This is a genomic window from Roseovarius sp. E0-M6 (assembly GCF_037083845.1).
Taxonomy (GTDB): domain Bacteria; phylum Pseudomonadota; class Alphaproteobacteria; order Rhodobacterales; family Rhodobacteraceae; genus Roseovarius.
The window spans coordinates 1,079,014-1,136,479 of the sequence record NZ_JBAPLA010000001.1; the positions used below are offsets into that span (position 1 = coordinate 1,079,014).

Genomic DNA, 57,466 nt, shown 5'->3' on the forward strand with positions numbered 1-57,466 from the left:
TTATCAACTTGCCGGTCGTATCCAACCCCTTGGGAAACAAGACCAATCCATGCCCACCCTCCAAAAGGATCGGGGCAAGCTGCTCGGCTGCCGCCCGGCTCGATTGCACGCCGTCACTGGTGCCTTCCATCACTGCGACCGCCTCGGGCACTTCGTTCAGGATCGCCTGCATCGCCGTTTCGGTATCCGCCGCAGAGGCCCCCGCAGGCAAGTCCGCAAGCACCAGAACCTCGAACCCCGCCGCGCGATAGCGCCGCATGGCCTCCGCCGCGCCGTTGTCGGTGGGGTCAACGGCAAAACTCAGCGGATAGGGAAAGGCCGCCAGCGCATCAAGCCCGATGGCTGAGCTGCCATCGTCGATCAAAACGATGGACATGAGCGGCTTGTTCTCGGGATTGTCGAACGCGGCGGCATGGGCCTCGATCGCCGGCAGATCGGCCTCCTCCTCGGCCGGCGCGCCACCCTCTTCGGCGGTCTCCGAGTCAACCGACGGAAGCCGCCCGGTTTCGACATTTTGTGCAAGGTTTCCAATAGTTCCCGTAGGTTCATCCGCCTCTTCTTCGGCCTCCTCAGGGGCCTCCTCCTCAAGCACGGCGATATCCTGTTCGCCGGCCTCGGTATCGGGGGTTTGCGCGGATGGTTCAGGGGCGGTGCCCGGCTCTGTCGTGTCGCTCGGCAACGCGCTTGGCTCCGGAGATTCGCTTGTCGCCGGTGCGGTCGCGGCGTCTGCCAACTCCTCGCTCGGAAAGCTTCCCTCCGCCGCGTCCGGAAAGGCCGAGTCCTCGCCGCTCGGCTCGGGTGCCGAAGGCTGCGCAGGCTCGGTCGAGATCGAAAGCTCCGCCTCGCCCTCGGGGGCCTCGGGCGCCGCCGATTGCGGGCTCGGCAAGACCGGATCGTCCGTCGCCGCCTGCATGCCGGTCGCGCCCGCGGTCACCTCGGGCGCGGTCAGATCACCTTCCGCCACACCGGTTTCGGGTTTCTCGCCCGACGTCGTGTCGGCCCCTTGCAGTCCGCTCAGGTCATCGGACTCAGGCACCTGAAGGTCCGGCGCATCCGCCGTTTCCGTCGTATCCTCGGGCGCGGGCACCGTGGCCTCTTCGTCATCCCGCGACTGGTTGAACTCCGAGCCGGCGGGCACCGTTGGTTGCCCCGCTTGCGGTGCGCGCGCCCCGGGCATCTCCGTCATGAGAGAGGCCGCGCCAAGGCCCACGCCCGACACCACCGTCCCCGCCAGAATACCGGCAATGAATTTGCTCGCCATGCTCAACCACCCTCATTATTTGCCTGTTGCAGGGCCGCGCCCCTTGACGCCCCTCTGCAAGCCTGAACAAGTATACCGCGACGCGGGGCCGGGCCTCCAGCCCCCAATATGCAATGAGTTTCAAGATGCTGCTTCTCATCGACAACTATGACAGCTTCACCTACAACCTCGTCCATTACGTGGGCGAGCTTGGGGCCGACGTCGTGGTCCGCCGCAACGACGCGCTTGACGTGGCCGAGGCGATGGCGATGAAGCCCGCGGGCATTCTGCTGTCGCCGGGCCCGTGTGACCCCGATCAGGCGGGAATTTGCCTCGCCCTCACCCAAGCCGCCGCCGAAACGCGCACGCCGCTTCTGGGCGTCTGTCTCGGGCATCAGACCATCGGTCAGGTCTTTGGCGGTCGGGTGGTGCGGCACAGTGAGATCGTGCACGGCAAGATGGGTCTTGTCCAGCACGGGGGGCACGGCGTCTTTGCCGGTCTGCCCTCTCCGTTCGAAGCAACGCGCTATCATTCCCTCGTCGTCGAACGGGCAAGCGTGCCCGACGCGCTGCGCATCACCGCCGAGCTTGAGGATGGCACTGTTATGGGGCTCGAACATCGCGAGCTGCCCATACATGGCGTGCAGTTTCACCCCGAATCGATCGCGTCTCAGCACGGTCATGCGCTTTTGCAAAACTTTCTTAACCTTATGGCGGTAGAAGCATGAGCGACGCGCTCAAACCCCTGATCGGCGCCGCCGCCGACCGCTCCCTCACCCGTGAGGAGGCCGAGCGCGCCTTCCAGATTCTCTTTGAGGGCGAGGCGACGCCGGCCCAGATCGGCGGCCTTCTGATGGCGTTGCGCACGCGCGGTGAAACGGTGGATGAATACGCCGCCGCCGCCGCGGTGATGCGCGCCAAATGCCGCGCCGTGAAGGCACCGGCCGGCGCGATGGACATCGTCGGCACCGGGGGTGACGGTAAGGGAACTCTCAACATCTCGACCGCGACGGCCTTCGTCGTCGCCGGCGCGGGCGTGCCCGTGGCCAAGCACGGAAACCGCAACCTCAGCTCGAAATCGGGCGCTGCGGATGCCCTGACCGAAATGGGCATCAACGTGATGATCGGACCAGAGGTCGTTGAAAAGGCTCTGGAAAAAGTGGGCATAGCCTTCATGATGGCGCCCATGCACCATCCTGCGATGGCGCATGTCGGCCCCGTTCGGACCGAACTTGGCACACGCACGATCTTCAACATCCTCGGGCCGCTGACCAATCCCGCCGGGGCCAAGCGCCAGCTTACCGGCGCGTTCTCGCGCGATCTGATCCGTCCGATGGCCGAAACCCTGCGCGCGCTCGGCTCTGAGGCCGCCTGGCTTGTCCATGGCAGCGATGGCACCGATGAGCTGACCATCACCGGCACAAGCTGGGTTTCGTCGCTTGCCGAGGACGGCAGCATAAATGACTTTGAGGTTCACCCCGACGAAGCAGGCCTGCCCACGCATCCGTTCGAGGCGCTCCTTGGCGGCCAGCCTTCCGAGAATGCGGCCGCATTCCGCGCCCTGCTGGACGGGGCGCAAGGCGCCTATCGCGATGCCGTTCTTCTCAACGCCGCCGCTGCGCTCTTGGTCGCGGGCCGGGCGGCGGATTTGCGCGAGGGCACGGCGCGCGCCTGCGAAAGCATCGACAGCGGGGCCGCGCGCGCTAAGGTCAAGGCCCTGGCAGACATAACTTCGGAGCACCCATGAGCACCCCCACTATCCTTAACCGGATCAAGGAGTATAAACTCGAGGAAATCGAGGCCGACAAGAACGCCAAGCCGATCGAGGCCTTGCTTGCCGATGCCTCCGCTGCCCCGCCCGTGCGCGGGTTTGCCGATGCGCTTCTTGCCGCCTCCAAGGAGGGGTATGGGCTTATTGCCGAGATCAAGAAAGCCAGCCCGTCCAAAGGCTTGATCCGCGAGGACTTCGATCCCGCCAGCTTGGCCGAGGCGTATGAGAATGGTGGCGCGGCCTGCCTTTCGGTGCTCACCGACACACCCAGCTTTCAGGGCGCCAAGGAGCATCTGACCGAGGCGCGCGCGGCTTGTGAGCTTCCGGTCTTGCGCAAGGATTTCATGTATGACCCCTATCAGGTGGTCGAGGCGCGCGCGCTCGGGGCCGACGCCATCCTGATCGTCATGGCCAGCGTCAGCGATGATCAGGCAGCCGAACTTGAGGAAACCGCCCGGACCCATGGCATGGACGCGCTGATCGAAGTGCATAATCAAGAAGAGCTTGAACGAACCGAGCATCTTTCATCCAAGCTTGTCGGCATCAACAACCGTGATCTTCACAGCTTCGAGACCTCTCTCGACACCACCCGCAAACTGGCCAAGCTTGTGCCGGTCGACCGCATCATCGTCTGCGAAAGCGGCCTCAACACAGCCAAGGATCTGGCGGATATCGCACGCTATGGCGCGCGCTGTTTCCTCATTGGTGAGGCCCTGATGCGTCAGGACGATGTTACCGCCGCGACCCGTAATATCCTTGCAAATCCGATGCGCGCCGGCGGATTCTGATGGCCGGTCTCACCCATTTCGACGGCAAGGGTGACGCGCATATGGTGGATGTCACCGAAAAGACCGCCACAGACCGCGTCGCGGTGGCGCGCGGCCACATCAAGATGACCCAAGAAGCCTTTGAGATCATTGGCGAAGGCCGCGCCAAGAAGGGTGACGTTCTGGCTGTGGCCCGACTTGCCGGGATCATGGGGGCCAAACGGACCCCCGACCTCATCCCGCTTTGCCATCCGCTGCCGCTGACCAAGGTCGCGGTTGAACTGACGCTCGATCCCGCCTTGCCGGGCGTGGAGATCGAGGCGACGGTTCGGACCACCGGGCAGACCGGCGTCGAGATGGAGGCCCTTACCGCCGTCAGCACCGCCGCGCTCACGGTGTATGACATGGTCAAGGCCATTGATAAAACCATGGCAATCGGCGGCATTTGCGTGATCCTCAAAGATGGCGGCAAATCAGGCCGTTACAGCGCGGAATGATCACGGTCGATGCGGCTCTGGAACAGCTGTTCGGGCTCGTGGCTCCGGGGGCCGTCGAACATGTGCCGCTGACAGTGGCGTCGGGGCGTGTACTCGCCCGGCCTGTCCTCGCCGAACGCGATCAGCCCCCCTTTGCCGCCTCCGCCATGGATGGCTACGCGGTGCGGGGTGACGACGTCCGCCCCGGCGCCACGTTCCGCGTTATCGGAGAGGCCGCCGCCGGGCATCGCTTTGAAGGCGCGTTGAGCGCTCAGGAGGCGGTGCGCATCTTCACCGGTGCGCCGCTACCCTCCGGCGCCGACCGCGTGATCATTCAAGAGGACGTCACCCGCGAGGGGGACCGCATCACTCTGGGTGCCGACCTTGATCGCAAACCCCATGTGCGGCCCGCAGGTGCGGATTTCAGCGCCGGAAGCACGATGGCGGCACCGCGCCGCCTGACACCTTCGGACGTGGCGCTTCTCGCGGCTATGAACTGTGCCAAGGTGCCCGTCTTCGCCCGACCCAGCGTCGCGATTCTGGCCACCGGGGACGAGCTTGTGACCCCCGGCGAAACCCCGGGCCCGGATCAGATCATTGCCTCGAACTCCTTTGGTCTCAAATCGTTGCTGGACGAACTTGGCGCAGCGTCGCGCCTCCTTCCGATCGCGCGCGATTCAAAGTCTTCGCTGGCAATGGCCTTTGATCTCGCCTCGGATGCGAACCTCATCGTCACAATCGGCGGCGCCTCGGTCGGCGATCATGACCTTGTCGGGCCCGTCGCCCAAAGCCTCGGCCTTGACCGCAGTTTTTATAAGATCGCGATGCGCCCCGGAAAGCCGCTGATGGCCGGACGGATGGGGCGTTCGGCGATGATCGGCCTGCCCGGTAACCCGGTTTCGGCGATGGTCTGCGGTCATGTCTTCCTCGCGCCGGTCGTGCGCGCGATGCAAGGCTTGCCCGCACAGCCCGCCCCACGTCAAAGCGCGCGCCTTGCCGCCGATCTTGGGGGGAACGGACCGCGCGAACATTACATGCGCGCGCATGTGACAGGCGGGGAAATAACGGCAGCCGACAGGCAGGACAGCGCACTTCTTAGCGTCTTGGCAGGTGCCAACGCGCTCCTCATCCGCCCGGTGGACGACCCTGCGCGTCGCGCCGGTGAAACGGTTGATTACATCTCCCTTTGACTCCCCCTTCGGACTGGGAGTTGACACAAAACGAGAACATGCGTAGAACAAAGAGATACAAATGTTCCGACGGAGGGGCGGATGCTAACCAAGAAACAACTGGATTTGCTGGATTATATCAACAAGCGCGTGCAACGTGACGGTGTCCCGCCAAGCTTTGATGAAATGAAGGAGGCGCTGGATCTGCGCTCCAAGTCCGGCATTCACCGCCTGATCACCGCACTCGAGGAGCGCGGTTTCATACGCCGCCTCGCCCATCGTGCCCGCGCGCTCGAGATTGTGAAACTCCCCGAAAGCCTTGGCGGCACCGCCTCGCACGGGTTTCAGCCACGGGTGATCGACGGCGATCGCCCCACAGCGCCACATCCCGCCAACGCACAGCCTGTCGAGGTGCACGCTCTGGAGCTGCCGCTCATGGGCCGCATCGCCGCCGGTGTTCCCATTGAGGCCATCGCCCACGCGTCACGCAACGTGGCTGTGCCCGGCGCAATGGTAAGCGGTCAGGGCGATCACTATGCGCTTGAAGTCAAAGGCGATTCGATGATCGACGCGGGCATCAATGACGGGGACGTGGTGGTGATCCGCGAAACCACGACCGCGGATAACGGCGACATTGTCGTTGCACTGGTCGAGGATCAGGAGGCCACGCTCAAACGGTTTTTCCGCCGCGGTCACGCCATCGCGCTCGAAGCTGCAAACCCGGCCTACGAGACCCGCGTTCTGCCCGATGACAAGGTCAAGGTTCAGGGCCGGCTCGTTGGACTGATCCGCACCTACTGAAAGCGTCTGCGCATCCGTGTGTTCCAAAGCCGCGTGCCCGATATCTGGCGCGCGGTGATCATCTCCGGTGGGCCACCCTCACGCAAATAAAGCGCGACCGCGCCACTCTTGCGCAGCACCTTTGGTGTGAGGGCCCAACAACCGTCGCCCAAGGGCGTTTCCGGCTCATATGGCATCACCACAAGGTCGCCCGCCCCGCATCCCGCAAAGGCGCGCATCTCGCGCTTGCCGCCAAGCGCGATGACGCTCAGCTCGCCGGGGCCAGGCACCGGGCGCTGCGCCCACCGCGCCGAGGCGGTGTCCTGATCGGCCATGTCACCATCATTCTCAAGCCAGTTGAGCGCGACAAAGCCCGCTCCCCGCTCCTTGCTCAGGGCGCGGCCCTTGGGTGTCATCACACCGACAAGCTTGCCATCCTCCGAGATCAGCACATCGGGCCGTTCGGCCCATGACCACAGAAGGAAGCCGAGGCAAAGCGGCGCAAGTCCCAGACACCGCGACCGTCCGTGCCATAGCACAAGAAAGAGCCCCCCCGCCGCCACAAGTGGAAGCACCCACGGTCCGGGCGCGACCACAAGGCCCCGGGCCCCCTCAAGCCCGGCCACCCGGTGCGCCACACCCAGTATCCAATCAAGCCCCTGCCCCATGACCCAGAGCGCGATCCAATCAAGTTTCAGCGGCATGAGGCACACACTCAGAACCGCGGCAGGCATCACCAGCACCCCCATGAGCGGCACGCTCAGCAAGTTGGCGATCAGCCCGTAATGCGCGATCTGGTTGAAATGCGCCGCCGCGAAGGGCGCGGTGGCCAAGCCCGCCACCAATGACGAAATGAACACCGCCGCAACCGGCCTGAGCCAACGCGGCCCAAGCCAAACCTTGCGATCCCTGACCCATGCGAAAACGGCGATCAGGGCGGTGGTGGCCGCGAAGGACATCTGAAAGCCGGGGCCCAGAAGCGCCTCGGGCCTGAGCACCAGAACGATGATCGCCGCCAACGCCACCGCCCGAAGGCTGAGTGCGCGACGATCGAGCATCACGGCGAAAAGCACGACCGCGACCATGACAAAGGCCCGTTCAGTCGACACATTGCCCCCCGAGAGCGCGAGATAGAAGGCCGCGACGCCAAGCGCGGCACCCGCCGCGATTTTCTTGGCCGGAAGCCTCAGAGACACCCAAGGCACCGCAGCAAGCGCAACCCGTATCAGCGCAAAGACAAACCCCGCCAGTAGCCCCATATGCAGCCCCGATATGGCCAGCAGATGGGCAAGGTTCGACACTCTTAGCGCGCGCAGCGTGTCTTGGCTCATCCCGGCACGGTCGCCCGTCATGATCGCCGCGGCGAACGCCCCCGCCTCCCCCGGAAGCAGCCCCTGCACATGCCGCGACAGCGCCATGCGCGTCCGAAACGCGCTTGGACCCGGCTCCGACGGGGCCAGCGCCATAAGGGGGACACGCGTGTATCCCACCGCACCCAGCCGTTGAAACCACGCATGCCGCTGAAAGTCGAAGCCACCCGGCTCGACCGGGCCGCCGGGCGGCGACAGGTGGGCGGTGGCCATCACGACAAGCCCCGGTATGGGCGCCGTGCCCGCGATTTTGCCATGCAGCGAAATGCGCACACGCGCCGGAGTTTCATCCGGCGGGACATTGAATAGCGTCACCCGGTCAAGCGTCAGCCGCATCGCATCCGAGGCGGATCTGTCGATGGCCACGATGCGCCCCTCGACCGGACCGTAATAGCGAAAGCCCAGAACCGGCTCACTGACCCAATAGGCCCGCCCCCCCGCAAGAGAGAGCCCCAGAAGCGCAACCGCCACCCCGACGATAACCCGAGGCGCCCCGCGCCGCACCATCAGCGCCGCGGCAAGCAGGCCCGCGCCCGCCGCGCCACAGCCCATGAGCGCGCCCGGCGTTGGCTCTTGCGGCAGCGAGAAGTAAAGCCCGATCCCCACAGCAAGGCAGACCGGCACCCAGCAGAACATATGCCCGCGCTGCGCCTCAAGGGTTGCACGTAGGGTATCGGGAGCGCCCAAAGCTTGTCTCCCCCATGGTGGGTCGATAGACAGGGGGCAATCTATCCTCCCCATCGTTACCGAAAGGTTAATGGCCGACCATGACCGACCAAGTCGTCACCCGTTTCGCCCCCTCGCCCACTGGTTTTCTTCATATCGGTGGCGCGCGCACCGCGCTTTTCAACTGGCTCTATGCGCGCGGTCGCGGCGGCCGTTTCCTGCTGCGGATCGAAGACACCGATCGCGCCCGGTCCACACCCGAAGCGACTCAGGCCATTCTTGACGGGATGGCGTGGTTGGGGCTTGATCACGACGGAGACGTGATCAGTCAGGCCGCGCGCGCCGACCGTCATGCCGAAATCGCCCATCAACTCCTGTTCAAAGGGCACGCCTATAAATGCTTTTCCACGCAGGAAGAGATTCAGGCCTTCCGTGAGACCGCAAAGGCCGAGGGCCGCTCGACCCTGTTCCAAAGCCCGTGGCGCGACGCGGACCCGGCCACGCATCCCGACGCCCCCTACGTCGTGCGCATCAAGGCCCCGCGAGAAGGCGCGACGATCATTCGCGACGAGGTGCAGGGCGATGTGACCATTCGCAACGATCAACTCGACGATATGGTCCTGCTGCGTTCGGACGGCTCGCCCGTTTACATGCTGGCGGTGGCGGTCGACGATCACGACATGGGCGTGACCCACGTGATCCGCGGCGATGACCATCTCAACAATGCGGCGCGTCAGATGCTGATCTATCAGGCGATGGGCTGGCCTGTGCCCGTCTATGCCCATATCCCGCTCATTCACGGCCCCGATGGCAAAAAGCTCAGCAAGCGGCACGGCGCGCTTGGTGTCGCGGAGTATCGCGACATGGGCTATCCGGCCGCCGGCATGCGCAACTACCTCGCGCGGCTGGGCTGGAGTCACGGCGATGACGAATTTTTTACCGACGCGCAGGCGATCTCATGGTTCGATCTGTCGGGTATCGGTAAATCCCCCGCCCGGTTTGATTTCAAGAAGCTCGACAATGTCTGTGGTCAGCATATCGCCGCGATGGACGATGCTGCACTGCTGCATGAATTGACGGAATTCATGACCCAACACACGTCATACCCCCTTGATGACCAGCGCGCCAAACGGCTTGAGGCTGCGATACCCCACCTCAAGGAACGTGCCAAAATCTTCCCTGAACTTATTGAAAAAGCTCACTTTGCACTCGCTGAACGTCCGATTGAACCGGATGAAAAGGCGGCGGCGCAACTTGACACAGTATCCCGTGGTATACTCACGGAATTGACGCCGCAGCTGCAAAATGTTACGTGGGCGCGTGACGCTCTCGAGGCTTTGTGGCAAAGTGCGGCCGAACAGAAGGACATGAAATTCGGCAAGCTCGCGGGACCACTCAGGGCCGCTCTCGCCGGTCGAACCGCGACACCAAGCGTTTTCGACATGATGCTCGTGCTGGGACGGGAGGAAACGATCGCCCGCCTGACCGACGCAAGTGGTGGAACGTAACGCCACCTTAAGGGATCGCGGGCCAGAACCGCAGAGTGCATATTGCGCACAGGACATGACGGAGGAGAGAAAATGGCAGACACAGGAAAGACAGCGAAGCTTGAGATCAGCGGTGAGACCTATGAGCTGCCGATTTTCGCGCCCACCGCCGGCCCCGACGTGATCGACATCCGCAAGCTTTATGCCAAGGCCGGCGTGTTCACCTATGATCCCGGCTTCACCTCCACGGCCAGCTGCGACAGCACTATCACCTTCATCGACGGTGGCAAGGGTGAGCTTCTTCACCGCGGCTATCCGATTGATCAACTGGCCGAGAAGTCCCACTATCTCGAGGTCTGTTATGTGCTGCTTTACGGTGAATTGCCATCGGCCGCTCAGCTTGAGGATTTCGAAGGCCGTGTGACGAACCACACGATGCTTCACGAACAGATGCAGTTCCTGTTCCGCGGGTTCCGCCGCGATGCGCACCCGATGGCCATCATGGTTGGTGTGGTCGGCGCGCTTTCGGCCTTCTACCACGACAGCACCGATATCAACGACCCGTGGCAACGCGAAGTGGCGTCGATCCGCATGATCGCCAAGATGCCCACGATCGCGGCCATGGCGTATAAATACACGATCGGTCAGCCCTTCGTGTATCCCCGCAACGATATCGACTATGCATCGAATTTCCTGCGCATGTGCTTTGCCGTCCCGGCCGAGGATTTTGAGGTCAATCCGATCCTGTCGCGCGCGATGGACCGGATATTCACACTGCATGCCGACCACGAACAGAACGCGTCAACGTCGACGGTGCGCCTCGCCTCAAGCTCTGGCGCCAACCCGTTCGCCTGCATCGCCGCCGGCATCGCCTGCCTTTGGGGTCCGGCGCATGGGGGCGCCAATCAGGCCTGCCTTGAAATGCTGCGTGAAATCGGCTCGGTCGACCGCATTCCCGAATATCTGGCCCGCGCCAAGGACAAGGATGACGATTTCCGCCTGATGGGCTTTGGGCACCGCGTCTACAAGAATTTCGATCCCCGCGCCAAGGTGATGAAACAGTCGGCGGACGAAGTGCTCGACCTTCTCGGGGTCGAGGACAACCCGACGCTTCAGGTCGCCAAGGAACTTGAGAAACAAGCCCTTGAGGACGACTATTTCGTCGACAAGAAGCTCTTCCCCAATGTCGATTTCTACTCGGGCATCATCCTCGAGGCGATGGGCTTTCCTACTTCGATGTTCACGCCCATTTTTGCCGTGTCGCGCACGGTAGGCTGGATTTCCCAGTGGAAGGAAATGATCGCCGACCCACAACTCAAGATCGGTCGCCCGCGTCAGCTTTATATGGGTGAGACATTGCGCGACTACGTGGATATCGAAAACCGCTGACGTAGAACACGCTGTGGGCACATCACGATTTTCCGGGCCGGCCCAGAGCCGGTCGGCCCGGCCCCAGCCTCACCCTGAGTTGCCTGAGCGAGGGTGATTGTCTATCCTTCCGGTATTTTGCGGAAGGATGTTTCGATGACCAAAGACTCGATTGCCGACAAAATTCTCGCGGCCTATCCCCTCCAGCCATCCGACCCCGACCTGCCGAACGCATCGCAACTGGCCAGCCGGCAGATCCTCGTTGTTAAGAACTACATGATGATCAGCGCGTCCTCGGTTCCGGCGGGCGGCGGCGATGTGACCTGCCAGCCAATCATCCGCTGCGACGGCACCCCCTCGCCCAGTTCAAAGGTCACACATGGCTTTATCCGCTTCGCACCCGAAGCCCGGCTTCAGCCGCCTCAATATCGCGATACGGCAAAAGAAATTCATCTTTGGTTCGCCTATGAGGCCATACCACAGGTGCTTGACCAACTGGCGCACCCAAACCGCTACCTGTGGGTCGGATTTTTCAACGGCGGACACATCTACGGCGATCTGCATTCAGCGTTCTGAAGGCAGCACGAGTCGGTCATGTTCTTCCCATCACCGCCCCTCATAACGCGCATCGCGCTTTTCGAGAAAGGCCACAACCCCCTCCTGAAAATCGCGGGTGGTGCCACATTTCCCCTGAAGTCGCGCCTCAAGCTCTAGCTGCGCGTCCAGATCATTCTGCCAGCTTGACCGGATCGCGGTCTTCAGCTCCGCATAGGCCGCCGTTGGCCCCGTGGCGAGGTGAGCCGCCCGTGCCCGCCATCTTTCGTCAAACTCCGCGTCCGGCACCGCCTCCCAGATCATGCCCCAGTCGCTGGCCTGCCGGGCGCTGATCGGTTCGGCGAAAAGGGCCGCGCCCATCGCCTTGGCCGCACCCATCTGACGCGGAAGCCAATAGGTGCCACCCGCATCCGGGATCAGGCCGATCCGGGTGAACGCCTGAAGAAAATAGGCGCTTTCGCTCGCGATCACGACGTCGGCGGCCAGCGCAAGATTGGCCCCCGCCCCGGCGGCGGGGCCGTTGACCGCGCTGATTGTGGGCACCGGGCAGGTGCCGATGGCCTGCAGCATGGGCACATATTCCTCACGCAGCACCCGCTCAAGATCAAGCGACGCCACCGATGTGCCATCACCAAGATCCTGTCCCGAACAGAACGCCTTGCCATTGCCGGTCAGAACCACGACCCGCGCCGCGCGCCCGGCCATGCCCATCGCATCGGTGATCTCGGCCCGCATCTGGGTGTTGAGCGCATTCATCCGGTCCGCCCGGTCAAGCGTGATCACCGCTATGTCGTCGTCGATCCTGTAGTCGATGGTGTCATAATCGCGCATGGCTCACGCCTCCTGAAACTTGGCTGGCTCAGGTCTAGACCGATGCGTTCAGAAACGAAAGTGCAACGAGGCGTCAGCGATCGAGGATATCGCGCAGCCGGGCCCTCTCGTCCTCGCTGAGCGCCTCGACCCCCGGTTCGTCGGCCATGCCACGTTGCCGCACATAAAGCCACGCACCCAGTCCACCAACAAGAAGCATCGCAGGCCCCGCCAGCCACAAAAGCAGGTTGCTGCCGCCGGTGCGCGGTTGCATCAGCACGACCTCGCCATAGCGCGCGACAAAGAACTCCAGAATTTCGGTATCGCTGGCCCCTTCCAAAAGAAGCTCGCGCACACGCCGCCGTGCATCCGTGGCCCATTCCGCATTGGACGACGCGATGGATTCAGATTGGCACCGAACACAGCGCAAAACCTCGTCCAGCGCCTGCGCCCGTGTCTCAAGGACCGGGTCATCCAGCATCTCATCAGGCTGAAACGCCCAGAGAGGTGCGGCCAAAAGCAAGAGAACAAGGCACAACCGTTTCATTCCGCAGGCACCCCCTCGGGGGCTGTCTTGCGGGCCCCTGCGGCCACCCTGTAGCGCCGATCGCTCAGCGACAGGAAACCGCCCAGTGCCATCAGGATCGCACCACCCCAGATCCAGTTCGCCAGCGGCTTCACATAGGTGCGCACCGCCCAGCCGCCACCGGTCTGCGGGTCTCCGATCACCACGTAAAGATCCCGCAGGAATCCGTTGTCGATCCCGGCCTCCGTGGTGGGCATCGCCGCCACCGGATAGACGCGCTTTTCAGGAAAGACAGTGCCGATGATCCGGTCACCGCGCCCCAGCTGAACTTCGGCGCGGGTTGCCCGATAATTCGGGCCCTCCACCTCTGTGACATCGCGCAACCACACGCTATAGCCCGCCACATCGAAACGCTCGCCCACTTGGGCCACGCGGATGTCCTCGGCCTCCCATGCCAAAAGCCCGGCGATCCCCGCCATGGTCACCCCGAGCCCCGCATGTGCCACTGCCTTGCCCCAGTCGGCCCGCGGCAAGCGCCGCAACCGGGCCAGCCTCGGTCGAAGCGCGCTGCGCCCCGTGCGCCCCCAGATGTCGGTCGCGGCACCGGCCACCAGCCACGCCCCGAGGAAAAGGCCGATCGGAGCCATCGCGCTTTGCCCCGTCTGCATCGCCCAGACAAGAAGCGCCACGGCAACTGCAAGCACCAAAGCAGGACGTAGCGCCCGGATCGTGCGCCCCATCTTGCCCCGTTTCCACGGCATCATCGCCCCGACAGGAAGGACAAGGCCAAGCAGCACCATGAAAGGAGTGAACGCGATGTTGAAAAACGGCGCGCCGACCGACATTTTGCGATCAAAAAGCATCTCGGCCACAAGCGGCCAGATCGTGCCGACAAAGACGATGAACGCCGCCACCGTCAAAAGGACGTTGTTGATAATGAGCATCGTCTCGCGGCTCTCAAGGGCAAAGACGCCCCGCGCCTGCATGACATGCGCGCGCACCGCGAACAGGACAAGAGCAGCCAGCATAAAGGCCGCCAATATGAACAGAAGCACGACGCCCCTCTCGGGATCATTGGCAAAGGCATGCACCGACGTCAGAACCCCCGAGCGCGTGATGAACGCGCCCACCATCGAAAACCCGAAAGCGAGGATCGCCAACAGGATGGTCCAGCTTTTGAGACTCTCGCGCTTTTCAACCACGATGGCCGAATGCAGAAGCGCCACCGAAAGCAGCCACGGCATGAAGCTCGCGTTCTCGACCGGGTCCCAGAACCAGAATCCGCCCCAGCCAAGCTCGTAATAGGCCCACCATGACCCCAAGGCGATCCCGATGGTCAGAAAGACCCACGCGGCCAGCGTATAAGGCCTGACCCAGCGGCCCCAGGCCGCATCGATGCGCCCCTCGATCAGCGCGGCAAGCGCGAACGAGAAGGTCATCGAAAGTCCAACATATCCGAGATAGAGAAACGGCGGATGAAAGGCGAGGCCCGGATCCTGCAACAATGGATTGAGGTCATTGCCATTCATTGGCGGCACCGCAAGGCGCAGAAACGGATTCGAGGTGAACAGGATGAACCCGATAAACGCCGCGCCTATCATCCCCTGAACCGCCAGAATGCGCGCTCTGAGCGTCGGCGGCAGGGCGTTGCCGAACCATGCCACCGTGGCCCCGAAAAGCGCCACGATCAGAACCCAGAGAAGCATCGAGCCTTCGTGATTTCCCCAAACGCCGGTGATTTTGTACAGCATCGGCTTGGCGGTATGAGAGTTGAGCATCACGAGCCTGAGCGAGAAATCCGACGTGACAAAAGCCCATGTGAGCGCGCCGAACGACACCGCGATCAAACAGAACTGCACTTGGGCCGCAGGCAAGGCCACGGCCATAGCTCCCGGCCATCGGCGTGCGGCGCCGATCAGGGGCACGACCGATTGTATCAATGCGATACAGAAGGCAAGTATCAGGGCGAAGTGGCCAAGTTCCGTAATCATGCATCAAGTATAGGGCGCATGAAGGGGCGCCGCCATGGGATTCGGCAGCGCCCAGCGGTTCACATTGTCGCGACCAAAGCGGTGGGGCGCAATCGGGCCTAGCGTCCACCCCGCTGCGCATCGCGCCGCCACTGAACAAGCGCGGGATTGCCCTCGGGGCGCACCGCTTCGATGGCGATCTCGGCGTCGGGCTCGGCTTGGGCGATACCGGGGGCCCCCGCGCCTACGCGACTCAACGTCCCGATATTCGCCGTAACCTGCGGCATTCGGGCCATCGTGGCCGTGATCGAGCGTTGAAATTCTTGGCTTTTTTGCTGATGCCGCGCACCGAAATAAAACGAAACCACCACACCCAGAAGCCACCAAAGCGGCTCGGGCACCAACGCGACCCCCTGCATCCGCGCCGCGAACCAGACCGGATCGGCCATCGCTGCAACAAAGAGCGCCAAAGTGCCAAGCGCCAGCGCCGGACGCGGCAACCGGTTGATCCCGTCCATGACCCTGTCGAACCGGCCCCGCTCAACACGGGCAAACTCATTGGCGAATTGCGCCAGAACCGCGTCCCGCGTGGCCTGCTCGCGACCGCCCACCGCCTCGGCGTTTTCGCGGAAGACTTCCGCGGTCTCGCGGAGGGCGTTGCGACCGCCGCCGAATATCAGCTCAAGAACCTGTGTCATCATCCCCATGACGCCACCCGTTCCGCAAATTCGCCCTCGCTCATGTGATATCGCGGCGACATGAACGCCTCGGCGCGGCGAATCCAACCGCCTTTGCCGCCCCCGCGCGTCCGCGCGAATTTGCGCGATGCGGGCCGCCTGTCGGCCAGTCGGAAGTAATAATTGCGACGCGCGATCGCATAGGCATCCACAAGGTGATCGGGCCCGGCGCGAAAGGCGGCCTTGGCGGCGGCGGCGGTCTGTGGGCCTATCGCACCATCCACCGCCACGTCCTGGCCCATTTGCCGCAAAAGGCGCTGAAGGATCTTCACCGCGTTGCCGCCCGCGTTGACATACATGTCAAACACGCTGGGGCGCAGCGGTTCGGGAAGCTGGTCGATGCCCGGCCGATCGTGGTAATGCTCGATGAAAATCCGTTCGGCCTGCACCCGGCTCAGTGCGCGCACATCGGCGACGTCGACCTGCCCGTCACGCGTAAGGTCAAGGCCCAGACGCCGCATCGTGTGAATGGTCACACCATATTTCGTGGCGCCACCCGGATCGTCCGGGTCATCGACAAATCCCCCCTCCCGGGTCACGATCTCTCGGGCGATATCCCTGACATTGGGCATGGTCCGGCTCCTTGGCTGCTGATCGGGTCAGCCTGCCGGGAGGCGATTAACGAACCCCTCAGCTATCGGGCGCACCACCCTCATAGACGCCCTGCTCCTTGAGCGCGTCCACCACTTCCTTGGGCATGTATTCCTCGTCATGCTTGGCAAGGATCTCGGTCGCGCGGAAGGTCTGACCGTCAAAACTGCCAAGGCCGACCATGCCCTGACCCTCCTCGAAAAGGTCGGGTAGAACGCCGGTATATTCCACGGGCACCGACGCACCGCCATCGGTCACCCGAAATCGCACCTGCGTGCCCTCACCGCGTCTGAGGCTGCCATCCTCGACCAGACCGCCGATGCGAAAAACCTCGCTCGATTGCGGCGGCTCGGCCATCACCTGGCTGGGCGAGCGGAAATAGTTAATCCCGTCGCGCATTGCGTAACCAATCATCGCCGTCGACAGGATAAGTGCCAACACCGCCACGCTGATGATTTGAATACGTCGTTTCTTTTTAAGTGACTTCATAACCTTACACCCTCTTCCTCATGGAAAGACCGGGGCAAGCATCAGGCCTGCGGTCTCGTCTTCGCCCAGCATCAGGTTGGCATTTTGAATGGCCTGACCGCTTGATCCCTTGGTCAGATTGTCAAGCGCGGCCACCACAATCGTCCGGCCCGGAATGCGATCAGCACAGATACCGACATGGCAGAAATTCGATCCACGCACGTGCCGGGTGCTTGGATGCTCTCCAAAGGGCAGCACCTTGACGAAAGGTTCCCCCTCATAGGCGCGGGCCAGCGTTGCATGTACGGTCTCAGGCTCACCTTTCACATAAACAGTGGCAAGTATCCCCCTGTTTGCCGGTATTAAATGCGGCGTAAACTGAACCTTTACAGAACGGCCTGCAAGCGCCGAAAACTCCTGATCGAACTCGCCCAGATGGCGATGCGCGCCGCCTACGGCATAGGCGTGATACCCCTCGCTCAACTCGGCATGCAGGAGATTTTCCTTGAGGCTGCGCCCGGCGCCCGACACAGCGCATTTGAGATCAAGAATGATATCGTCAAGATCGATCACCCCCGCCGCGATAAGAGGCCGGAGCGCGTATTGGCCGGTGGCCGCATTACAGCCGGTCCCGGCCACAAGACGCGCATGACGGATTTCGTCGCGGTAAAACTCGGTCAGCCCATAAACCGCCTCTTGCTGACACTCCAGCGCGGCATGTGTCCCACCATACCAGCGCGCATAGTCCTCGGGATCGCGAAGCCGGAAATCCGCGCTCAGGTCAACGATCCTGAGCGTCCGGGGCAGATCGCGGATCACCTCCTGGCTCGTGGCATGCGGCAAGGCGCAGAAACACAGATCGACACCGGCGAAATCAATCTCGTCGATGGTCACAAGATCGGGCAGATCAAGGTGCCGCAAATGCGGGAACACCTGCGCCATGCTTTGCCCCGCCTTGGAGTTCGCGCCAAGCGCCACGATCTCAAGCGCGGGATGCGTGGCGATCAGGCGAACAAGCTCGGCGCCGGTATATCCTGACGCACCGAGAATCGCGATTTTATGGGCCATATGCGGCCTCCTTCGGGTCGTTTAACAGGATTTAGGCCATGTTCCGGCCCCGTGCAATGCGGCATGATCGCCAAAGCTTTGTGTGGACAGACCCGCGTCAAACCGTCTCGAAGCTGATGGACCGCTTGAGAAACTGTGTCGCACGGTCGGACACGCGGGCCGGATCGCCAGTGGTGAGAAAACGGGCCGCCTCTCCATCGCCTATCATCTGTGGATGCCGGCCGATATAGTCGGCAAGACTGTCGGCCACGAGAGCGGGCTGTGAAAACACCGAAACCTTCGGCCCCAGTGCTGCGCGGAAAACATCTTCGAGAAGTGGGTAATGCGTGCACCCGAGAATCGCCGCCTGCGGGTCGGGCATCTTGCGCCTGAGCGCCTCCACATGGCTGCGCACCAGCGCCTCGGCCAAGATCATGTCGCCATCCTCGATCGCATCAACGACACCGCCACAGGCTTGCGCTTCGACATCGACACCGATCGCACGAAAGGCCAACTCTCGCTGGAACGCGCGGCTTGATACGGTTGTGGGGGTCGCGAAAAGGGCCACATGCTTGATCGCCACCTCACGCGGCGGAGAATTGTCGCCCCATTGCCGCTCGGTCAGGGCCTCGATCAGCGGGACAAACACACCAAGCACCCGCTTGCCCTTGGGCACGCCCGCCTCCTGCATCCGTCTCAGGGCTGCGGCGCTTGCGGTATTGCAGGCCAGAATCACGAGATCACATCCGTTGGCCCAGAGATATTCCACATGGGCCTTGGTGCGCGCATGAATATCGTCCGGGCTGCGCACGCCGTAGGGCGCGTTCGCATTATCCCCCAGATAGATCACCGGCAGATCGGGCAGCCGCGCCTCAATCGCCCCAAGGACAGTTAGCCCGCCCAGTCCCGAATCGAAAATGCCTGCCGCCATCGCACCGTCGCGCGGCCGTGTTGGCTGTCGCGCGCCCTGTCAGTTCCACTCGAAACCGATCCCCGTGGGGTCGATCGGTCCCGGCGACAACTCATAGGTCTTTCGCCGCAGGAAAGCCATGAGGGATTTCGCATCTCCCGCCATCGGATCAAGCACATCACGGCCAAGTGGTTCGCCTATGGCCACGCGCACAGGCGTGTCGAGCCGTTTTCCGAATTCCTTGAGCAGAAGGCCCATGCGCAGCGTGTAGTGAAGATGAGTGGCGACCTGGAAAAGACGGCTCGTATGCCCTTCAAAGAAGACCGGCACCACCGTTGCACGTGACTTGGCGATCATCCGGGCGGTGAAAAGCCGCCAATCAGGGTCCATCGGGCGCGAGAAGGGACGCGCCGCCGTGGACACCGCGCCGCCGGGAAAAATGCCGATCGCACCCCCCTGCGACAGAAAGTCGAGCGATCTGCGCCGCGTCTCAAGGTTCAGCGCCAGCGCCTCGCGCGTGTCATCGAAGCTGACCGGCAGCACCGTGCGCTCAAGATCCGGCGCCTTGCGAAAGACCGAGCTGGCCAGAATGCGGAAATCACCCCGCGTCTGGCTGAGCATGTTGCCCATCATCAGGCCGTCGAGGATACCGTAGGGATGGTTGGCCACCAGCACCAGCGGCCCCTCCCGCGGGATGTGATCGAGCGCGCCGCACACCACGTCAAGGCTCAGCCCATAGCGTGTCGCGATCACCTGCCAGAAGTCCTGACCGCTGGCCACCTCCTGCTCATAGCCATGAGCGCGTTTAATAAGGCGGATACGACCCGACAGCGTCTCCATCGTGCGGATCATCGCGCGCCCGCCCCGTGTCTGGGCGGAATGGGCATAGCTTATGTCGCGCGCGATGTGATGATCTCGACGCATGGTATCCTCCGTCTGTGCGCGTTGTCCGCGCGAGGATACCTGCGTCGGGTGAAGGTTTTGTGACCGTTTATTCCGCGGCCACCCGCCCTGGTGCGCCACCTCCCTGCCGGATGCCGGACAGAAGGCTCTCGCGCGTTTTCGCGGCTTTTGCCTCGTTCGCGGCCTTGACCGGGCCAAAACCCCGGATCTCCAGCGGAAGCTCGGCCAACGCCACGATCAGGTCACGCGTCTCGGGATCAAGCATTGGAAGCACCTCGGCCATATCCGCCTCGTATTGCGTGATCAGCGCGCGCTCCATCTTGCGTTCGGCCGTGTATCCAAACGGATCAAATGGTGTTCCGCGCACTCGCTTCAGGCTGGCGAGCACCTTCATCGGCCCGCGCATCCACGCGCCGAAGGCCCGCTTTTGCGGCCGGCCATCCGCACCTGTCTTGGCCAGAAGCGGCGGCGCAAGGTGATAGGTCATGCGGAAATCGCCCCCGAATTCCTCGCGCGCCTTGTCCTCACTCGTGAGCAGAAGCCGCGCGACCTCATACTCGTCCTTGTAGGCCAGAAGCTTGTGATACCCCTTGGCCACCGCCTCGCGCACATCGTCATCCTCGATCACGTCCACGAGCTTGCGGTACCGTTTGGCCAGACGCTTGCCCTGATAGGCTTCGAGATGCGCCGCCCGAAAGGCGATCTTGTCATCCACCGTCTCGGGCATCTCCACCACGTTCGACCGGCACATGGCCGCCGCGTCCTGTGGGCAGTGCACGGCCCAACGACCAATCTCGAAGGCCCGCAGGTTGCGTTCGACAGCGGCCCCATTCAGGCGGATCGCATCGGCGATGGCCTCATGGCTCAGTGGGATAAGGCCCTTCTGCCACGCCGCACCGAAGACCATCATGTTGGAATAGATCGAGTCGCCCATCGTCACCCGCGCAAGCTCGGTCGCATCGAAAAGCTGAACCGCATCGCCAAGGCGCGATTCGATTGCCACGCCCAACCGCTCGAACGGCAATTTGAACTCGGGATCGCGGGTGAAATCGCCCGTGATGATCTCGTGATTGTTGACCACCGCACCGGTCTGACCGCGCCGCGTGAGGCCCAGTGTGCTCGCGCCCGCGCTCACCACGAGATCACCACCGATCAGCGCATGCGCCTCGCCCGTGGCAACCCGGATGGCGTGGATATCGCCGGGCTTCTCGGCCAAACGGCAATGAATATGCACCGCGCCGCCCTTCTGGGCCAGACCCGCCATCTCCATCATGCCGGCACCTTTGCCGTCGAACTGGGCCGCCTGCGCCATCACGGCACCGATCGTCACGACACCCGTGCCGCCGACACCGGTGATCACCACGTTATGAGTGCCGTCGATCTCGGGCAGGGTCGGGTCGGGCAGATCGGGCAGCACCAGATCGGTGGAGGCCTCCTTCTTGATCTGCGCCCCTTCCAGGGTGACAAAACTCGGACAGAACCCCTTGAGGCAACTATAATCCTTGTTACAGCTCGACTGATCCACCGCCCGTTTGCGGCCCAGTTCGGTCTCGACCGGAACAAGGCTCACACAGTTTGACTGAACCCCGCAATCGCCACAGCCCTCACAGACATCGGTGTTGATGAACACGCGCTTGTCGGGGTCGGGAAATGTGCCGCGTTTGCGCCGGCGCCGCTTCTCGGCGGCACAAGTCTGAATATAGACGATGGCGCTCACACCCTTGATCTCGGTGCAGGCTTTCTGCACATCCATCAGCTCATTGCGCGGATGCACCTCAACGTCGCGCGGAAATGCGCCCGGGTCTACGTCCTCTTTCTCGTCATAGACCACCGCCACATGCTTTACGCCCATGGCGCGCAGTTCGTTCACGATGCGCGGAGCATCCAGACCGCCCTCGTTGGGTTGCCCTCCGGTCATCGCCACCGCGTCGTTATAAAGGATCTTGTAGGTGATGTTCACACCCGCGGCGAGTGCGGCCCGAATGGCCAGAATGCCCGAGTGGTTGTAGGTGCCATCGCCAAGGTTCTGAAAGACATGGCCGCGTTTGGAAAACGGCGCCTCACCGATCCAGTTGGCGCCTTCGGCACCCATATGGGTAAATCCGCTCGTTTCGCGATCCATCCACAGCGACATGATATGACAACCGATTCCGGCGTAGGCGCGGCTCCCCTCGGGAAGTTTGGTCGACGTATTGTGCGGACAGCCCGAACAGAAATACGGCAGGCGGCTTGCGATATCGGCGGCATTGTCGGACTTGCGCGCCTCCGCAATCCGCTCAAGCCCGGCCTTTACCCCGTCGGTGCCGCGTCCTTCTTCGATCAGGATCGTGCCGATCTTGTCCGCGATCATGACGGGATCAAGCGCCATACGCGTCGGGAATAGCTCTTCTTGATGCATGCTTCCCGCACCGCCCTTGTACCAGCCATAGACACGGCGCCCGCGCCGGTCGTCAAAGATCGCCTCTTTGATCTGCACCTCGATCAGCTTGCGTTTCTCTTCCACCACCACGATCAACTCAAGCCCTTCGGCCCATTCGTGGAAGCCTTTCATATCCATCGGAAAGGTCTGCCCGATCTTGAGCGTCGTAATACCCAGCCGCTCGGCCTCGGCCTCGTCGATGCCCAAAAGGTCAAGCGCATGCACAAGGTCGAGCCAGTTCTTGCCCGCCGCGACAAAACCGATCTTGGCCCCCGGCTTGCCCCAGACCCTCTTGTCGATCTTGTTGGCATGGGCGAATGCCTCGGCGGCATAGCGTTTGTGGTCGATCATCCGAGTTTCCTGCGGGATCCAGTGATCGCCAAGCCGGATATTCAGCCCGCCCTCGGGCATATTGAATTCCGGCGTCACAAATTTCATGCGGTCGGGCCGCCCGTCCACGACGCTCGTCACCTCCACGGTGTCTTTCATCGTCTTGAGGCCGCACCAAACGCCCGCGAAGCGGCTCATCGCAAAGCCATAAAGACCGAAATCAAGGATTTCCTGAACCCCTGCGGGCGACAGAACCGGCATATAGGCATCCACCAGCGCCCAATCGGACTGATGGCACACGGTCGAGGATTCGCCGGTATGATCGTCACCCATCGCCATGAGCACACCGCCATGCTTGCTCGTGCCGGCCATGTTGGCATGGCGCATCACATCGCCTGAACGGTCCACGCCCGGGCCCTTGCCGTACCAGAGGCCGAAAACGCCGTCATACTTGCCTTCGCCTCGAAGTTCGGCTTGCTGGCTCCCCCAGAGGGCCGTTGCGGCAAGGTCTTCATTCAGCCCTTCCTCAAACTTGACCCGCGACTCGGCCAGAAGTTTTTCGGCGCGACGCATCTGCAAATCCACGGCGCCAAGTGGCGATCCGCGATACCCGGTCACATAGCCCGCGGTATCAAGCCCGGCTTCCTTGTCTCGCCGCGCCTGCGTCAACATCAGACGGACAAGCGCCTGCGTGCCATTGAGCAAGATCTGATCTTTCTCCAGATCGAACCGGTCCGACAGTGATATCTCTTGCTTGCTCATGGCTGGCCTCCTTTTCGCGATCATACCAATGATATAGGGCTATATTAGGTCATAATACATGACCTACCAAGAGATTTCTCGCCACCCCGCACCGGTTGTTCTGTTCAAGGCAAGATTTTATTTGCTATTGCGTGAGCGGACCCGAATGGATTTGGAAAGTTGCTTTTATGGATTGGGACAAGCTCAGGATATTTCACGCCGTGGCCGATGCCGGGAGCCTTACCCACGCCGGTGATCTGCTTCATCTGTCGCAATCGGCCGTGTCCCGTCAGGTCCGCGGGCTTGAGGATTCGCTCAATGCCACGCTTTTTCACCGCCATGCGCGGGGCCTGATTCTCACCGAGCAGGGCGAATTGCTGTTCGATGCCACGCGCGCGATGATGAAACGACTAGACGCCGCAACAGCGCGGATTCGGGACAGCGAAGAGGAAGTATTCGGCGATCTGCGGGTCACCACCACCGTGGGGTTCGGGACATTGTGGCTCGCCCCGCGCCTGCCCAAGCTTTTTGATCGCTATCCCGAGCTCAACATCGACCTCATGCTTGAGGAATCCGTGCTCGACCTGCCCATGCGCGAGGCCGATGTCGCCATCCGCATGAAAGAACCCAGTCAGGCCGATCTTATTCGCAAACGGCTGATGAGCGTGCATATGCGCCTTTACGCCTCGCCCAGCTATATCGAGAAATACGGCGCGCCCGAAACCATGGCCGATCTCGGCAATCACCGCCTGATCTGTCAGAATCCGAGCGCGGCACAAGTGGGCGCCGGCGCCACCCTCGTGGCTCAGCTTCTGGCCGAGGGGGTGCCCTCCAAGCTGACCGTGAACAACTATTTCGGGGTGCTACAGGGCGTGCTCTATAATGTCGGAATCGGGGTCCTTCCCGACTACCTGATCCGCGACTTCCCCGACCTGATCCGCGTTCTCCCTGAGGTGGAATCGGTCGAAGTGCCCGTTTTTCTCGCATATCCCGAGGAACTCAGGCATTCTCAGCGCATCGCCGCGTTCCGCGACTTTGTTCAGGAAGAAATCGTCGCATACAGAAAAACCATTAAATCTCAGGGACATAAGCCCTGAATACCGAGGCATGCAGGCAACGCATATCAGGGTTGTCATCTGCGTGACATGTTTTTTCTTGCCTGCTCAAATAACTGGCACTAGATGCTCGTTATGACGATGGCGCTCTAGTTTAGCGCGATCATCATACCTCCCTGTTGGACTATGGCCGAGCTTAGTGCTCGGCCTTTTTTTTGGAAAATCCCGCGCTGACCGGGCTTTATGGGTGTGATATTGTTCGTTGAATACCCATGCAGGGGTCGCACGCAAACCGCAAAGGCCGTCCGCATCGGGCGGCCTTCCTGAAAACTGTGATCCGGGACAGGGCGAAACGGCTGATGGATTATTCCGCCGCTTCGGGTGATTTGCCGCTGTCGTCGTCACCGCCCTGCTGGTCGGACTCGCCCGTCTCGGAGGATTGCTCCTCCTGCTTGGGCTTGCGGCGCGGCTTGCGCGGTCGCTTGGGCGCGTCACCCTTGCTTTTGTTTTCGGGCGTCTCGACGAGGCCGCTACCGTCATCCTTGGCCTCGGTCGTCTCGGGTTTCTGATCGCCGCCGGTCTCACCGTCGTCGCCGCCCTCCCGGTCCTGACGCTCTCCGCGTTCCCCGCGCTCGCGGTCGCGCTCGGCCTGACGTTCCCGGTTCTGGCGCTCCTGCTCTTCGCGGCGCGCCTCTTGCTCTTTCTGGGCCACCCCCAGCAAACGCAGGTAATGCTCCGCATGCTGTTGAAAGTTTTCCGTCATGACCCGGTCGCCCGACAATTGCGCATCGCGCGCCAGCTGATTGTATTTCTCGATGATCTGCTGGGGCGTGCCGCGCACCTTGCCCTCGGGGCCGGAGCTGTCGAACACGCGGTTCGTGACATTGCCCACCGACCGGTTATTGCGGTTCGACTTATTACGCGAACGTGACTTCTGTGTTCTCATTGTATTGCAGCTGAGCCTTGTGCTGTTAAATCTGCCCGACCTTGTGAATGTTCCCCGGTCCCTTGGGAGCCGGATCAAGGCGATTGTTGGCTTGGCATCAGGTGGGATGTCCTCAAGTCGGCTTTCACCACGCTGACCCCACTTGTGTAATCATGACCACCGGGGGCACACAAGCGAAAACCACGAAGAAAGCGGATTTTGGCCCGATTCTCCTTAAGAATCATTAAAATCGGGCGCATTCGCCATGACGACACGGTCCCGATCGTCCAGATCGGCGACGACACGGACACCTACAAACCCACCCGCGTGCATCAGATCGGCCACCGCCTCGGCCTGTGTGGGGCCGATTTCCACCATGAGACGCCCACCCGGCTCAAGATACCGCAAGGCTTCCCCGGCGATCACGCGATAGGCGCTCAGACCGTCGCCCCCGTCGCTCAGCGCCATATGCGGCTCGAACTTCAGCTCGGGCGAAAGGCCCGCCATTTCCGCCTGCGCGATATAGGGCGGGTTTGACACGATCAGATCAAAGCGCCCCTCGATCCCCGAAAACCAGTCCGCACATCGAAACTCCGCCTGCCCCGCCACATTGAGCCGTTGGGCATTGTCCCGCGCCACGCCAAGCGCGGCCTCCGACAGGTCGGTGCCAACCCCCCGAGCCTCATCGCGGTCGGCCAGAAGCGTGATCAGGATGGCTCCTGACCCGGTGCCAAGGTCGAGCACACGTGAAAACGGCGCTGCAAGCGCCGCCTCAACCAATGCTTCGGTCTCGGGTCGTGGATCAAGCACATCACGGCTCACCGTGAACCACCGGCCATGGAAAAGCCGCCCGCCGAGGATATGCGAGACCGGCTCGCGCCGCGCGCGTCTGGCAATGTAATCCGCAAAGCGGGTGCGCACGCTCTCGTCGATCTCATCGGCAAGGCACAGCGTCAGCCGGTCCGCCGTCACGCCCATCGCCCCCGCCATCAGACGGCGCGCATCCCGCGGCGCGCCCTCGATGCCAGCCTCCACGAGCTGCGCCACGCCCGCGCGCAGCACCGCATCGCCCCTCATGCGCCCATTTCGGCCAGTTGCGCCGCCTGTGCATGCGCGGTCAGCGCGTCAATGACCTCGTCAAGGTCGCCCGCCATGACCTGATCCAGCTTGTAAAGCGTCAGGTTGATCCGATGATCGGTCATCCGGCCCTGTGGAAAGTTATAGGTGCGAATCCGCTCGCTCCGGTCGCCCGATCCCACCTGCGCCGACCGCTCGGCGCTCCGCGCGTCATGCGCGCGCTGCCGCTCAAGGTCAAAGAGCCGCGACTTGAGCACCTGCATCGCGATCTCGCGGTTACGGTGCTGCGATTTCTCGGAACTGGTCACGACGATCCCGGTGGGCAAGTGGGTGATCCGCACCGCCGAGTCGGTGGTGTTCACATGCTGTCCGCCCGCCCCGCTGGCCCGCATCGTGTCGATACGGACATCACCGGGGTCAATGGCGATGTCGACATCCTTCGCCTCGGGCAAGACCGCAACCGTGGCAGCACTTGTGTGAATGCGCCCGCCGCTTTCGGTTTCCGGGACACGCTGAACCCGGTGAACGCCGCTCTCGTATTTGAGCCGCGCAAAAACATTCGCGCCTTTCACATGCACGACGGCCTCGCGGATCCCTTCCAGTTCGCTGGCATTTTCCTCGACCACGTCAAAGGTCCAGCCGCGCGCCTCGGCGTATCTGGCATACATGCGCATCAGGTCACCGGCAAAAAGCGCGGCTTCCTCGCCGCCGGTGCCGGGCCGGATTTCGATGATGGCGGGGCGCGCATCGGCGGCATCCCGGGGCAGAAGTGCCAGTTGCAACGCCGCCTCACGCTCGGGGAGTTCTCTCTCCAAAAGCGCAAGCTCCTCCTGTGCCAAGGCGCGCATCTCGGGATCGTCCAGAAGCGCGCGGGCTTGTGCAATCGCCTCACGCGCGGCCTCATAGGCGCGAATCTCTTCGACCACGGGGCGCAATTCGGCGTATTCGCGCCCAAGCTGCGCAATATCCCCCGATCCCTCGGCCATGGCGGCCTCGAGATACTCAAAACGCTCAATGATCTGGATCAGACGGTCTTGCGGCAACATGCACCTCTCGTCCTTCATTCGCGAGGTCTGGTCAAGAGGCTGCACCATGCTATGATTGACAGTATGGCCCGTCTTCTTCTCATAACGCTCTGCATCGTCGCACCGGCGGCCATGGCGGATGTGCAAGGCAAGAATGGCAAGACCATCGACTGCTACTGCACCGACAGCGACGGCGCGCGACAGGAATTGGGCGAGATGATTTGCCTTGCCGTTGACGGCAAGATGTTCATGGCACAATGCCAGATGTCGCTGAACGTCCCGATGTGGCGCAAAATTTCCGATGGCTGCCTGTCATCCGCCCTTCCCCAAAGCCTCCAGCCAGCCTTCGACACGGGCGCGGTTGACTCCTAGGTCGCTCTTTCCGAACCGAAGACGCGCGAACACCTCAACCATGCCTTCATCAAGGCTGATCGTCGTGTAATCGGGAAATCCGAACACGCGGCTGCGCGTCACATAGGTCACCATGCGGTCGTCCAGGCCGCCCGTCAGGTGCCGGGTGCGCGGGGTGGCGCGAATGATCCGGTCAAGCCGCGCCAGCGTGTCGGCATCCCCCGGCCCCCGCCAGATATGGCCGCCGTTGCGGGGGATGTGGCCCGTGCCCGTGGCATCCGCCCCGTGATGCCATCGCGCCGGATCACTCGGGGCAAGGCGCACATAGGCCATTCCCCCCAGCATCAGAACAACGAGTGTCGCCAGCCCCCACCTCACCATGCCTCAACCACGCCGTGTCCAGCCCCAAAGGCACATCAGTTCGGTCACCACATGCGCCCCAGCCACCGCCGTGGCATTCCCCGCGTCGAACGGCGGCGACACCTCGACCACGTCGCCCCCGACCATGTTGATCCCCGCGATATCGCGCAGGATGATCGCCGCTTGCCCGCTCGAAAGACCGCCCCAGACCGGGGTGCCCGTCCCCGGCGCAAAGGCCGGGTCAAGCCCGTCGATGTCGAAGGTGACATAGGTGGGATGATCGCCAAGGATTTCCCTGATCTTGCCGGCGACCGCGACCGGCCCGGTCTCGTGCACTTCGCGCGCGTCGATGATGTTCACGCCCAGCGGATCGTCGTTGACCGTGCGGATGCCCACCTGAACGCTGCGCGCCGGATCAACAAGGCCCTCTTTCACCGCCTTGTAGAACATCGTTCCGTGATCGACCCGGTCCATGTTGTCGTCCGGCCACGTGTCGGTATGCGCGTCGAACTGCAACAGCGAAAGAGGTCCGTATTTCTCGGCATAGGCGCGAAGGATCGGGAAGCTGATATAGTGATCCCCGCCGATCGCGATACTGCCCGCGCCCGCCGCGAGGATACCCTTGATATGCGCGGTCAGGGCGGCGGGAAACTCGGGAATATTGGCATAGTCGAAGGCCAGATCCCCATAATCGACGACGTCCAGCTCATCCATCGGGTTATAGCCGTCCCAGCCATAGGGCGCATCGAAGGCCTGAAGCGTGCTTGCCTCGCGCACCGCCCTCGGCCCAAGGCGCGTGCCGGGCCGGTTCGTGACAGCCTGATCAAACGGGATCCCCGTGATCGCAAGGTCGACCCCCGCCAAGTCCTTGGTATATCGCCGCCGCAGAAAGGACGTGGCCCCGCCAAAGCTGTTCTCGTGGCTCAGTCCCCGCAGGCTCTTGCGCGTGAACGCCTCATCAACCTGGTTTTTCGCATCTTCAAGCGACATGTTGGTTCCTTCTCAATCATCGCGCACCCGGGCCCTGCTCGGCTCAGGCGGCTGGCTGCGCCCGCTCCACGAGACGGGCAAGAAAGGACGCGCCGACCGGGGCCACCGCGTCATTGAAATCAAAGGCGGGATTGTGCAGCCCCGGCGCATCCCCCTGCCCGAGGAAGAAATAGGCCCCCTTGCGCGCCTCAAGCATATAGGAGAAATCCTCGGCCCCCATTTCGCGCGGGCGGTCGGTGACCACGGGCGCGGCGCCCGCCACCTCGCGTGCCACGTCGGCGGCCCCGCGCACCGCCTCGGCGTCATTTACCGTCGCCGGATAGCCGATCTCGATGCGCAGCTCGGCATCGACACCATAGGCCGCGGCCTGCCCCTCGACGATCTCGCGCAGGCGGCGGTGGACCATCTCCTGCACGCCCTTGTCAAAACTGCGGATCGTGCCGTTCAGATAGGCGGTCTGCGGGATCACGTTATCCACGGTCCCGGTATGGATCTGCGTGACCGACAGAACGACATCCTCGGTCGCGCGGTGGTTCCGGCTCACGATTGTCTGAATGGCCTGAACGATCCCGCAGGCCGCCACCACCGGATCGCGTGTCTCGTGCGGATAGGCACCATGCCCGCCGACGCCTTCGATATCCACGTGAAAGGTATCGACCGCCGCCATGATCGGCCCGGAGCAAGTGAAAAAGCCCCCGGCCTCGACCCCCGGCAGAATGTGCAGCGCATAAACCTCGTCCACGCCATAGCGATCAAGAATACCTTCCTCGACCATCACGCGCGCGCCGCCCGGCCCTTCCTCGGCAGGCTGAAATATCAGGACCGCCCGCCCCGCGAAATTGCGCGTCTCCGACAGGTATTTCGCCGCCCCCAAAAGCATCGCGGTATGACCGTCATGACCGCAGGCATGCGTGGCGCCCTTGCGCTCGGACGCCCAGTCCGCGCCGCTCGCGTCCTCCATCGGCAGCGCGTCCATATCCGCGCGCAGCCCGATGACCGGCCCCTCGCCCCGGCCTTCGATCACGGCAACCACACCACTTTCCGCGATGCCTGTCTCGATCTGGCTGATCCCGAACTCACGCAGCCGCGCGACCACGAAGGCCGCAGTGTCATGACAGGCAAAGCCAAGCTCTGGGTTGCGGTGCATATGCCGCCGCCATTCCGCCATTTCTTCGGCAAAACCGGCCACCCGGTTGATCACGGCCATGTCTGGACTCCTCGCCTGCCTCAGGTCAGGGTCCACTCAACCCCAATCACAGCGGTGACGCAATGCCCGAAACCCCGACCCACGCCGACCCCATGCAGCGCCTTGTCGCGATCATGCGCGCGCTGCGCGATCCCGCCACCGGATGCCCGTGGGACATCGAACAGGACTTCGGCACAATCGCCCCCTACACCATCGAAGAGGCGTACGAAGTGGCCGACACGATCGAGCGTGAGGCATGGCACGAATTGCGCGGTGAGTTAGGCGATCTGCTTTTGCAAGTGGTGTTTCACGCCCAGATCGCCGCCGACCGGGGGCTATTCGATTTCGCCGACGTGGCCGAAGACATCGGCCAGAAGATGATCGACCGGCACCCGCATGTCTTTGGTTCCGAAAGCCGCGATAAATCCGCCGAACAGCAGACCCGCGACTGGGAGGCGATCAAGGCGGCCGAACGCGCTGCGAAGGCGCAGACCGGCACGCTTGATGGTGTCGCCGTGGGCCTGCCCGCCCTGCTCCGCGCGCTCAAGCTGCAAAAACGGGCGGCCCGGGTCGGCTTTGACTGGCCCGAAACCGATCAGGTGCTCGACAAGATCACAGAAGAAGCCCGCGAAGTGCAGGAAGCCGCCCGCGACCTGCCCCACGAGAAGATCGAGGAAGAAATGGGCGATCTGCTTTTTGTCATGGCCAATCTTGCCCGGCACATGAAGGTTGATCCCGAAGCCGCGCTGCGCCGCGCCAACACCAAGTTCACCCGCCGTTTCGAATGGATCGAGGCCGAGCTTGCCCGCATGGCCAAACGCCCCGAAGACAGCGATCTGGCCGAGATGGATATGCTCTGGAATGCTGCGAAAAAGGCAGGTCTGTAAGCTCCGCTACAGCGGTTCGCCTTTGACCCGAGACACCAGCGAAAGGTGGAATGCGCGCCCGAGCGAACTGTGGCCAGCATGTCGCAAAATTCTATGGGTCAGGTTTTTCGCGAAGTTCTTTATCCCTGATAAAGCCGTCCCGGCCCCCAGCCTTTCGCGTCAAGACCGGCCAAGCGCAGCATGTGCCAGATCAACGCTTGATTCGAGCTGATGACCGGCTTGCCCAGCGTCTCTTCGACCTCTTCGATGATCCCGAAGGTGCGCAGGTTGGTGCAGCTTGCAAAGACCGCCTCGACACCCTCGGCGCGGCCCGCCTCGAGCATTGCCGCGCGCGTGCTGTTCTCGGATATCCGTGCGACCTTCTGATCGTCCGACTGACCGAAACTGACTTGATGCAGAACGTCGATGCCATGATCGGCAAGATGCGCGCACATCGGGCCGGTCACGCTTGGCACATAAGGCGAGACAAGGCCGATTTTCGCCGCGCCCACGGCGCGCAAGGCGGCAATCACCGCACACATCGGGTTGGTGACGGGGGTTTCAGGATGGGCCACCTGCACCAGTCGCGACACCTCCCCGGGGCCGATCACCGTCGCCCCGGAGGTGCAGGCATACCCCACCACCCGAAGGTCCGGCGGCAACAGCGACGCGGTGGCGGTCATTTCATCGGCCATTGTAACCAGCGTCTCGGGCGTGACTTCGGCAATGGACGGTATCCGCGCATGCAACATGTTGACGTCGCGCCGAGCGATCACCGCGCGGGTCTCGTGCTCAAGCGTTTCGTCATTGCTCAGAAGGATCAATCCGAACCGCGCACCCCCCGCCGCTCCCTCGTCCAGTGTATAATTCATGCCCAGCTCCCCTATGGCCTGCTCAGGGTGCCGCCAGACACGGCGGCACGCACCCCTGTGGTCCCGGGGCAGGATGTGGGCAAACCTCGCGCCACGCGCACGGCAAGAAATGCGAAAGCTTGCGCCTCAAGCATGTCTCCGTCAAGCCCCACAGCCTCAACAGGCTCAACCGAACAGTCAAGGGCGGCGCGCAGCATGTCCATCATGACCGGATTGTGCCGCCCGCCCCCGGCCACCAGCATCCGCTCGGGCGGGACAGGACAATGCTCCATCGCCCGCATCACCCCCGCCGCGCACATCGCCGTCAGGGTTGCGGCGGCGTCCGCGTCCGACAACTCTCCCACAAGGTCGATCATGTCCGAAAACGCGTTCCGGTCGAGCGACTTAGGTGGCATCCGGTAAAAATAGGGGTCCTCCAGAAAAAGCTCCAGCGCGCCCTCGGCCACCGTGCCCCCACGCGCCAGCGCGCCGTCTCGGTCAAAAGGAATGCCGCGCCGATTGAACATCAGATCATTGACCGGCGCGTTCGCAGGCCCGGTGTCAAAGGCCAGCAGCGCGCCCTCCTCCTCGGGTGCGGATTTGCGCGGATCGATCCATGTGAGGTTTCCAACCCCACCCAGATTAAGAACCCCAAGCGGCGCATCGGCACCGATCCACTGCGCGCAGGCGAAATGATAAAATGGCGCAAGTGGGGCGCCCTGACCGCCCATGCGCATATCCGCGCTGCGGAAATCCCACACGACCGGACCCCCAAGCGTATGGGCCAGCGCGGCCCCGCAGCCCAGCTGATGCGTGCCTCGCCCTCCCGGCTCATGGGCGACGGTCTGACCGTGAAAGCCAAAGAGATCGGCCGAGATCGGTGAAAGCGCCTCCTCGTGCGCGGCCATCACCACCTCAAGCGCGGCCTCAAGAGCATCCCCCGGCCACAGCCCGAGGGCGGCCCGCAGGGTCGCGCTTTCCTCGTCGGAATACGCGCGATAGCCGGTTTCGCCGAAGCCAGCGATGCGCGCGCCGTCGGTCTCGATCACCGCCACGTCCACCCCGTCCAGAGAGGTGCCCGACATCGCACCGGCGGCCCTGATCACACCCGGCCCCAACATGGCCTTTTCCTTCGCCTGTTCCACCCCTATACATGCCGCGCAAATCAGCCGGGAACAAGCGCGATGACCTATCACCCCAAATCCGAATTCATGTCCGTGATGATCGAGCGCGGCTTTCTTGCCGATTGCACCGATTATCAGGGGCTTGACGACGCGATGCAGCAAGGCGTCGTGCCCAGCTATATCGGCTATGATGCGACGGCCAAATCGCTCCACGTGGGCCATCTTCTCAACATCATGATGCTCCGCTGGCTGCAAAAGACCGGTCACAAGCCGATCACCCTGATGGGCGGCGGCACCACCAAGGTGGGCGACCCAAGCTTCCGCGCCGACGAACGACCCCTGCTCGGACCTGAGCGGATTTCTGAGAACATCGCCGGCATGAAAGCCGTTTTCGCCAGCTATCTCACCTATGGCGAGGACGAAACCGACGCGCTCATGCTCGACAATGCCGAATGGCTCGACGGGCTCAACTATCTCGAATTCCTGCGCGATATCGGGCGGCACTTCTCGGTCAACCGGATGCTGTCGTTTGAATCAGTCAAGTCCCGGCTCGACCGCGAGCAATCGCTCAGCTTTCTCGAATTCAACTACATGATCCTTCAGGCCTATGACTTCCTCGAACTGAACCGCCGCTATGGCTGCCGGCTTCAGATGGGCGGCTCGGACCAATGGGGCAACATCGTCAACGGCATCGACCTGACCCGCCGGGTGATCGACCATGAGGTTTTCGGCCTCACCTCGCCGCTCCTGACCACGTCGGACGGGCGCAAAATGGGCAAGAGCCAGGGCGGCGCCATCTGGCTCAATTCCGAAATGCTGAGTCCTTACGAATTCTGGCAATTCTGGCGCAACACGACCGATGCCGACACGGGCCGCTTCCTCAAGCTTTATACCGAACTGCCGGTCGAGGAATGCGAACGGCTGGGCAAGCTGGCCGGGTCCGAGATCAACGACGCCAAGATCGTGCTGGCCAATGAGGTGACAACGCTCCTCCACGGCGCCGACGCCGCGAGAAAGGCTCAGGACACGGCGCGCGAAGTGTTCGAAAAGGGCGGTGTGGGCGAGGATTTGCCCACCGTCGAACTGAACATGGCCGAACTTGGCGATGGCATCTCGGTGGTGCAGCTTCTGGTGAAAACCGGCCTTGCCAAGTCCGGTAAGGATGCCAAGCGCCTGATCGCTGAACATGGCGCGCGCATGGATGACGCACCGCTGACGGATGCGGGCACGATGATCGACGCGGGCGCCCTCGCCTCGCCGATCAAGCTCAGTGCCGGGAAAAAACGGCACGCACTCGTCAAGCTTACCGGCTGACGGCCACACAGGAACGGTGTCACGAAATCTTCGCTTGCGCAGGCGCAATATATCCATCATTCGTGATATATGGATATAAACACCGCCGCCACCGCCTTTGCCGCCCTGTCACAGCCCCTCCGGCTGGACGTATTTCGCAAGCTTGTGCAGGCGGGTGATGCGGGTATGGCGGCGGGCGACATCGCCGACGCCTGCAACACGAAACAGAATACCATGTCGGCCAACCTCTCGGCATTGCGTCAAGCGGGCCTGATCCACAGCACCCGCGAAGGCCGCTCGATCCGCTATCACGCCGACCATGACGGCATCCGCCGCCTTCTGGGGTTCCTGCTCGAGGATTGCTGCGGCGGAAATCCCGCGCTTTGCCAACCGCTTATCTCTGAACTCACCTGCTGCTAACCGGGGGCGACCATGACAGACCGACCACGCAATGTGCTCTTCCTGTGCACGGGCAATTCCGCCCGTTCCATTCTTGCCGAGGCGATCATGAACGCCACCGGCTCGGGGCGTTTCCGCGGCTATTCCGCCGGCTCGCACCCCTCCGGCGGCCCCCACCCCCGCGCGCTCGCGCTACTTGAGAAGATCGGTCATCCCACAGACTCCCTTCACTCCAAAAGCTGGGATGTCTTCGCCGAATCCGACGCCCCCGAGATGGATTTCATCATCACCGTCTGTGACAACGCGGCAGGCGAAATCTGTCCGGTCTGGCCCGGCAAACCCGCCACCGCGCATTGGGGCCTGCCCGACCCGGCAGCCGTCACCGGCTCTGACGTCGATCAGGCGCTGGCCTTCGCCGACACTTACCGAATGCTGGTGCGCCGGATCGAAGCCTTCGCCGCCCTCCCCCTCGACACGCTCGACGGAATGTCGCTGCAAACCCGCCTCGACGCGATTGGCGCGACCGACACCTCACCCGAGACCGCCTGACCGACTCACGACAAGGAAATTCAATGCCCGACACCACATCCCCCAAGGTCGACGCCCTTGGCACGTTCGAACGCTACCTGACCCTCTGGATCGCTGCGGCGATGATCATCGGTATCGCGGTAGGGTCAGTCGCCCCCGGCCTCGTGGACGCGGTGGCCTCCGCCGAAGTGGCGTCTATCAATCTCGTGGTGGCGGTGCTCATCTGGGCGATGGTCTATCCAATGATGGTGAGTGTCGATTTCGGTGCCGTTGCGGGCGTCGCACGCCAACCCAAGGGGCTGATTGTCACCCTGACTGTCAATTGGCTCATCAAGCCCTTCACAATGGCGCTCCTTGCCGTTCTCTTCTTCGAGTATGTCTTCGCGCCATGGATCTCACCCGAAGACGCCGCACAATACACTGCCGGACTGATTCTTCTGGGGGCGGCGCCTTGCACGGCCATGGTCTTCGTGTGGTCACAACTTACCCGTGGCGATGCGACTTATACGCTGGTGCAGGTCTCGGTGAATGACCTGATAATGATCGTGGCTTTCGCTCCGATCGTGGCCTTGCTTCTGGGCGTGACAGACATCAGCGTGCCGTGGGAAACGCTTGTTCTAGCAACGGTGCTCTATGTGGTTCTGCCTCTCATCGCCGGGCTGCTCACCCGTCGCGCGCTTGGCTCGGCCCAAGCGATTGACGCCTTCACAGCACGGATCAAGCCGTGGTCGATGATCGGCCTCATCGCGACCGTCGCCATCCTATTTGGCCTACAGGGCGATGTGATCCTGTCCCGTCCGTTCGTCATTGCGCTCATCGCCGTGCCCATTCTGATTCAGAGCTACGCGATTTTCGCCGTGGCTTACGGCGCGGCCTACGCGCTCAAGGTGCCGCACCGCATCGCGGCGCCATGTGCCATGATCGGCACATCGAACTTCTTCGAACTTGCCGTCGCCGTCGCCATCAGCCTCTTTGGCCTCAACTCGGGCGCGGCGCTTGCCACGGTCGTTGGGGTTCTGGTCGAGGTGCCGGTGATGCTCTCGCTCGTCGCCTTCGCCAATCGCACGCGCAACCGCTTTCAAGGCGCCTGAGCCATAACCTTCAAGCGCCCCATCGCCGCCATCCGGGGCCCGGTCCGCGCAACATGTTCATCGACAAGAAAGGCCAGCGCGTTGCCTGACACGCCCAATATCTCTACCCCCGATCTGCACGACATCGACGAAGACAGGCTCTTTCCCCAGACGCGCCCCGCGCACCCGCCGCGCATCCTGCTGCTCTACGGGTCTCTGCGCGACCGCTCCTTCTCGCGCTTTGCCGCCGAGGAGGCCGCGCGCATCCTGACGCGGCTCGACGCCGAGGCCCGACTCTTCGACCCCTCTGGCCTGCCGCTGGTCGATGATGCGCGCGATGACCACCCGAAAGTCACCGAACTGCGCGATCTCGTCATGTGGTCCGAGGGCATGGTCTGGTCCAGCCCGGAACGTCATGGCGCGATGACCGGGCTGATGAAAACCCAGATCGACTGGATTCCGCTTGCGCCCATCGGCGGCGTCCGCCCCACGCAGGGCAAGACGCTGGCGGTGATGCAGGTCTGCGGCGGATCGCAAAGCTTTAATGCCGTCAATCAGCTCCGCATCCTCGGGCGCTGGATGCGGCTCATCACCATTCCGAACCAGTCGTCTGTCGCAAAGGCATGGGACAAATTCGACGCGGACGGGCGCATGATGCCCGGCCCCTTCTACAACCGGATCGTGGATGTGATGGAAGAGCTGATGAAGTTCACACTTCTGACACGCGGTGCGTCGGACTATCTGACCGACAGGTATTCCGAACGCGTCGAAAGCACCGAGGCCCTGTCCCGGCGGGTCAACCTCTCACGCGCCGTCGGACCGAAGTAAAAGACGCGGTCGATCACCCTTTGTCGCACCGACGCGATACCGACGTGAATACCGACGTGGGTACCGACGTTCCGTTCGGGACGTTAACCGCGCCTCTCACCAAGCGCGTCGCGCAGCACCTCAAGCACCGTGTCGGGCGGCACATCGCTGGTGACAAACGCCTGTCCAATCCCTCTCACAAGGATAAACCGAAGCTTGCCATCCACGACTTTCTTGTCCTGTCCCATCAGGGCAAGAAGGGCTTCCGCATCAGGAAGTTCTCCCTCAATATCAGCAAGATCAACCTTCATATTCATGTCGCGGAGATGGCCGCGAACCCGGCTTGGCTCTTCTTGGCTACACAGGTCCAGCCGTGCCGAAAGCTCAAAGGCAAGCGCACAGCCGATGGCCACACCCTCGCCATGCAAAAGCCGGTCGGAATAGCCCGTGGCGGCCTCGAGTGCATGACAAAACGTATGCCCCAGATTAAGCAGCGCCCGGTCCCCCTGTTCCGTCTCATCCCGCACCACGATCTCGGCTTTCATCTCGACCGAGCGCCGCACAGCACGGATGCGCGCGGTCATGTCTCCGGCTGCGGATTTCGGGCCATGTGTTTCTAACCACTGGAAAAAATCGGCGTCGCCCAAAAGGCCGTATTTCACCACTTCGCCATATCCCGCCAGGTAATCGCGCGGTGGCAGCGTGCCCAGAACCTCCGTATCGGCGAGCACGAGACTCGGTTGATGAAACGCCCCGATCAGGTTTTTGCCATGGGTCGAGTTGATCCCGGTCTTGCCCCCGACCGAACTGTCCACCTGCGCCAGAAGGCTTGTCGGAACCTGCACAAAGCGCACACCACGCCGCAGGATCGCCGCCGCAAAGCCGACCAGATCCCCGATCACCCCGCCGCCGAAAGCGATCACCATGTCGCGGCGCTCAATCTTTTCGGACAGAAGCCATTCAACGACCCGCTCAAGTTCGCTCCAGCGTTTTGTCGCCTCACCCGGAGGGAGCACAAGGGAAACCATAGAAATTCCAGCCTTTTCAAGGCCATCCCTCAGCGCATTCAGGTGATGACGCGCGACATTTTCGTCGGTGACAACCGCAACCCTTGGCCGGGATAGCAAAGGCGCGATCCGTGCGCCCACATCGGTCAAAAGATCGGGGCCCACGACAACATCATACGCCTGATCGCCAAGAGCGACATGAACGGTTTCGGTCATTGCACTTTCTCCAAAACATCCGGCCGGGTAAGCAACGCCTCGATCACCTGATCCGTCATCGCCTCAATGCTGTAATCCGGGCGGGATTGCACCGCGATTTCGGCCTTCTGATAAAACGGCACCCGCGCTTCATAAATTTCCTTCAGTGTCTGATAAGGATTACTTGTGCGCAGCAAGGGTCTGGTATTCTTATGTTTTACCCTGCTCCACAAAAGGTTCAGATCGGCATTGAGCCACACCGCAACCCCTTTTTGCGAGATGGTTTCGCGATTGCGCTCCGACAAAAAAGCACCGCCCCCGGTGCTCAGAATACCGCGCTGCGTTTCCAGAAGGCGCTCAATCACCTGCGCTTCGCGGGCCCGAAAGAACGCCTCGCCATCACGTTCGAATATCTCGGCGATGGACATCGCGGCGGCCGTTTCGATCTCGGAATCTGAATCGAGAAACGGCACACCGAGCCGCACCGCCAAGGCACGTCCGACAGCGGTTTTACCGGCTCCCATCATTCCGACCAGAACCACGGTTTTCCTGAGATGCCATTCATCCGGCCCCGCCACGCTCGGCACTCCCCCGCCAATCTCCGAATTTTTGCCTTCAATGACGTGATCTTGCAAAAAAGGCCATATATAAAGTGTTCAAAACCACGAACAGGGCGGGCAGAAACACATTGGGACGACTCATTAAATGGCTGATTTATCTAATTATTATCGCATTCATTGCGCTGATCGCCTATGCCTATATCGGCCCCTTCTTCGGTGCTGACTTCACCCCGCCACTCAAAGAGATTCGCCAGGAAATCATACTTGAAGGGAATTAGCGCCCTCTGTCTTGTCGCCGGGCTCGCTTTTCCGGTCGCGGCCCAAGAGCCGCTTTCGGCGATCGAGTGGCTTAGTGAAGAGGCACGCGTCCCCGTCGCCCCGCCCCGTGTCATAGCTCCCGACGAACCCCCGGTGAGCGATGGAATCACACTCCCCGAGATCACCGTCGCGCCGCTTGACGATGTGCGCCGCGACGCGGTGGGCCTGCTGCCCCCCGCCGTCACGGGCCTGCCTCCGACACTCTGGACCGCCGGGCACGAGACCCGGTTTGAGACGCTCTGGAAGCGTGCCACCGATGAACCGCACCCGGCCATTCAGGCGCTGTATTACACACTTCTTCTGGCCGAGGCCGAGCCGCCCGCAGGGGATGACGGCTCATTTCTCAAGACCCGCGTTGAAACCCTGATTGACTTTGGCGCGATCGAACCGGCCTATGCCCTTCTCGAACGTGCCGACCCCGAGACACCTCGGCTCTTTCCTCTTTGGCTTGATCTTTCCCTGCTCAAGGGTGACGAGGGAATAGCCTGCAAAACACTATCCAACCGCCCTGAACTGTTCGATAATTACGCCGCGCGTGTCTATTGTCATGCCCGCGACGGCGATTGGCAGACAGCGGCGCTTCTCTACGAAACGGCCCGCGCTCTGAACCTGCTGGACAAGCGCCAAGATTTCCTCCTCGCTCAGTTTCTCGAACCCGAACTGATTGACGAGGCGGTGGGCCTTGCGCCGCCCTCCAACCCCTCTCCGCTCATGTTCCGTCTTTACGAGGCCGCGGGCACCCCGTTGCCCACGCGCAACCTGCCGCGCGCGTTTGCCACCGCCGATCTGCGCAACACCTCGGGTTGGAAAGCCGAGATCGAGGCGGCCGAACGGCTGGTGCGCACCGGGGCCCTGTCCGAAAACCGGCTTCTGGGGCTTTATACCCACCGCAAGCCCGCCGCGTCAGGCGGCATTTGGGACAGGGTTGCCGCGATTCAGGCATTGGACGATGCTATTACTGCGGGCGACGACGCAGCACTCAGCCGCGCACTTGGTCCCGCGTGGCGACAGATGCGGCGGATCCGGCTCGAAGTGCCCTTCGCCCGGCTATTCGCCGGGGCGCTGGCCGAGCACGACCTTACCGGCCCTGCCGCCACGTTGGCCTGGCGCATCCGTCTTCTCTCCGAGGAGTACGAGGCCGCGGGCGCGAGCCCGCCCGACAGTGCCGAGGCCCGTTTTCTCGGGGCATTGGCCCGGGGCGAGCCGGATGCCGACACCGCACCCTCGCGCCTTGCGCGGCACGTGGCCGAGGCCTTTGGGCAACCCGCACGCGCCGCCATGCGCCACGAGGCATTGCTGCGCGACGCCAAGCTGGGCGAAGCGATCCTGGATGCGGCGACCCGCCTCGATCGGGCCGGCCCCGAGGATTACGACGAAATCACCGGCGCGCTGTCCACCCTACGTGCCGTCGGGCTTGAGGACACGGCGCGCCGTGCCGCGCTTCAGCTTTTGATTCTGGGCCCGAGACAATGAGCGCGCACCCATGGATCGCGCTTTTCCTTGATGCGCAAGCGGCCGAAGCGGGAGCGGCGCATAACACACTTCTGGCCTATGCACGCGACCTGAGAAACTTCTCTCACTGGATTGATTCCAAAAACGAAAATATCGAGACAGCGGATCAAAAGCTGATCGAGGACTATCTCGTCTCCTGTGACGCGGACGGCCTCTCGCGCGCGACCCGCGCGCGCCGCCTTTCGGCCATCAAGCAACTTTACCGCTTTGCTTTCGAAGACCGGCTCCGCGCCGATAATCCCGCGCTTAGAATCAAAGGGCCGGGCCGGGCGAAATCTCTGCCCAAGACGCTCAGCGAGGAGGAGGTTGATCAGCTTCTGCAAGCCGCGCGCGACCTTGGGCGAAGCCCGGCGGACCGACTGCGCAACACCTGCCTGATGGAGCTTCTCTATGCCACGGGAATGCGGGTGAGCGAACTCGTGGCGCTTCCCATCGCGGCGGCGCGGGGCGATCCGCAAATGCTCATGATCCGGGGCAAGGGTGGCAAGGAACGCATGGTCCCCCTTTCCCCCCCGGCGCGCAACGCCCTTACCGACTGGCTCACCAGGCGCGATTCGGACGAAGAAACCGCCCGAAGCAAGGGACACGCGCCCTCGCATTTCCTCTTTCCGTCACGGGGCAAATCCGGTCACCTGACACGGCACCGGTTTTATCTTCTGATCAAGGAACTGGCCGTCGCCGCCGGCGTGTCGCCCGACAAGGTCACGCCGCATACATTGCGTCATGCTTTCGCCACGCATCTTCTGGCCAATGGTGCCGATTTGCGCGCCATCCAGATGCTTCTGGGACACGCGGACGTGGCCACAACCGAAATCTATACCCATGTGCTGGAAGAACGTCTCAAGTCGCTCGTGCTCAGCCATCATCCGCTGGCCGATGACGCCGACCGCCGAAGCGCGGGGGGCAAGACCTCCTCGGATGGCCAATAGCCGGTTTCGAGCGCGCGGTCATACCCTTGGGTCAACCAGGCATCGCGCATCGCGTGGTGATGATCGTAATGCAGTGTCTCGATGCGCGCCTCGCCCTGATCCAGAATGGCAAAACGTGTCGCAGGGTGGCCATCATTGGGCGGCATGCCAATCACCCCGGCATTGATCCAGAGCACATCGGAAACGCGACGAATGAAGTCTATCCCGCTATGCCCTGCGATCACGGCATCGACCGGCCCGGCCGCCGCCGTGATCGCGGCAACCTCGTGGTCGAAGTCCGAGGCCGGACTCATGGGCCAACGGAATCGGGCGATATTTGTCGCGCCCCCATGGATGACGGCGAAACGGCGCCCGCCCTGCCGGAATACGATCATGTCCGGCAAATCCCGCATCCAACACCGATCCGTGGCGTCAATCGCGGCATCCGCATGGGCAAACCATCCGGCCGAAAGCAGATCGCATGTGCTTCCTTCCGCGAATCCAAAGCCGCAATCCGTCGCGCCAGAGGCGAGCTGCCGCTCACAATTACCGGCAATCACCGCGACGCTCAGATCACGCAAGCGCGCCACGCAGGCCGCCGGTTGCGCGCCATAGGCGACCACATCACCGGTACAGATGCGGCGCGCGGGCGGAATACCGCGCCGGTCGGCTTCGGACATCGCGGCGTCGAGCGCTGGCAGATTGGAATAAGGTCCGCCAAAAAGCATCACATGCCCCTCAACCGTGCCCAGATGCATTACTTGCATCGTCGCCCCCTTGATTGCGCGCGCCCATGACCCCATAACCCACCAAAGAAAGGGAAATCCACATCCATGGACGTCGCAAATCTGTCCTTTGACACCGCCTTCTGGGTCACGAGCGGGGCCATTCTGGCGCTGCTGGTCCTGTCGGGCTTCTTTTCGGGTAGCGAAACCGCCCTGACTGCCGCCTCACGCGGCAAACTCAAGGCGCGCGCCGAAAAGGGAGATGGCGGGGCCGAACGCGCGCTTGCCATTACCGATGATAACGAGCGGCTGATCGGCTCGGTTCTTCTGGGCAACAACTTGGTCAACATCCTTGCCGCCTCGCTCGCCACGGCGCTGTTCACCCGGCTATTCGGGGAATCGGGTGTGGCGCTGGCCACACTGGTCATGACCCTGCTTGTCCTGATCTTTGCCGAAGTGCTGCCCAAGACCTATGCGATCACCAATGCCGAGGCCGCGGCGTCACGCGCGGCCCCGATCATCACATGGGTGGTCAAACTCTTCTCGCCCATGGTGTCGGCGGTCAGGCTTCTGGTTCGGGGCATATTGCGGCTTTTCGGAGTAAAGACCGATCCCGACAGTCATATCCTTGCCGTGCGCGAGGAGATTGCCGGTGCACTGTATCTGGGCCAATCCGAAGGCGTCGTCGAAAAGGAAGATCGCGACCGTATCCTCGGCGCTCTCGATCTCGGGGATCGCGCTGTCGAAGAAATCATGCTTCACCGCAGCCAGATCGAGATGATCAATGCCGCCGATGAACCTCAGGCCATCCTTGAGCAATGCCTCAAGTCGAGCCATACCCGCCTGCCGGTCTTCCGCGACGAGCCCGACAACATCATCGGCGTGGTCCACGCCAAGGATCTGCTGCGCGCAATGTACAAGCTGGTTCAGGCCGGCAACGGTACCGGCCAATCGCTGAGTGGTTTCGATGTCTTCAAGGTTGCGAAGAAGCCCTATTTCGTCCCCGAGACGACGACCCTTGATGACCAGATGCGCCAATTCCTGCGCATGCGCAGCCACTTCGCGCTTGTCGTGGATGAATACGGCACCCTTCAGGGGCTTATCACGCTCGAAGATATCCTTGAGGAAATCGTGGGCGAGATCACGGACGAATTCGACAGCGACGAAGAAGGCATGATCCGCCGCACCGAGGGAAATCAGTTCGTGGTGGATGGTGCCATGACGATCCGCGACCTCAATCGCGCGACCGATTGGTCGCTACCCGATGACGAGGCCAACACCGTAGCCGGGCTTGTGATCCACGAGGCCCAGATGATCCCCAAGGAAACTCAGGTCTTCATCTTTCACGGCTTCCGCTTCGAAGTGGTGTCACGCAAGGACAACCGCATCACCCGGCTCAAGATCCGCAAGCTGGAGTAAGGGATTGCTCCGCGCGCACCGGTCAAGGCGCGCGCGCATCAGTCATGCAAAGCACGCTCTCAGGCGCGCAGCTTCTCGCCCTTGGGATCGAAGGGGGGATCTTGCAGGATCACACCCTTGTGGGGCTGGCCCAGGATCATCACCTCGACGCTGTCACCCGGTCCGGCAGTGCCGGACCTGACATATCCAAGCGCAAGGCTCATCCCCACCGTATAGCCGTAGGTTCCCGACGTGACGCGACCGATCCCCTCGCCATCTCTGAAGATTGGCTCGCCTCCGGTGGCGTCCGCGTTCGAAGCGGCGGTGTCGTCCGCGTTCGAAGCGGCGGTGTCGTCCTCGTTCACATGGATCAGCACAAGAGTTTCGCGCGTAGGTTCGGCGAGAACCTTTTCCACCGCTTCCTTGTGCAGAAAGTCCTTGTCCATCTTGCACAGCGCCTCAAGCCCCACTTCGTGCGGGAAATATTCGGGGCTGTATTCGCGCGACCACGAGCCATACCCCTTTTCGACCCGCATAGACATCAGTGCGCGCGCGCCAACGGGGCCCGCGCCAAACTCGCGGCCCGCCTCAAGCAGGGCGTCATAGAGCTTGGACTGATCTTCGGTCCGGCAATGAAGCTCCCAGCCCAGATCGCCGGTAAAGCTCACCCTGAGCGCCAGGCAGGAGACCCCCGAAATGTCGATCATCTTGGACCGCATGAAGGGGAAATCCTCGGTCGAAAGGCTTTCGTTCGTGAGCCTTTGCAGAAGTTCACGCGATTTAGGACCGGCCACGTTGAAGCCGCACATCGCCTCGGTCATGCTTTCGAACGTGGTGCCCTCGGGAAGTGGAACCATGTCGAAGAACCGCTTGTGATACCGTTCGGCCATGCCGGAACTGACCACCCAGAATTCATCCTCGGCCACTCGCGTTACCGTGGCATCGCCCGCGATCCCGCCGCGCACCGATATCAGCGGCGTCAGGCAGGAGCGACCCACGGCCTTGGGCATCCGGTTTGCGAACACGCTGTTGAGCCAGTCTGACGCGCCCGCGCCCTTGACCCGGTATTTCGCAAAGTTTGAAATGTCGATGATGCCCGCCCGCTCGCGTAGCATGCGGCATTCCTCGCCCACCGGCTCCCACCAGTTCTGGCGCGTGAAACCGTTAGTGTCGGTCGCACCCGGAGTCCCGGCAAACCATTGCGGATGTTCCCACCCGTAATTCAGGCCAAAGACCGCGCCCAATTCCTTTTGGGTCTCATAGACAGGGCGCGTGCGCAACGGGCGGCCCGCCGCGCGCTCTTCGTTCGGATAATGGATCGCGAAGCGGTGAGAATAGACATCCTCGACCTTGGCTTTCACGAACTCCTTGTCGTTCGCCCAAAGACCGAAGCGCGCCATGTCCCACGCGAACATGTCGTATTTCATCTCGCCTTCGATCATCCATTGCGCACACATCAGACCCATGCCGGCCGACTGGCTGAAGCCCGGAATGATACCGCCGCAAATGAAGTAGTTCTTGAGTTCCGGCACCGGCCCCAAAATCACGTTGCTGTCAGGAGACCAGATCATCGGCCCGTTGATCACCCGCTTGATCCCCGCCTCGGCGGCCAGCGGCACCCGGTCCATGGCGCGCATCACGTTTTCCATGATCCGGTCCAGATCGTCGGCAAAAAGATCATGCGCGAAATCGAGCGGCGTGCCTTGCTCGGCCCAGAATCGCATGTCGCGTTCATAGGCCCCGATCAAAAGGCCTTTGCCCTCTTGCCGCAGGTAATATTCGCCGTCCCGGTCCGCGACGGAAGGCAGCCGCCGGTCCATGCCATCGATCTCGGAAATGGTCTCGGTCACGAAATACTGATGCTCAGTCGGCTGAAGCGGCACCTCGATCCCGGCAAGTGCCGCCACTTCGCGCCCCCAGAGACCGGCGGCGTTGACCACCCATTCGGCATGAATGTCACCCTTGGGCGTGCGCACGATCCAAGTGCCGTCCGGCTGCTGTTCGGTTCCGGTCACTGGGGTGAACCGGTGGATTTCCGCCCCCCGCTGCCGCGCGCCCATTGCATAGGCGTTGGTCACCCCCGAGGGGTCGACGTTGCCGCCATCGGGCTCCCACATGATACAACGGATACCGTCGAAATTCACCAGCGGGTGAAGCTCTTCGGCCCGTTCACGGGTGATCTCGCTGAAATTCATTCCGTAAAGCTTGGCCTTGGCCGCCTGAAGCTTGAGCTGATGTTCACGTGCCTCGGTCTGCGCAAGATAGAGCGAGCCGGGCTGAAACACGCCACAGGACTGGCCGGTTTCGCTTTCCAGTTCCTTGTAAAGGTTCATGGTGTAGTGCTGCAGTCGGCTGATATTGGCGCTGTCGTGCAGGCCGTGGATATTGGCAGCGGCGTGCCACGTGGACCCCGATGTCAGCTCGTCACGCTCAAGGAGCATGACATCGCTCCAGCCCAGTTTCGTGAGGTGATAGAGAATCGAGCAGCCAATAACGCCGCCCCCGATCACAACTGCCTTTGCATGGGTTTTCATGGGTCTTCCCTGGTTGGTCCATTTGAGGCGCATCCTGCGCACTTGTCATTTTCCCGAGTGCCGGTTCACGACACATCCTGTCGCCCTTGGGCAAGTCTCAAAGAAATCAACCAACCGCGCCAACATCTCAGCGCGAAATCTAATTGGATCAATTTTGGACCATATTTACCCGTTAAGACAAGCCAAACATGAACCAATAACGCCCCCAATTGTCAACCAAAAGAATCCGCTCCGATATTGCGAGCGAATGGCGAAGATAAGGCTCCCGTGTTAGTTGACACTCAGTATTGCAGGGAGCGCGGAAGAGGCGGGGCTATGCTGGAAGAGGCCGAATGGGCCTTATAAACAAGGGTGATGAAGGATTGGTGGCGGGCCTAGCGCGCAAAGGCGAGGTGTTTTGCAGTAAGGCCTGAAACGGGCTGTAGGTGGCCCTGTCGGAAGCAATCCAGGGGCTGACCAGCGTTTCACACTGAAGATACCAAAACCCCTTTTAAATAGCGTTTAAAGGCGTGCTGAACGGCAGAGTAATCCCCTTCAAACCGGGAAAACCGGCCCTCGGAACTGGGACGCGACGCGCCCAGTTACTGCGCGGCGTCCCAGTTAGCGATTACTAAATGGTAAACAATGACTTAGGCGGATTGGACCGAGCTCAACGCAAAAAAGAAGTGGGACGCGATTCAGCAGCGTTCCGTTCATGCTTTCGATCGGCCCAGCGAAGGAAAAGCGAGGCGGCTACAGGCAAAGAAACAGATGGTCTGCATACGCCGCATTGGGCCCGGTTCGAGTTGAAGCGTATTTTGCTGTCTTGCCTTTCGTTGCACAAATCTCGTTGGCTTTCGCAACAATATCGGACCGGTCAGGGTCCGGGATAGTGATTACAGTCGATTGCTGGATGCGAACACTATCGCCATTGAACGCAGAGACGACGGGCGTAGGTTCTGCGCAGCCAAAAAGAAATAGGAGCGGCGGTAGGACGAGATGTTTCAACTCTGGGTCCTTTCTTTGTTCAGATAACTAGCTGTATTATAGTATGCGCCGATGAGATAGCTGTGCAAGGCAGGGAGGCGGCTTATGATCCCGTTGATCCGCTGAGGCGGGTCTTGAGCAGCTGCCGGATATCCGGCAGCAGGGCCTCAAGCTCGTCGCCATCCTCGGGATCCGTCATGCGTGAGAGCAGTTCGTTGTAGAACCAGACGACCTCTTTAAAGTGGGTCTCGCTGGGCAGGTCGAGGCCGAGCGCGGCATAGATCTTGCGGACCTCTTCGCCGCAGATCATCAGCTTGAACTGGTCGAGCGGGGCGGGCCGGGGCGGTGGCGCCGGCGTCTCGGGCGCGACGGGATCGCCCGCGCCATAGAGGATGTAATCGGCGCGCAGGCCGAAGCGCTCCTGCAGCCGGATCAGGAAATTGCGCGACGGTTCGCTGCGACCGGCCTCAATATCCCCAATATATCCGCGACTTACGCCCATCGCATCACTTAGGTCGCGCTGCGTGAGTTCCTGCGACACTCGCCACTCTTTCAGGCTTTGTCCGAAATCTTTCGTGGCCATCACCAAAATCCTGTTGACGGTGACGTACATTTACGTCAAACCATAGGACAAGACGTAAATGTACGTCATTGCCGTGAGCCGATAGGGAAATACCATATGACAGAAAAGGTCAGAACAATCCAGCCGGGACCGGTCTTTTATGATGTGTTCCTCGGCTATCTGCGGGTGATCGGCACCAACCTGAAGGATTGGTGCGTGCCGCATGGGGTGACATCAACCAATGCCAAGAGCGCCGCGACCGGTGGCTGGAACGGGCCCAATCCGGTCCGCCGGCCGGACCTGAAACGCGAAGTCGCCGCACCGACAACGACGGGCGTGCGGTCTCCGCTCGCCGGGACGCCGGCCGACGGGCTCGATCCGCACCGGCTGGCCACGATCCTGCGGCAGGCGGACATGGGCGACCCGCTCCGCTACCTCGAGCTTGCCGAAATCATCGAAGAGCGCGATCCGCACTATCTGGGCGTGCTTGGCACGCGCAAGCGGTCGGTCAGCCAGGTGGACATCACCGTCGAGCCGGGCGGCGAAAGCGCGCACGATCAGAAGCTGGCCACCATGGTGCGTGACTGGCTCAAGCGTGACGAACTGCGGGATGAGGTCTTCGACATCCTCGATGCGCTCGGCAAAGGCTATAGCCATACGGAAATCATCTGGGACACCTCAATGGGCCAGTGGTTCCCTGAGCGCCTTGAGTGGCGCGACCCGCGCTGGTTCCGGTTCGTGCGCCACGATCTGGCCACGCCCACAATGCTCGATGAACACGGGCAGGAAGTGCCTTATCCCGCGTTCAAGTTCGTATTCGCCCGGATGAAGGCCAAATCCGGGCTCGCATTGCGCTCCGGTCTCGCCCGTATCGCTCTCTGGGGCTATCTCTTCAAAAAGTATACCGAGCGCGACTGGGCGATATTCACACAGACCTATGGCCAGCCTATCCGCGTCGGCAAGTATGGCCCGGGCGCCAGCGAGCAGGACCGTGACACTCTCTTTCGGGCCGTGGCCGATATCGGTGGGGATTGTGCCGCGATCATCCCCGAGAGCATGATGCTGGAGTTCGTGGAGGCGAAGAATGTCGGCTCCTCCACGGATCACTATGAGCGCCGCGCCGACTGGCTGGACAAGCAGATATCCAAGTTGGTTCTCGGGCAGACCTCGACCACAGATGCCGAAGTCGGCGGTCTTGGCTCGGGCAAGGAGCACCGCGAGGTCCAGGAGGTCATCGAGACGGCCGATTGCAGCGCGCTTCAGGCGATCCTGAACCGCGATCTGATCCGGCCATGGATCGATCTGGAGTTCGGGCCGCAGACTGCCTATCCCAGTCTCAAGATCGAGCGGGTCGAGGATGAAGACCTTGCTCACTTCGCCGAGGCGATCACCCCCTTTATCGATCGTGGACTGCGCGTGTCGACGCAGTCGATCTATGACAAGTTCGGGCTGCCGAAAGCCAAGAACAGCGACGAAGTCCTTCGCCCGGAGGGTCAGCAACCGGCCTCGCCGGTCGAGACCCCCCGTGAGAGCGGATTTAAATACCCTTTGAATACCCACGAGCCCGACGCAGGGGCCGACACCGCCATTCATGCGGAAAGGGCCTCAGTGGGCCGCTCAGCGCCTCTTGATCCAGCGGTGGACCGGCTGGCGCAAGAGGCTGCACCGGAGATGGAGGCGATGCTCGGGCGGATCGAGGCCATGCTCGAAGCCGCAGGATCGCTCGAGGAGTTCCGGGAGATGCTGATCTCGGGCTTCCCGGATCTCGACACGAACGGGCTGGCGCGGATCATGGCGGACGCGATGATGGGCGCTTATGCCGGCGGGCGCGCTGCGGTGGTCGACGAGGACATCGATGGCTGATATCGCGGCCACGTTCCGGCAACCCTTCAAGGAGCAGGTCGCGGCGTTTCGCCTGCGTCTGGGAAACCTTGTCCCGACGTCCCGCTGGGACGACCTCTGGCAGTCGCAGCACGATCGCGCCTTCATGATCGCAGGGGCCACAAAGGCCGACCTCCTGTCGGATCTCGCAGGCGCCGTCGATCGCGCGATCTCCGAGGGCACGGGGCTCGAGGCGTTCCGGAAAGACTTCCGCGCGATCGTCGAGAAACACGGCTGGCACGGCTGGACCGGCGAAGGCACCGAAAAGGGCGAAGCGTGGCGCACCCGCGTGATCTACCGCACCAACATGCGGACCTCCTACATGGCCGGCCGGCACGCGCAGCTCGTCGAGGGCGGGTTCAAGTTCTGGGTCTATCGCCATGGCGGCTCGCTCGAGCCCAGACTCCATCATCTCGCCTGGGACGGCCTCATCCTTCCGGCAGATCACCCGTTCTGGCAGACGCATTTTCCGCCCAACGGCTGGGGCTGCAGCTGCCGGGTGTTCGGCGCACGCACGATCGAGGGCGCGAAACGCAAGGGCGGCGACGGTGCAGGTGGTGGTGGTCTTCTGGGATCGCTTTTCGGCGGGCTCTTCGCCACGGGCGGCATGATCTACGGTGCGGGTAGCGGCACATCGGACAAGGTTCTGATCGGCGCATCGTCGGGTGAATTCATGGTGAACGCCGAGAGCACCAAGAAGAACCGCGCCCTGCTCGAACGCATCAACGGTGGCGAGGTGATCCGCGGCTTTGCCCAGGGTGGCGCGATTGATGGCTCCTACCTGCGCCCCCCGGCTAGCGCCCCGCAGCGCTCTGAGAATGGCTTTACCGCTCATATCGACCTGCGCGGCAACCGCGTCCACCAAAGCGACGGAGGCGTCTCAGTCAGCATCTTCTGCATCTACAGCTGCGAATACGGCAACGACCAAAGCTGGTGAGGCTTCGACCAGTGCCACGAATGCAGCAACCTCGGAGAGCAATGCGGAAGGTTTTAAAAATCAGGCCGCAACAAGTGCGACACTCAGCGCAGATTCTGCAACGGACGCTGATAACAGTGCTGGTGCCGCTGCATCCAGTGCCTCATTAGCGTCCACCAAAGCGGATGAAGCCAGTCAGAGCGCGACCACTGCGACAACCCAAGCGAATACGGCAACGACCAAGGCTGGTGCAGCTTCGACCAGCGCGACACAGGCCGCCGCAAGCGAGACGAATGCAGCCGGATCGGCTTCCAGCGCGGCTTCAAGTGCCTCGAACGCAGCGACCTCCGAAACCAATGCGGGGAATAGCGCAAGCGCCGCCGCTTCCAGCGCTTCGACCGCCTCCACCAAAGCGACCGAGGCGTCTCAGAGCGCGGCCACCGCGACCACCCAGGCCAGCACGGCAACGACCAAGGCTGGTGAGGCGTCGACCAGTGCGTCTCAGGCCGCAAGCTCTGCAACGGATGCCGACGGTTTTGCCACAGCAGCGGCGTCTTCAGCCACCAACATCACGGCCCTCTTGGATGACGCAAAAGCTGTGAACGGTGTCTTTGATTTCAGTGATGATGGGGCGCGGTGGAGCACAAGTGCTTCCGGCACAGATGTGATAACAGCTACAACTGGCTATGCGCTTGCGAGTGGAGATGATTTCAAAGGCGGTAAGGCTTTAGAGATTACAGATTCCAGGGCTGGTTTTTATGGAACCAAAATTCCCGTGTCTCGGGATCGCATTTACCGCGTGAAAGCTCGGGTCAAGAATAACAGCTTCTCCGGTGTCACGCGTATCTTCCTTGGGGTTGCTACCTTCGACGGCAATGGGGATCTTGAAACAGCCTTGCCTGGGTCGCATAGATATTGCACCGCGATCAACACTGCCGTCCCAAATGATGGAGAGTGGCACGAATTTGAAGGGGTCATCACCGGGGGCGGAAACTCCACGCATAACGAGTTTAGACCAACGACCGCTTTTGCGGCACCGATGTTCATCGCAAACTATGCTCTTCCGGGGCAAAAGACCTACATCGACTATCTGTCGATCGAGGACATCACCGAAGCCAAAGCCGAAGCCGATCGTGTCGAACAGGTGGCCGTGGATGGGGACACCGCGCTGGCAGGCGATATCAGCAGTCTCACGACCCGTATGGGCACGGCGGAGGCGGATATCGCGGCGGAGGAAACCGCACGTGTCACACAGGACACCGCGCTCGCGAATAGCATCACGACGCTCTCTGCCGACCTCGATGACACCAATGCTACCGTAACGCAGCAGGCCACTGCGATTACCGATTTGGAGGGCTATGCAGCGGCTCGCTACGGCATCGAGGTGAGCGCAGGTGGTGCGTCGGCAGGTGTTAGCCTTGTTGCTATCGACGGGACGGGCAGCGCGATCCACGTCCGTGCTCAGGACATCCTCCTTGATGGGTCTGTCAAGGTTCCTCAACTCTCCATCGAAGAGGGCCTGATCCTAGATGAGATCAATGCAGGCTTCTCGCTGGGTAAATCATCAGCAGCCGATACTGCCGATGGCATTTATCTAGGTCGGACGCCGGACAACTCAGGTGGCGTCGGCTTCGGCTTTTACGTCGGACGCGATGTCGCGGGCATGGAGCAATCCATAAAGATCACCAAGGACACCGGTCTCACGATAAGAAACGCGGATTTCCGCATCGGGGCGGTCACCAAGTCCGTCCACGAATACACAGGCCTTGATACTACCCACACACTGACGCTCGATGCCGGAACCGAGACGATCAACCTGCAAATCCAACAGGCAGGGGGTGTGCCACAAGAGGACGGTGAAGATACCGTGGTCGTGCTAAAGGACGGAGCCACCACGATCCAGACATGGACCGCGACTGGGAATGATACTGGTTTAACGGCGGTAATGACCCCCTACGGAAACGCCGGATATGGTCAACTCGCTGGGGGAGCAGACAGTGGTCAGGATTTCGGCCCCTCTGGAGCATATCTTGAAATATCCGAATACGACGTATCTGGACTGACCTCCCCCTCACTGGAGATAACGATTGGCGACGGAGGTGATTTCGGAACCGGTGGCGGCGGTTTCCCCGGTACGCAAGGCGCTTGCACCGTCACCCAAGAGGGCACCGGCGATCAGCTTGCTTCACCTGTCTCAGTCGAGCCCTCGGTCACCGGCTCCTTTACGATGTCTTCGTCAGGAGGGTCTTTCCCATCTCTCACGCCTGACACCGGACTATGGGTGGTAACCGAACTGTATCCCGGTGCTTCCATCACAACCGGTGAAGGGAAAACGCTGACCACGAAGAGCCAATGGACCGCGCTGACATTCATTTCCCGGGGGACGCCGACTTACACGTCTCCTGCCAATACCGCCGTAAACTATCTCTTCTACCCGATGTCTGGATGATCTCATGACACACGCTGTAATATATGACCCAAATACTGGCGAGATTTCAGCCACCCTCGAATTTGAGGGGGATGAAGCCCCTACCCCTCAGCCACACATCGTGGTGGATAGTCCGATAGGTGATCCACTCCAGTGGACGGTTGACCTCGACACAATGACGTTGACACAGGCGGGCGTCATGGCCACGGACGAGGCCATCATGGTCGAACGTGATCGCCGCATCCATGGCGGCTTCGATTTTCAGGGGAACCGGTTCCAGACCCGACCAGAAGACCTCGCCAATATCTCGGGGGCGGCATCGTCGGCGCTGCTAGCCCTTTCCACGGGCACCCCCATCGACAAGACCGACTGGGCCGTGCCCGGCACGCCCTTCGCGTGGATTGCTGAGGATAACTCGCTCGTGTCCATGGACGTCGGCACGATGCTGGCCTTCAGTCAGGCGGCAATGCAGCACAAGGCCACGCTGATATTCCGCGCCAAAGCTCTGAAGGAAAACGGCCTCGCGGTGAACGACCTGTCGCTCGATGCCGTCTGGGCCGACCCTTAGAGGGAGGCCGAGGGGTACCAAAGCACCCCCCGACACGGGGCCAAGCTCTCACACAAGCCCCCGCCGACCAGACAAGCCTTATGGCCGCTCCCACCCCGATCGGGGACCGGCATAGAGGCATGATTCTCACCCCAATGAAAAGAGACGATCTCACCCCCGTATCGCCGTCGCTTCCCGTCGCCCCTTGGCTTGGCGGCAAGCGCAACCTTGCAAAGCGTATCACATCGATCCTCGACGCAGTTCCCCACCGGGCCTACGCTGAGCCCTTCGTCGGCATGGGGGCGTGTTCCTGCGCCGCTCCATGCGCCCTCGATCCGAAGTGATCAACGACCGCGGCCGCGATGTCAGCAACCTATTCCGCATCCTTCAGCGGCACTATCCCCAGTTCCTGGACATGCTGCGATTTCAGATAACGACGCGCGCTGAATTTCAGAGACTGATCGAGACCCGGCCTGACACGTTGACCGACCTCGAGCGCGCGGCGCGTTTCCTGTATCTTCAGCGCACGGCCTTCGGTGGAAAGGTCACGGGCCGCAATTTTGGCGTCTCCAAGGACAGACCTGGCCGGTTCAACCTAACAACGCTCGAGCCGATGCTCGAGGATATGCACGAGCGGATGGCTGGGGTGGTGATTGAATGCCTCGATTACGCTGACTTCATCAAACGATACGACGGGAAGGAGACGCTCTTTTATATTGACCCGCCCTACTGGGGCTGTGAGGACGACTACGGTCGTGAGCTCTTTTGTAAGGATGACTTCAAATCCATGGCCTCCCAACTGGCCACTATCAAGGGCCGCTTCCTTATGTCGATCAATGACGTCCCTGAAGTGAGAGCAGTCTTCACGGGTTTTCGGTTCGCCCAGGTGTCGACCACTTACACAATCAGCCAGGAAGCCAGTGCTCGAGGCGCGCGCGCCGAGTTGCTGGTCTCGAACTTCAAGCTGCCTTTAAAGGGGTGTTAAAGAGGCACCTAAAAGGCGGCATCTGAAACCGCGATTGCTGCAACTCTTTCTGTAAAAGTCTGCAAAACTTACCGTCGCGCTACATCCCGTCTCTTCGATTACGCAGCGCCACCTGATCAATCCCTCAATCGCAAACGTCAAATCATATTCAAATTCCGTTAGCGACAAGATGTGTCGCATTCGTGATTGATCTGTTCCCGGTGACTTCCGAGGCTGCGAACACACAACACAAGAGGCCCTTATGAAAACCACCACCCGTGTGGCCGTGATCGGCGGCGGCGTTGTCGGATGCAGCGTGCTTTATCACCTTACCAAGCTTGGCTGGTCCGACGTCATGCTGCTGGAACGCTCCGAGCTTACCTCCGGCTCAACCTGGCACGCGGCGGGCGGCTTTCACACGCTCAACGGCGACACAAACATGGCCGCGCTTCAGGGATATACCATCCGGCTTTACAAAGAGCTTGAAGAGATCACCGGCATGTCCTGCGGGCTGCATCACGTCGGCGGCGTAACGCTCGCCGACAATCGCGACCGTTTCGACATGCTGCTCGCTGAACGCGCGAAGCACCGCTACATGGGCCTCGACACGCATATCGTGACGCCCGAGGAAATTCGCGAGATTGCCCCGATCACCAATACCGACGGCATTATCGGGGCGCTCTATGACCCGCTCGACGGCCATCTCGACCCCTCCGGCACCACCCACGCCTGTGCCAAAGCGGCCCGCATGGGCGGCGCCACGATCGAAACGCATTGCATGGTCCTCGAGACCAATCAGCGCCCCGATGGCACATGGGACGTGGTGACCAACAAGGGCACCATCCACGCCGAACACGTGGTCAACGCGGGTGGCCTCTGGGCGCGCGAGGTGGGCGCGATGGCGGGCGTCTACCTGCCGCTCCACCCGATGGAGCATCAGTATATCGTCACTGACGACATCCCCGAGATTTACGAACGCACGGCGGAACACCCGCATGTGATGGACCCGGCCGGCGAAAGTTATCTGCGGCAAGAGGGACGTGGCCTTTGTATCGGCTTTTATGAGCAACCCTGCGAGCCATGGGCCGTCGACGGCACGCCGTGGGATTTCGGGCATGAGCTTCTGCCCGACAACCTCGACAAGATCGAGGACAGCATCGCCTTTTCCTATAACCGCTTCCCGGTGCTTGAAACCGCCGGGGTCAAATCGGTGATTCACGGCCCCTTCACCTTCGCCCCTGACGGCAACCCGCTTGTCGGGCCGGTGCCCGAACTGCAAAACTACTGGTCCGCCTGCGGTGTCATGGCCGGTTTCTCTCAGGGCGGAGGTGTCGGCCTCATGCTGGCACAGTGGATGACAGCCGGCGAATGCGAGCGCGAGGTGACCGCCATGGATATCGGCAGATATGGTGACTGGATCACGCCGGGCTATACCCGTCCCAAGGTGATCGAGAACTATCAGAAACGGTTCTCCGTGGCCTACCCGAATGAAGAATTGCCCGCCGCGCGCCCCTTCCGTCAGACGCCGATGTATGACGTGTTCGACGAGATGGGCGCGGTCTGGGGTCATCAATTCGGGCTTGAAGTGGTCAACTATTTTGCCCACGGCGATGAACCGCGCTATGAAACACCGTCTTTCCGCCGCTCGAACGCCCATCAGGCCACCGCACGCGAGGTCGCGGCGGTGCGCGACGCGGTCGGCATCAACGAGGTCCACAATTTCGGCAAGTATCTGGTGACAGGCCCCGGCGCCCGCGCCTGGCTGGACCGGATCATGGCCGGGCGCATCCCCAAACCCGGTCGGCTCAGCCTGACGCCGATGCTATCGCATAATGGCCGCCTGATCGGCGATTTCACCGTCTCATCACTGTCCGATACCGCCTTTCAACTGACCGCCTCCTACGGGGCACAGGCGGTTCATATGCGGTGGTTCCACCACAATCCCGCCGAGGGCGTGACGGTCGAGAATATCTCGGACCGGCTTAATGGATTTCAGATCGCGGGGCCGCGCGCGCGCGATGTGCTCGCATCCGTGACACGCGATCAGGTCACCGACATGCGCTTCATGGACCTGCGCCATGCCAGCATCGGCACTGTCGACTGCCTCATTCAGCGGGTCAGCTTTACCGGCGATCTGGGCTATGAGATCTATTGCGATCCGATGGCGCAACGCGCGCTATGGGCCACACTCTGGGCCGCGGGTCAGGAGTTCGGCATGCGCCCCTTCGGGATGCGCGCGATGATGTCGCTTCGGCTCGACAAGTTTTTCGGCTCGTGGCTCAACGAATTCTCTCCGGATTACACACCGGTCGAAACCGGCATGGAGCGGTTCATTCAGTGGAACAAACCGGTGGACTTCATCGGTCGTGCCGCAGCCGAGGCCGAGCGCGACGCCGGGTCCGCACGCAAGCTCGTGGCCTTCGAGGTGGATGCCACCGATGCCGATGCGCACGGGTATGAGCCTGTCTGGATCAACGGCAAGGTCGAAGGGTTCTGTACCTCGGGCGGGTATTCGCACCACGCCGGCAAATCTATCGCGCTGGCGCTTGTTCCGACCGGGCTGGCGCAAGAAGGGCTCGCCGCCGAGATTGAAATCCTGGGCGAAATGCGGGCCGCCACACTGATCACCACGCCGCTTTTCGATGCCGACGGCGCGCGGATGCGCGGCTGATCCGGCCCGCGGGCGGGTTGTGACTGGCGCGCCGCCTCCGGCGGGAGTATTTGGGGAAAGATGAATGGCCTGAGCATCCTTGTCCCCGCCGCCGGCGCGTCATCCCGTATGGGTGGGCGCGACAAGCTTCTCGAAAAGGTAGCGGGCGTGCCGCTCCTGCGACGGCAGGTTCTGCGCGCGCGACACACCGGCGCGCCGGTGATTGTCACCCTGCCCCCCGCCCACGGACAACGCAGCGCCGTGATCGCGGATATCGGCTGCACCTGCATCGAGGTTCCCGACGCCGGAGAAGGCATGGCCGCCTCACTCAGGGCAGGCGCCCGTGTGGCGGACCCGGATCATGCCCTGATGGTGCTTTTGCCCGAC

General features: G+C 62.0%; 53 protein-coding genes and 1 pseudogene (2 of these 54 running past the window's edge). 28 read left to right on the forward strand and 26 right to left on the reverse strand.

Annotated features, from left to right (window positions below):
• A protein-coding gene (locus tag V8359_RS05140; protein WP_336427645.1) for a divergent polysaccharide deacetylase family protein crosses the window boundary here: on the reverse strand, positions 1 to 1,261 show its 5' portion. 242 nt of this gene lie to the left of the window's left edge; only the first 1,261 of its 1,503 coding nucleotides appear in the window; its start codon is at positions 1,259 to 1,261; its stop codon lies beyond the left edge, outside the window.
• A gap of 125 nt (positions 1,262 to 1,386) precedes the next feature.
• Between V8359_RS05140 and V8359_RS05145 the strand changes: the two genes are divergently transcribed.
• The 6 genes from V8359_RS05145 to lexA all read left to right on the forward strand — a co-directional run bounded on the left by V8359_RS05145 (position 1,387) and on the right by lexA (position 6,224).
• On the forward strand, positions 1,387 to 1,968 hold the full coding sequence (locus V8359_RS05145) for an anthranilate synthase component II (protein WP_336427647.1): 582 nt from the start codon (positions 1,387 to 1,389) through the stop codon (positions 1,966 to 1,968).
• Complete coding sequence (gene trpD, locus V8359_RS05150; RefSeq protein WP_336427648.1) at positions 1,965 to 2,987, forward strand: anthranilate phosphoribosyltransferase; 1,023 nt, start codon at positions 1,965 to 1,967, stop codon at positions 2,985 to 2,987. The genes V8359_RS05145 and trpD overlap by 4 nt, the downstream gene beginning before the upstream one ends.
• Entirely contained in the window at positions 2,984 to 3,799 is an 816-nt protein-coding gene (gene trpC, locus V8359_RS05155; protein ID WP_336427649.1) for an indole-3-glycerol phosphate synthase TrpC, read from the forward strand. Before trpD ends, trpC begins: the two co-directional genes overlap by 4 nt.
• On the forward strand, positions 3,799 to 4,275 hold the full coding sequence (moaC, locus tag V8359_RS05160; protein ID WP_336427650.1) for a cyclic pyranopterin monophosphate synthase MoaC: 477 nt from the start codon (positions 3,799 to 3,801) through the stop codon (positions 4,273 to 4,275). The genes trpC and moaC overlap by 1 nt, the downstream gene beginning before the upstream one ends.
• Entirely contained in the window at positions 4,272 to 5,444 is a 1,173-nt protein-coding gene (locus tag V8359_RS05165; protein WP_336427651.1) for a molybdopterin molybdotransferase MoeA, read from the forward strand. Before moaC ends, V8359_RS05165 begins: the two co-directional genes overlap by 4 nt.
• 81 nt (positions 5,445 to 5,525) lie before the next feature.
• Positions 5,526 to 6,224: a transcriptional repressor LexA gene (gene lexA, locus V8359_RS05170; protein WP_336427652.1), complete on the forward strand. Its 699-nt coding sequence runs from the start codon at positions 5,526 to 5,528 to the stop codon at positions 6,222 to 6,224.
• Here lexA and V8359_RS05175 read toward each other — a convergent pair.
• Positions 6,218 to 8,260 (reverse strand): ComEC/Rec2 family competence protein, encoded by a 2,043-nt coding sequence (locus V8359_RS05175; RefSeq protein ID WP_336427653.1) that lies wholly within the window; start codon positions 8,258 to 8,260, stop codon positions 6,218 to 6,220. The two genes, lexA and V8359_RS05175, sit on opposite strands and share 7 nt — an antisense overlap.
• Positions 8,261 to 8,340: 80 nt before the next feature.
• Between V8359_RS05175 and gltX the strand changes: the two genes are divergently transcribed.
• The 3 genes from gltX (at position 8,341) to V8359_RS05190 (ending at position 11,670) form a co-directional block, all read left to right on the forward strand.
• Positions 8,341 to 9,747 carry a glutamate--tRNA ligase gene (gltX, locus tag V8359_RS05180; protein WP_336427655.1) on the forward strand — a complete coding sequence of 469 codons (1,407 nt, stop codon included), beginning with the start codon at positions 8,341 to 8,343 and terminating at the stop codon, positions 9,745 to 9,747.
• 72 nt (positions 9,748 to 9,819) lie between these two features.
• On the forward strand, positions 9,820 to 11,115 hold the full coding sequence (gene gltA, locus V8359_RS05185; RefSeq protein ID WP_336427656.1) for a citrate synthase: 1,296 nt from the start codon (positions 9,820 to 9,822) through the stop codon (positions 11,113 to 11,115).
• A gap of 135 nt (positions 11,116 to 11,250) precedes the next feature.
• Entirely contained in the window at positions 11,251 to 11,670 is a 420-nt protein-coding gene (locus V8359_RS05190) for a hypothetical protein (protein WP_336427657.1), read from the forward strand.
• Positions 11,671 to 11,700: 30 nt separating this feature from the next.
• Here the strand turns inward: V8359_RS05190 and V8359_RS05195 are convergent, their stop codons facing one another.
• From V8359_RS05195 to V8359_RS05240, 10 genes are all read right to left on the reverse strand, one after another.
• Positions 11,701 to 12,480, reverse strand: coding sequence for an enoyl-CoA hydratase-related protein (locus tag V8359_RS05195; RefSeq protein ID WP_336427658.1), 780 nt, complete (start codon positions 12,478 to 12,480; stop codon positions 11,701 to 11,703).
• 73 nt (positions 12,481 to 12,553) lie between these two features.
• Positions 12,554 to 13,006 carry a cytochrome c-type biogenesis protein gene (locus V8359_RS05200; RefSeq protein ID WP_336427659.1) on the reverse strand — a complete coding sequence of 151 codons (453 nt, stop codon included), beginning with the start codon at positions 13,004 to 13,006 and terminating at the stop codon, positions 12,554 to 12,556.
• A complete protein-coding gene (locus tag V8359_RS05205) occupies positions 13,003 to 14,976 on the reverse strand; it encodes a heme lyase CcmF/NrfE family subunit (RefSeq protein WP_336427660.1) in 1,974 nt (657 codons plus the stop codon). Before V8359_RS05205 ends, V8359_RS05200 begins: the two co-directional genes overlap by 4 nt.
• 98 nt (positions 14,977 to 15,074) lie before the next feature.
• Entirely contained in the window at positions 15,075 to 15,662 is a 588-nt protein-coding gene (locus V8359_RS05210; protein ID WP_336427661.1) for a holin family protein, read from the reverse strand.
• The gene (locus V8359_RS05215) at positions 15,653 to 16,264 is read right to left on the reverse strand and encodes a holin-associated N-acetylmuramidase (protein WP_336427662.1); all 612 of its coding nucleotides are present in this window, start codon (positions 16,262 to 16,264) and stop codon (positions 15,653 to 15,655) included. Before V8359_RS05215 ends, V8359_RS05210 begins: the two co-directional genes overlap by 10 nt.
• Before the next feature lie 58 nt (positions 16,265 to 16,322).
• A complete protein-coding gene (gene ccmE / locus V8359_RS05220) occupies positions 16,323 to 16,772 on the reverse strand; it encodes a cytochrome c maturation protein CcmE (RefSeq protein ID WP_336427663.1) in 450 nt (149 codons plus the stop codon).
• An 18-nt stretch (positions 16,773 to 16,790) separates the two neighbouring features.
• A complete protein-coding gene (gene argC, locus V8359_RS05225) occupies positions 16,791 to 17,819 on the reverse strand; it encodes an N-acetyl-gamma-glutamyl-phosphate reductase (RefSeq protein WP_336427664.1) in 1,029 nt (342 codons plus the stop codon).
• Positions 17,820 to 17,916: 97 nt separating this feature from the next.
• A complete protein-coding gene (locus V8359_RS05230; RefSeq protein WP_336427665.1) occupies positions 17,917 to 18,729 on the reverse strand; it encodes a glutamate racemase in 813 nt (270 codons plus the stop codon).
• A gap of 39 nt (positions 18,730 to 18,768) precedes the next feature.
• Positions 18,769 to 19,632 (reverse strand): lysophospholipid acyltransferase family protein, encoded by an 864-nt coding sequence (locus V8359_RS05235; protein ID WP_336427666.1) that lies wholly within the window; start codon positions 19,630 to 19,632, stop codon positions 18,769 to 18,771.
• A gap of 67 nt (positions 19,633 to 19,699) precedes the next feature.
• Positions 19,700 to 23,122, reverse strand: a complete 3,423-nt coding sequence (locus tag V8359_RS05240; protein WP_336427667.1) for an indolepyruvate ferredoxin oxidoreductase family protein — start codon at positions 23,120 to 23,122, stop codon at positions 19,700 to 19,702.
• Positions 23,123 to 23,289: 167 nt separating this feature from the next.
• Between V8359_RS05240 and V8359_RS05245 the strand changes: the two genes are divergently transcribed.
• Entirely contained in the window at positions 23,290 to 24,198 is a 909-nt protein-coding gene (locus V8359_RS05245; RefSeq protein WP_336427668.1) for a LysR family transcriptional regulator, read from the forward strand.
• A gap of 322 nt (positions 24,199 to 24,520) precedes the next feature.
• Here the strand turns inward: V8359_RS05245 and V8359_RS05250 are convergent, their stop codons facing one another.
• The 3 genes from V8359_RS05250 to prfA all read right to left on the reverse strand — a co-directional run bounded on the left by V8359_RS05250 (position 24,521) and on the right by prfA (position 27,204).
• Positions 24,521 to 25,102: a DUF4167 domain-containing protein gene (locus tag V8359_RS05250; protein ID WP_336427669.1), complete on the reverse strand. Its 582-nt coding sequence runs from the start codon at positions 25,100 to 25,102 to the stop codon at positions 24,521 to 24,523.
• A gap of 213 nt (positions 25,103 to 25,315) precedes the next feature.
• Complete coding sequence (prmC, locus tag V8359_RS05255; RefSeq protein ID WP_336427670.1) at positions 25,316 to 26,158, reverse strand: peptide chain release factor N(5)-glutamine methyltransferase; 843 nt, start codon at positions 26,156 to 26,158, stop codon at positions 25,316 to 25,318.
• Complete coding sequence (prfA, locus tag V8359_RS05260; RefSeq protein WP_336427672.1) at positions 26,155 to 27,204, reverse strand: peptide chain release factor 1; 1,050 nt, start codon at positions 27,202 to 27,204, stop codon at positions 26,155 to 26,157. The genes prmC and prfA overlap by 4 nt, the downstream gene beginning before the upstream one ends.
• A 63-nt stretch (positions 27,205 to 27,267) precedes the next feature.
• Between prfA and V8359_RS05265 the strand changes: the two genes are divergently transcribed.
• Positions 27,268 to 27,555, forward strand: coding sequence for a hypothetical protein (locus V8359_RS05265; RefSeq protein ID WP_336427673.1), 288 nt, complete (start codon positions 27,268 to 27,270; stop codon positions 27,553 to 27,555).
• Here V8359_RS05265 and V8359_RS05270 read toward each other — a convergent pair.
• From V8359_RS05270 to V8359_RS05280, 3 genes are read right to left on the reverse strand one after another with little or no spacing between them, the layout of a single operon-like run.
• Positions 27,496 to 27,915, reverse strand: a complete 420-nt coding sequence (locus V8359_RS05270; RefSeq protein ID WP_336427674.1) for a DUF1499 domain-containing protein — start codon at positions 27,913 to 27,915, stop codon at positions 27,496 to 27,498. The two genes, V8359_RS05265 and V8359_RS05270, sit on opposite strands and share 60 nt — an antisense overlap.
• A 3-nt stretch (positions 27,916 to 27,918) precedes the next feature.
• Positions 27,919 to 28,884, reverse strand: coding sequence for an agmatinase (gene speB, locus V8359_RS05275; RefSeq protein WP_336427675.1), 966 nt, complete (start codon positions 28,882 to 28,884; stop codon positions 27,919 to 27,921).
• A gap of 43 nt (positions 28,885 to 28,927) precedes the next feature.
• Positions 28,928 to 30,091, reverse strand: coding sequence for a M20 aminoacylase family protein (locus V8359_RS05280; protein ID WP_336427676.1), 1,164 nt, complete (start codon positions 30,089 to 30,091; stop codon positions 28,928 to 28,930).
• 62 nt (positions 30,092 to 30,153) lie between these two features.
• On the opposite strand from V8359_RS05280, the gene mazG reads away from it, so the two are divergent.
• A complete protein-coding gene (mazG, locus tag V8359_RS05285; RefSeq protein WP_336427677.1) occupies positions 30,154 to 30,957 on the forward strand; it encodes a nucleoside triphosphate pyrophosphohydrolase in 804 nt (267 codons plus the stop codon).
• A gap of 119 nt (positions 30,958 to 31,076) precedes the next feature.
• Here mazG and V8359_RS05290 read toward each other — a convergent pair whose 3' ends face one another.
• Entirely contained in the window at positions 31,077 to 31,808 is a 732-nt protein-coding gene (locus V8359_RS05290) for a maleate cis-trans isomerase family protein (RefSeq protein ID WP_336427678.1), read from the reverse strand.
• Positions 31,809 to 31,819: 11 nt separating this feature from the next.
• Positions 31,820 to 32,908, reverse strand: a complete 1,089-nt coding sequence (locus V8359_RS05295) for an anhydro-N-acetylmuramic acid kinase (protein ID WP_336427679.1) — start codon at positions 32,906 to 32,908, stop codon at positions 31,820 to 31,822.
• 63 nt (positions 32,909 to 32,971) lie between these two features.
• Between V8359_RS05295 and tyrS the strand changes: the two genes are divergently transcribed.
• The 5 genes from tyrS to arsH all read left to right on the forward strand — a co-directional run bounded on the left by tyrS (position 32,972) and on the right by arsH (position 37,029).
• Positions 32,972 to 34,225, forward strand: a complete 1,254-nt coding sequence (gene tyrS, locus V8359_RS05300; RefSeq protein ID WP_336427680.1) for a tyrosine--tRNA ligase — start codon at positions 32,972 to 32,974, stop codon at positions 34,223 to 34,225.
• 69 nt (positions 34,226 to 34,294) lie between these two features.
• On the forward strand, positions 34,295 to 34,624 hold the full coding sequence (locus V8359_RS05305) for an ArsR/SmtB family transcription factor (RefSeq protein ID WP_336427682.1): 330 nt from the start codon (positions 34,295 to 34,297) through the stop codon (positions 34,622 to 34,624).
• A 12-nt stretch (positions 34,625 to 34,636) separates the two neighbouring features.
• Entirely contained in the window at positions 34,637 to 35,152 is a 516-nt protein-coding gene (locus V8359_RS05310) for an arsenate reductase ArsC (protein WP_336427683.1), read from the forward strand.
• 23 nt (positions 35,153 to 35,175) lie between these two features.
• Complete coding sequence (gene arsB / locus V8359_RS05315; protein WP_336427684.1) at positions 35,176 to 36,222, forward strand: ACR3 family arsenite efflux transporter; 1,047 nt, start codon at positions 35,176 to 35,178, stop codon at positions 36,220 to 36,222.
• Positions 36,223 to 36,303: 81 nt separating this feature from the next.
• Entirely contained in the window at positions 36,304 to 37,029 is a 726-nt protein-coding gene (gene arsH / locus V8359_RS05320) for an arsenical resistance protein ArsH (protein WP_336427685.1), read from the forward strand.
• Between the two features lie 83 nt (positions 37,030 to 37,112).
• Here arsH and aroB read toward each other — a convergent pair whose 3' ends face one another.
• Together aroB and V8359_RS05330 are read right to left on the reverse strand one after the other, a co-directional pair.
• The gene (aroB, locus tag V8359_RS05325) at positions 37,113 to 38,231 is read right to left on the reverse strand and encodes a 3-dehydroquinate synthase (protein WP_336427686.1); all 1,119 of its coding nucleotides are present in this window, start codon (positions 38,229 to 38,231) and stop codon (positions 37,113 to 37,115) included.
• Positions 38,228 to 38,809, reverse strand: coding sequence for a shikimate kinase (locus V8359_RS05330; protein ID WP_442970329.1), 582 nt, complete (start codon positions 38,807 to 38,809; stop codon positions 38,228 to 38,230). Before V8359_RS05330 ends, aroB begins: the two co-directional genes overlap by 4 nt.
• Positions 38,810 to 38,862: 53 nt before the next feature.
• On the opposite strand from V8359_RS05330, the gene V8359_RS05335 reads away from it, so the two are divergent.
• Genes V8359_RS05335 through V8359_RS05345 form a run of 3 tightly spaced genes read left to right on the forward strand, consistent with a single transcriptional unit; the run spans position 38,863 to position 41,529 of the window.
• Positions 38,863 to 39,048, forward strand: coding sequence for a hypothetical protein (locus V8359_RS05335; protein ID WP_336427937.1), 186 nt, complete (start codon positions 38,863 to 38,865; stop codon positions 39,046 to 39,048).
• On the forward strand, positions 39,035 to 40,561 hold the full coding sequence (locus V8359_RS05340) for a hypothetical protein (RefSeq protein WP_336427688.1): 1,527 nt from the start codon (positions 39,035 to 39,037) through the stop codon (positions 40,559 to 40,561). Before V8359_RS05335 ends, V8359_RS05340 begins: the two co-directional genes overlap by 14 nt.
• Entirely contained in the window at positions 40,558 to 41,529 is a 972-nt protein-coding gene (locus V8359_RS05345) for a tyrosine recombinase (protein WP_336427689.1), read from the forward strand. Before V8359_RS05340 ends, V8359_RS05345 begins: the two co-directional genes overlap by 4 nt.
• Here the strand turns inward: V8359_RS05345 and V8359_RS05350 are convergent.
• Positions 41,463 to 42,275 carry a metallophosphoesterase family protein gene (locus V8359_RS05350; RefSeq protein WP_336427691.1) on the reverse strand — a complete coding sequence of 271 codons (813 nt, stop codon included), beginning with the start codon at positions 42,273 to 42,275 and terminating at the stop codon, positions 41,463 to 41,465. The genes V8359_RS05345 and V8359_RS05350 overlap by 67 nt on opposite strands.
• A gap of 66 nt (positions 42,276 to 42,341) precedes the next feature.
• Between V8359_RS05350 and V8359_RS05355 the strand changes: the two genes are divergently transcribed.
• Positions 42,342 to 43,652 (forward strand): HlyC/CorC family transporter, encoded by a 1,311-nt coding sequence (locus V8359_RS05355; RefSeq protein ID WP_336427692.1) that lies wholly within the window; start codon positions 42,342 to 42,344, stop codon positions 43,650 to 43,652.
• Positions 43,653 to 43,711: 59 nt separating this feature from the next.
• Here V8359_RS05355 and V8359_RS05360 read toward each other — a convergent pair whose 3' ends face one another.
• Positions 43,712 to 46,165 carry a GcvT family protein gene (locus V8359_RS05360; protein WP_336427693.1) on the reverse strand — a complete coding sequence of 818 codons (2,454 nt, stop codon included), beginning with the start codon at positions 46,163 to 46,165 and terminating at the stop codon, positions 43,712 to 43,714.
• Positions 46,166 to 47,234: 1,069 nt separating this feature from the next.
• The gene (locus V8359_RS05365; protein ID WP_336427694.1) at positions 47,235 to 47,744 is read right to left on the reverse strand and encodes a helix-turn-helix domain-containing protein; all 510 of its coding nucleotides are present in this window, start codon (positions 47,742 to 47,744) and stop codon (positions 47,235 to 47,237) included.
• A gap of 66 nt (positions 47,745 to 47,810) precedes the next feature.
• Between V8359_RS05365 and V8359_RS05370 the strand changes: the two genes are divergently transcribed.
• Positions 47,811 to 49,556, forward strand: coding sequence for a DUF935 domain-containing protein (locus tag V8359_RS05370; protein WP_336427695.1), 1,746 nt, complete (start codon positions 47,811 to 47,813; stop codon positions 49,554 to 49,556).
• A complete protein-coding gene (locus tag V8359_RS05375; protein WP_336427696.1) occupies positions 49,549 to 50,511 on the forward strand; it encodes a phage head morphogenesis protein in 963 nt (320 codons plus the stop codon). Before V8359_RS05370 ends, V8359_RS05375 begins: the two co-directional genes overlap by 8 nt.
• A gap of 174 nt (positions 50,512 to 50,685) precedes the next feature.
• Here the strand turns inward: V8359_RS05375 and V8359_RS05380 are convergent, their stop codons facing one another.
• Positions 50,686 to 50,898 (reverse strand): hypothetical protein, encoded by a 213-nt coding sequence (locus V8359_RS05380; protein ID WP_336427697.1) that lies wholly within the window; start codon positions 50,896 to 50,898, stop codon positions 50,686 to 50,688.
• Positions 50,899 to 51,070: 172 nt separating this feature from the next.
• On the opposite strand from V8359_RS05380, the gene V8359_RS05385 reads away from it, so the two are divergent.
• From V8359_RS05385 to V8359_RS05405, 5 genes and pseudogenes are all read left to right on the forward strand, one after another.
• Complete coding sequence (locus V8359_RS05385) at positions 51,071 to 52,939, forward strand: hypothetical protein (protein ID WP_336427698.1); 1,869 nt, start codon at positions 51,071 to 51,073, stop codon at positions 52,937 to 52,939.
• Positions 52,940 to 52,943: 4 nt separating this feature from the next.
• Positions 52,944 to 53,486: a DUF4376 domain-containing protein gene (locus V8359_RS05390; protein WP_336427699.1), complete on the forward strand. Its 543-nt coding sequence runs from the start codon at positions 52,944 to 52,946 to the stop codon at positions 53,484 to 53,486.
• A gap of 119 nt (positions 53,487 to 53,605) precedes the next feature.
• Positions 53,606 to 54,450 (forward strand): annotated as a pseudogene (locus V8359_RS05395) (DNA adenine methylase).
• A 241-nt stretch (positions 54,451 to 54,691) separates the two neighbouring features.
• Positions 54,692 to 57,100, forward strand: coding sequence for a GcvT family protein (locus tag V8359_RS05400; RefSeq protein WP_336427700.1), 2,409 nt, complete (start codon positions 54,692 to 54,694; stop codon positions 57,098 to 57,100).
• 60 nt (positions 57,101 to 57,160) lie between these two features.
• A protein-coding gene (locus V8359_RS05405; RefSeq protein ID WP_336427701.1) for a nucleotidyltransferase family protein crosses the window boundary here: on the forward strand, positions 57,161 to 57,466 show its 5' portion. Its footprint extends 282 nt past the window's final position; 306 of the gene's 588 nt are visible here — the first part of the coding sequence; it begins with the start codon at positions 57,161 to 57,163; its stop codon lies off the right edge, out of view.

Bases quoted from the DNA above. Each gene is read 5' to 3' on its own strand.
- V8359_RS05145 (WP_336427647.1), top strand. From the start codon at position 1,387: ATGCTGCTTCTCATCGACAACTATGACAGCTTCACCTACAACCTCGTC.
- trpD (WP_336427648.1), top strand. From the start codon at position 1,965: ATGAGCGACGCGCTCAAACCCCTGATCGGCGCCGCCGCCGACCGCTCC.
- trpC (WP_336427649.1), top strand. From the start codon at position 2,984: ATGAGCACCCCCACTATCCTTAACCGGATCAAGGAGTATAAACTCGAG.
- moaC (WP_336427650.1), top strand. From the start codon at position 3,799: ATGGCCGGTCTCACCCATTTCGACGGCAAGGGTGACGCGCATATGGTG.
- V8359_RS05165 (WP_336427651.1), top strand. From the start codon at position 4,272: ATGATCACGGTCGATGCGGCTCTGGAACAGCTGTTCGGGCTCGTGGCT.
- lexA (WP_336427652.1), top strand. From the start codon at position 5,526: ATGCTAACCAAGAAACAACTGGATTTGCTGGATTATATCAACAAGCGC.
- gltX (WP_336427655.1), top strand. From the start codon at position 8,341: ATGACCGACCAAGTCGTCACCCGTTTCGCCCCCTCGCCCACTGGTTTT.
- gltA (WP_336427656.1), top strand. From the start codon at position 9,820: ATGGCAGACACAGGAAAGACAGCGAAGCTTGAGATCAGCGGTGAGACC.
- V8359_RS05190 (WP_336427657.1), top strand. From the start codon at position 11,251: ATGACCAAAGACTCGATTGCCGACAAAATTCTCGCGGCCTATCCCCTC.
- V8359_RS05195 (WP_336427658.1), bottom strand. From the start codon at position 12,480: ATGCGCGATTATGACACCATCGACTACAGGATCGACGACGACATAGCG.
- V8359_RS05200 (WP_336427659.1), bottom strand. From the start codon at position 13,006: ATGAAACGGTTGTGCCTTGTTCTCTTGCTTTTGGCCGCACCTCTCTGG.
- V8359_RS05205 (WP_336427660.1), bottom strand. From the start codon at position 14,976: ATGATTACGGAACTTGGCCACTTCGCCCTGATACTTGCCTTCTGTATC.
- V8359_RS05210 (WP_336427661.1), bottom strand. From the start codon at position 15,662: ATGGGGATGATGACACAGGTTCTTGAGCTGATATTCGGCGGCGGTCGC.
- V8359_RS05215 (WP_336427662.1), bottom strand. From the start codon at position 16,264: ATGCCCAATGTCAGGGATATCGCCCGAGAGATCGTGACCCGGGAGGGG.
- ccmE (WP_336427663.1), bottom strand. From the start codon at position 16,772: ATGAAGTCACTTAAAAAGAAACGACGTATTCAAATCATCAGCGTGGCG.
- argC (WP_336427664.1), bottom strand. From the start codon at position 17,819: ATGGCCCATAAAATCGCGATTCTCGGTGCGTCAGGATATACCGGCGCC.
- V8359_RS05230 (WP_336427665.1), bottom strand. From the start codon at position 18,729: ATGGCGGCAGGCATTTTCGATTCGGGACTGGGCGGGCTAACTGTCCTT.
- V8359_RS05235 (WP_336427666.1), bottom strand. From the start codon at position 19,632: ATGCGTCGAGATCATCACATCGCGCGCGACATAAGCTATGCCCATTCC.
- V8359_RS05240 (WP_336427667.1), bottom strand. From the start codon at position 23,122: ATGAGCAAGCAAGAGATATCACTGTCGGACCGGTTCGATCTGGAGAAA.
- V8359_RS05245 (WP_336427668.1), top strand. From the start codon at position 23,290: ATGGATTGGGACAAGCTCAGGATATTTCACGCCGTGGCCGATGCCGGG.
- V8359_RS05250 (WP_336427669.1), bottom strand. From the start codon at position 25,102: ATGAGAACACAGAAGTCACGTTCGCGTAATAAGTCGAACCGCAATAAC.
- prmC (WP_336427670.1), bottom strand. From the start codon at position 26,158: ATGAGGGGCGATGCGGTGCTGCGCGCGGGCGTGGCGCAGCTCGTGGAG.
- prfA (WP_336427672.1), bottom strand. From the start codon at position 27,204: ATGTTGCCGCAAGACCGTCTGATCCAGATCATTGAGCGTTTTGAGTAT.
- V8359_RS05265 (WP_336427673.1), top strand. From the start codon at position 27,268: ATGGCCCGTCTTCTTCTCATAACGCTCTGCATCGTCGCACCGGCGGCC.
- V8359_RS05270 (WP_336427674.1), bottom strand. From the start codon at position 27,915: ATGGTGAGGTGGGGGCTGGCGACACTCGTTGTTCTGATGCTGGGGGGA.
- speB (WP_336427675.1), bottom strand. From the start codon at position 28,884: ATGTCGCTTGAAGATGCGAAAAACCAGGTTGATGAGGCGTTCACGCGC.
- V8359_RS05280 (WP_336427676.1), bottom strand. From the start codon at position 30,091: ATGGCCGTGATCAACCGGGTGGCCGGTTTTGCCGAAGAAATGGCGGAA.
- mazG (WP_336427677.1), top strand. From the start codon at position 30,154: ATGCCCGAAACCCCGACCCACGCCGACCCCATGCAGCGCCTTGTCGCG.
- V8359_RS05290 (WP_336427678.1), bottom strand. From the start codon at position 31,808: ATGAATTATACACTGGACGAGGGAGCGGCGGGGGGTGCGCGGTTCGGA.
- V8359_RS05295 (WP_336427679.1), bottom strand. From the start codon at position 32,908: ATGTTGGGGCCGGGTGTGATCAGGGCCGCCGGTGCGATGTCGGGCACC.
- tyrS (WP_336427680.1), top strand. From the start codon at position 32,972: ATGACCTATCACCCCAAATCCGAATTCATGTCCGTGATGATCGAGCGC.
- V8359_RS05305 (WP_336427682.1), top strand. From the start codon at position 34,295: ATGGATATAAACACCGCCGCCACCGCCTTTGCCGCCCTGTCACAGCCC.
- V8359_RS05310 (WP_336427683.1), top strand. From the start codon at position 34,637: ATGACAGACCGACCACGCAATGTGCTCTTCCTGTGCACGGGCAATTCC.
- arsB (WP_336427684.1), top strand. From the start codon at position 35,176: ATGCCCGACACCACATCCCCCAAGGTCGACGCCCTTGGCACGTTCGAA.
- aroB (WP_336427686.1), bottom strand. From the start codon at position 38,231: ATGACCGAAACCGTTCATGTCGCTCTTGGCGATCAGGCGTATGATGTT.
- V8359_RS05345 (WP_336427689.1), top strand. From the start codon at position 40,558: ATGAGCGCGCACCCATGGATCGCGCTTTTCCTTGATGCGCAAGCGGCC.
- V8359_RS05350 (WP_336427691.1), bottom strand. From the start codon at position 42,275: ATGCAAGTAATGCATCTGGGCACGGTTGAGGGGCATGTGATGCTTTTT.
- V8359_RS05355 (WP_336427692.1), top strand. From the start codon at position 42,342: ATGGACGTCGCAAATCTGTCCTTTGACACCGCCTTCTGGGTCACGAGC.
- V8359_RS05360 (WP_336427693.1), bottom strand. From the start codon at position 46,165: ATGAAAACCCATGCAAAGGCAGTTGTGATCGGGGGCGGCGTTATTGGC.
- V8359_RS05365 (WP_336427694.1), bottom strand. From the start codon at position 47,744: ATGTACGTCACCGTCAACAGGATTTTGGTGATGGCCACGAAAGATTTC.
- V8359_RS05370 (WP_336427695.1), top strand. From the start codon at position 47,811: ATGACAGAAAAGGTCAGAACAATCCAGCCGGGACCGGTCTTTTATGAT.
- V8359_RS05375 (WP_336427696.1), top strand. From the start codon at position 49,549: ATGGCTGATATCGCGGCCACGTTCCGGCAACCCTTCAAGGAGCAGGTC.
- V8359_RS05390 (WP_336427699.1), top strand. From the start codon at position 52,944: ATGACACACGCTGTAATATATGACCCAAATACTGGCGAGATTTCAGCC.
- V8359_RS05400 (WP_336427700.1), top strand. From the start codon at position 54,692: ATGAAAACCACCACCCGTGTGGCCGTGATCGGCGGCGGCGTTGTCGGA.